Origin of the sequence: Streptomyces sp. NPDC058000, from assembly GCF_042886435.1 — a bacterium.
Lineage (GTDB): Bacteria > Actinomycetota > Actinomycetes > Streptomycetales > Streptomycetaceae > Streptomyces.
This window is the reverse complement of the sequence record NZ_JBHVQS010000005.1, coordinates 227,553-275,843: the sequence shown is the minus strand read 5'-3', so window position 1 is coordinate 275,843 and position 48,291 is coordinate 227,553. Positions and strand designations below refer to the sequence as shown.

Sequence of the window (48,291 nt, the reverse complement as noted above, 5' to 3'; positions counted from 1 at the left end):
CAGGCGGCGGCCCGCCGCAGCGCTTCGTTCTTGGCGCCCGGCGCGTCGAGCGGGCCGTCGACCAGACCGGCGAAGCCGATCGCGATCCGGTCGCCACCGATCGGCACCAGGCCGACCTCCAAGGACCCGCCGACGTCGAACCGCACCGACGAACCGGCCGGGACGCACAACCGCATGCCGTACGCGGCGCCGCGGTCGAACTCCAACCGCGGATTGGCCTCGAAGAAGTGGAAATGCGAGGTGACACTGATCGGCACCGTCGCGGTGTTGCGCACCGCAACCACCACGACGGGCTCAGGCTCGGGATCAGCCGGACCGGGCAGCACCGCACCCGGGGCGCGTTCGCCGAGGCCGCCCCCCTGGAACGGGTCGCTGACCACGGCCAGCCTGGTTCCGTCGTCGAACACCGCCTCCACATGGATCTCGGTGACGACGTCGGGCACGCCGGGCAGCACGTCCCTGGGCCCGAGCGCACTGCGGGCGGCCGTGAGGGCTTCGGCGAGCCGGGCGCCGTCGCGGGCCGCCTCGCAGACCGTGTCGGCGATCAGAGCCGTCGCTTCGGGCACGTTCAGCCGGCAGCCGCGCGCATGTCGCGCCCGGGCCAGTTCGGCGGCGCTGAAGAGCAGCAGACGGTCGCGTTCGGTGGGGGTCAGTTGCATGGCCGTGGCTCCTGGAATCGGGTCGGAGCGGGCACACCGGTCGGAGTGCCATTGCGCATGAGGGCGTGGCTTTCTGTGGCAGGTCAGCAGCGTGATCTGGCCCGACCTTGCCACTGACTGAAAATTCAGTCAATGCATCGGGCGTGACTGCTGCGAGGGTCGGCGGCGAGTGCCGATCAGCTGCCGGAGTCGCGACGCGGAGCGCCCGGAAGGGTCAGGCGTCCTTGCCGTAGTGGCTGAGGGAGACGGTCACCGCACCGCCGCCGGGAACGGCTTCGACCAGTCGCACGATCACGATCTCCCGGCCGTTCGCGTTCCGGATGCAGAAGGGGTGCCGGTCTTCGAGCTCGCTGAACTTCAGCGAGGTGACCGGGCTGCTGTCGATCCCCTTGAGACAGTCATCGGGAGTCAGACTGTCGCCGGAAGCGATGAAGGCGTCACTGTCGTCGGGGATCGTGAATGCGGTGGCCGTGCGCGACAGGTACCAGTCGACGCTGGACTCCGGCACGACCTTGCCGTTCTGCAGGTCGAACTCGTAACTCGGATCCGGCGAGGTCAGCTCCACGCCCGCGTACCCCGGCCGGTATCCGTCTCCGGGCGCGTCCTGCGACTGCTCGACCTCGGAGGGCGGTGCCGGATCCTCCGGGGGGTAGTCGAGGTAGTAGACCGCACCGCCGCCCAGCAGCAGCGCGGCGATCGCCGTCAACACGATCCAGCGAACGGGTCTTCCGGCGCGCCGGGTCGGGGCCGGCGGCGAGGCGGGGCCGGGCACCTCGGCCCGCGGGAGGGGCACGGGTGTGGCGGTGACGGTGGGCTGTGCGTGCGGCGACGCGGGCGGCTCAGGCAGGTCGCCGTGGCGGGAGAGCTCCGTACGGACGGCGGTCGGCAGCCAGCCGTCGGTGAACCGCACCTGCGCGCCCACGGAAGGGTGGCGGCGCACGGCCTCGATCACGGCGCCGGTGGTGGGCCGTTCAGCGGGATCCTTCGCCAGGCATCGTCCCAACAGGGCGTGCAGTTCGGCCGGTACGCGGATGAGGTCGGGCTGTTCGTGGACCGCCCGGTACAGGGCCACGGATTCGGGACAGTCGCCGAAGGGGGGTGTGCCGCCGGCGGCGTACACGGCCAGTGCGCCGAGCGCGAAGACGTCGGTGGCCGACGTGGCGGGTTGCCCCAGGGCCTGCTCGGGCGCCATGAACGCGGGCGTGCCGATCCGCAGGCCGGCGCTGGTGAGCGCGACCGCGTCGGCGGCCCGCGCGATGCCGAAGTCGATCACCCTGGGGCCGTCGGCGGCGACCAGTACGTTGGCCGGCTTGAGGTCGCGGTGGACCACGCCGGCGGCGTGGATCGACTGGAGGGCCTCCGCGACGCCGGCCATGAGGAGGAGCACGGTCTCCACCGGCAGCGGACCGTGCCGACGCGCCACCTCGTGCAGCGAGGGGGCGGGTACGTAGGCCGTCGCCAACCACGGCGTCACCGCGTCGACGCCGGCGTCGATGACCTGGGCGGTGTACAGGCCGTGGATACGCCGGGCGTTGGCCACCTCCTGCACGAACCGGTGACGGAACTCGGGGTCCCCGGCGAGCTCCGGCCGTACCGTCTTGAGAGCCACCGGCCGGCCGCCCGGCGTGTACGCCAGGTAGACGTGCCCCATGCCGCCCGAGCCGAGCCGGGCGTGCAGTCGGTACCCGCCGATCTCCGCCGGATCGTCAGCGGTCAGAACCGCGAAGGACGGCGACGCGCCGGGATGCTCGGTGGTCATGCGGTGGCTCTTTCGGATGGGGGCGGCAAGCGCGGGCCGGCAGAAGGGCGGGGCAGCTGGCACGGCTCCGCGCCCCGACTGTAACTGAAGTTTCAGTCAATCCACCTGCCCCGCCGGAAGGAGGCGCGCGAGGGCTGGTTAAGCTGGGCAATCGTGAGCGACCGTAGAACAGCGATCATGGAGGCGGCTGCGCGGGTCATCGCCCGGCGCGGGGTCCGCGGGCTGCGGGTCGAGGAGCTGGCCGCCGAGGCCGGGGTCTCCACCGCGCTCATCTACTACCACTTCAAGGACCGGGCCGGCATCCTGCGCCGGACCCTGGAGTTCATCAACGACCGTGCCGGGAGCTACACCACGGAGCGCGGCCCGGACGCCGCCCCCCTCGATCCCCGGCAAGAGCTGGAACAGACCCTGCTGTTGGAGCTCCAGGACGACGAGGCCGTCCGGGAGAACAGCACCGCATGGGGAGAACTGCGCGCCAGCGCCATCTTCGAGCCCCACCTGCGGGAGGACCTGGCCAGGGCGACGCTGGTCTGGGTCCAGGAAATCGCCGACCTGCTCGGCCGGGTGCGCCCGATGGCGACCGCCGCAAGTCTGGCCATCGCCGCCGAGCGGCTGACGGCACTGGTGGAAGGGCTCAGCATGCGCTGGCTCAGCGGCATCCTGCCGCTGGAGCATGCCCGTGCATTGATGCGGGACGCCATCGACGCGGAGCTGGCGCGACTGGAGCGCAGGTAAGGCCCGGCGCCCTGCGTTGCCTTCCGCGGCAATCCCGGTACACCCAAGTGGTTACTGTACGAACGTGACTACCCGACGAGCCAAACTGCTGGAAGCGACCTGCCGAGTGATAGCCCTGCGGGGGGTCCGGGGGTTGCGCGTGGAAGACGTCGCCGCCGAGGCGGGCGTGTCCAAGACGTTGATCTACTACCACTTCCGCGATCGCGCGGGCCTGGTCACCAGTGCCCTGGAATTCGTCAACGACCGGGCCGAGGGCTACGTGGGCAGCACGGGCGATGACGACATCCCCGTCCGTGATCTGCTGCTCGGCCTCCTGGCGGCGGAGTTCCAGGACGACACCGCCGTACGGGAGAACTCCGCCGTGTGGGGCGAGGTGCGTGCGGCCGCGACCTTCGACGAAGGACTGCGGCCGACTCTCGCGTCACTGACCGAGCGCTGGCTCGTCGACATCGCCGAGCTGATCGCGGACGGGCAGGACGAGGGGAGCATCCCCGAGTCGGTCGACTCGCGGGCCGCCGCGGTCCGGCTGACCTCCCTGGTGGAAGGACTGAGCGGGCGCTGGCTGGCCGGCCTGCTCACCACTGCCGAAGCCAGGGCGCATGTGGCCGCCGCGCTGGAGCGTGAGCTGGCCGGGGGCTCGCAGGGCTGAGCCCGGTGCGGTGCGCATACACGGGGGACACGCGTGGCCCTCGGGTTGACTGAAAATCCAGTCAGTGCCACAGTGTGGGACAGGGCGGCGCCGTGTCTCTGCCCCACGTCGGGCTCACGCACTGCGCCCCGCCTCGACTGGATGGAGGGGTGCAGGCGGCGTGGCCGGCCCCGATCCCGCCGCACGCGTCGTCGGTGTGAACGCTGCCGGGCGACGGCGAGGGGAAGTCCCGCCCCTGGTCCACCCAGGCCCCGGCGGCCGACGGCCGCCCGAAGCAACGGATTCGATGTGGAGCCCCCATGAACGACCTCTCCGCGGGCAGGTGGCTGCTCGATGCCATCCTTGGCCCGCGCCCGGCGCGAGGATCTTCGCCCGACGACGCGGGAGGTCTCCGGTGGCGCGTGCCGGCCGACGACGTTCCGCACACCCGGACCTGGATGTCCTGGCCGTCGCGGAGGTCCATCTGGGGCCGCCGACTGGCAGGTGTTCAGCAGGACATCGCCCTCATCGCCCGCACGGTCGCAGCCTATGAGCCCGTCCTCATGTGCGCGCCGGACGAAACCGCCGCGGCGGCCGCCCGGGCCGCCTGCGGCCCGGGGGTCACCGTCATCGGCTCGATCCCCACGGACGATCTCTGGATGCGCGACACCTGCGCCGTATTCCGGCGCGACGGTCAGGGGAACCTCGACGCCGTCAGCCTCCACTTCAACGGGTGGGGCGGAAAGCAGACGCACCGCGATGACGCCGAAGTGGCCTGGTGCGTTGCCGAATTCAACGGAATTCCCCTCCGCGAGGCGAATTTCGTCGGAGAAGGCGGATCGATCGAGACCGACGGCGACGGCACGGTGCTGGCTACCGAGAGCAGCCTGGTGAACAAGAACCGTAATCGTGGCATGAGCCGGGACGAGATCGAAGAAGAAGTCCTGGCGGCATACGGTGCCGAGAAGATGATCTGGGTTCCCGGCGTCCGCGGCCGGGACATCACCGACAACCACATCGACGTCACCTCCCGCTTCGTCGGTCCCGGCGTGGTCATGGTGCAGGTTCCCCCGGACGACCGGAACGACGTCTGGGCCCGGGACGCGCGGGAGCAATTCGCCGTTCTGTCTGCCGCGACCGATGCGAAGGGGCGGCGCCTCCAGGTGATCCGGGTGGACGGACCGGACACCGTGCGCTCGCGGAGCTCGACGTTCGTGGATTCCTACCTCAACTTCCATCTCGTCAACGGCGCGGTCATCACGGCGCAATTCGGTGACCACAGGAAGGACGCCGCGGCCCGCCGGATCCTGGCCGAGGCGTTTTCCGGGCGCGAGGTCGTACAGCTGGACGTCGACCGCCTCATGGGCGGCGGCGGTGGAATCCACTGCTCCACCATGCACGAACCCGTCCCGTAATCCCCGACACCTGTACGCCGCCCCGATACGCACCCTCCCGAATACGTCATAGCCGTCGGATGTTCCTTGCCCTCAGGGCTCGAATTTCAGGACGCTCGCCATTCCCTGAAATCAGGCTCGCCAGCTGAATGCCGGAGTTCTCTGTGTCCCATCCCGCCATGTCCCGCCGCAACGTCCTGCGCTCCTTCGCCGGCATCGGCGCCCTCGCCCTCGGAGCCGCGGCCTGCGGTCCGCGCGAAACCCCGGCCGCGCCAGCGTCCTCGTCGCCCTCTCGGATGAAGACGGGCCGCCGGTTCGGTGCCGAGTGGGAGAGCCACACCCGCACCTTCATGTCCTGGCCGGCCCTGGAGTCGGTCTGGGGTGCTCAACTGCCGCCCGTACGGGACGACATCGCCCGGGTGGCCCGTGCCGTCGCGCAGTACGAACCCGTGGTCCTGATGGCCCGCCCGGAGCAGCAGGAAACGGCCCAACGGGCCTGCGGCTCCCAGGTCGAGGTGATCCCGCTGGGGGTGGACGACCTGTGGGCGCGCGACACCGTCCCCCTGTTCGTTGCGGAATCCGGGGGCATCCTGGGCGTCGACCTCAACTTCAGCGGCTGGGGCAACAAGCAGACGCACGACAACGACGCCCAGGTCGGCCGCCTCCTGCTGGAGAAGTACGACATCCCACGCGCCAAGGCCCCGCTGGTCGCCGAGGGCGGCTCCTTCGAGACGGACGGGGAGGGCACCTTGTTGATCACCGAGAGCTCGGTGGTCAACAAGAACCGCAACCCGGGGAAGAGCCGCGACCAGATCGAGGCCGAAATCAAGAGCAGTCTGGGCATCGAGAAGGTGATCTGGCTGGCCGGGGTGCGCGGCAAGGACATCACCGACGCGCACGTCGACAGCATCGCCCGGTTCACCGCGCCGGGTGTCGTCCTGGTGGACCGCGCCTTCCCCGACAGCCCCCCGGACGTCTGGTCCCGCGCGGCCGACCAGGCCCGGTCGGTGCTCAAGGACGCCACCGACGCTCGCGGCAAGTCCCTGGAGGTCGTCGACCTGCCCCAGCCCGACCTGGACAAGATCACCGGCCGGGGTGACGCCTTCGTCTCCACCTACGCGAACTTCTACGTGGCCAACGGTGCGGTGTTCATCCCCCGCTTCGGCGACGCCAAGGCCGACGACCGGGCGAAGGGCATCCTCCAGGACCAGTTCCCGCAACGCGACATCGTGCAGGTGAAGATCGACACCATCGCCTCGGGCGGAGGCGGTATCCACTGCTCGACCCACGACCAACCCGGCAAGCCGGCCAAGTAGCACCCGCGAGAGCACAGCCTGACGGGCTGTGCTCGCTCCACGGCCGCAACCCCCACAGCAAGTGCTTTCGCGCACTCCACAGTGCGGTTCGTGGGCCGCGAGCACCGGTGGAACAGTCCCGGTCGCGGCGTGACCCGCAGTGGTGTGCTCAGCCGACCGACAGCTCTTCGCGGGCCCAGTTCGCCAGTAGCCGCAACGCCGTCTCCGAGGGCGTCCCCTCCTCTACGGTGTGGGCGATCAGGGCCTGATCCGGGTCGTCGGGCAGCCGCAACGTCTCGAAACCCAGGTCGAGTTCCCCCACGACCGGATGCCGGTAGACGTAGCGCCCGTGCGTCTTGTCCTTGAGCCGGTGTTCCGCCCGCGCCTCGCGGAACTCCGGGCTCGCGGTGGAGAGTTCGTCCAACAGCGCCGCCGACCGCGGGTCGTCCGGATGGCGCCCGACGTCCAGGCGGAGGTAGGCCGCCACGTCGGCGGCCTTGCCGCGCCAGTCGGCGTACAGGCTGCGCATCCCCTCGTCGAGGAACACCGGCTTCGGTTCGTGGGCGGTGTCCGGGACCGGCTGGCGCTTCGGCTGGGGCGCCAGGACGACAGCGAGTTGATCGCCGCTGTCCGGCACGCCCTCGCCTCCGGCGTCAACTGGATCGATACCGCGGCCGTTTACGGCCTGGGGCACTCCGAGGCACTGGTCGGCAGGGCCATCGCCGGTCTGCCCGAGTCCGAGCGTCCGTACCTGTTCACCAAGGTCGGACTGGTCTGGGACCCGACCGACCCGCAGACACCGCCCCGCCGCACCATGAACCCCACCAGCGTGCGCCGCGAGGTCGAGGACTCACTGCGGCGGTTGAACGTGGAGCGCATCGACCTCTACCAGGCATTGGCCGGACACCGGTGAATCGCTGGCATACGCCGGCGACGGTTCGGGCGCGGTCTCGCCCAACGCCACCCCGCTGGAGGAGTATTGGCAGGTCATGGCTGACCCCAAGGCCGAGGGCAAGGTCCGCGCGATCGGTCTGTCCAACCATTCTCCCGAGCAGTTGGAAGCCGCCGACCGGATCGCCCACGTGGACGTGACCCAGCCGCCCTTCTCCGCCGTCAACCGTTCCGCCGCCCCCGAGATTGCCTGGGCCAGGGACCACGGCACCGGCGTAATCGTCTACTCACCCCTCCAGTCCGGCCTGTTGACCGGCACCTTCTCCGCCGAACGGGCAGCCGAACTGCCCGCGGACGACTGGCGCTCCACCCACCGTGACTTCACCTCCGGACTCGTCGCCAACCTCCGCCTGGCCGACGCACTGCGGCCAGTCGCCGAGCGGCACGGTGCTACCGTTGCGGAAGCCGCCATTGCCTGGGCCCTTGCCTGGCCCGGCGTCACCGGTGCCATCGTCGGCGCCCGCAAGACCGCTCAGGTAGACGGCTGGATCGGCGCCGGCTCGGTGCAACTGACGCTGGCCGACCTGGACGAGATCGCCGCGGCCATCACCACCTCCGGCGCCGGTACGGGCCCGGCCCGCCCCTGACATCGACCCATCTCCCGCACAAGAGGACCCACCACACCATGTCCCTCACCGTCATCGCCGAATGCCTGGCAGCCCCCGGGTACGAAGACCGGCTCCGCATCGCCCTGGAGGCAATGATCGAACCGTCGCTGGAAGAACCCGGCTGCCTTGCCTACCGTCCCTACGCCGATCCCAACGACCCGGCCCGTATGGTGGTCGTCGAGCAGTGGTCGGACGCCCAGGCACTCACCGCGCACTTCGCCACCGCCCACTTCCAACACACCAGCCAGGTCCTCGAACTCGCCCTCGCCGAGCCGATGACCGTACGGAAGCTGGTGGCCGCCCCCGGTGACTGACGCCAGGCACCGGCCCCGGGCGCACGGCGGGGTCCCGCCGCCGTGACCGGCCGGGTCGGCGAGCCGTCCGTGACGATGTCGCCGTCGACGACGGGGCACCACACCCCCGACGGTCCGGCCGAAGAGGCTCACGCACAGGGACGGTATACCCGGCCGGGCACCCCGCCCCGGCCGGGTAAGTCCTCTACGCGCGCCGCCTGGACAGTGCCGAACGGGACGCTGGGTCTGGTCTGGTCTGGTCAGTCAGTCAGTCAGTCAGTCAGTCAGTCAGTCAGTCAGGTCAGGGCGGAGGCGCAGGTGGTGGGGGTGGCGTGTGCCGGGTCGAGCGCGTTGGCCGTCTCGTGGAAGGCGATCCGGTCGACGAGGCCGAGGCTCGCATGCAGGGAGAGATCGGCCGGGCACAGTTCCTGGATCAGGACGTTGTGGACATGCGGGCCGTGGAGGAACTCCGAGCCGTGGGGCGTGATGACCTCGTCGTACTTGGTGGCGATGACGGTGTAGTGGATGCCGGGAAGGGTGTCGCCGCCGGCGTTGAGGCGACGCAGCAGGGCGGAGCCGGCCTTTTGCTCGATCAGCCCCGGGGTGAGCGCGTGGAGGGACTGTTTGATCGGGGCGATGTCCAGCAGGTTGGCCAGTCCGTGCAGGTCGGTGCCGTGGTTGTCGGGGGCCAGCCCGACCAACGTGTGCACTTTGTGGCGGCCGCCGTGGAACTTCAAGTACACCCGCGGCATCATGCCGCCCTGCGACTGTCCGACGAGATCGACCTTCCTGGCGCCGGTTGCGGCCAGCACCCGGTCGACGTACGCGGCGAGCTGCCTGGCCGAGTTGTCGATCGGACCGAGCCCACCGACGAGCGGGAGGCCGAGCAACTGGCCGTAGGTCAGGGAGAAGACGCAGTAGCCGCGCCGCACCAGGTAGGGGGCGAGGCCGAGCCAGTTGTCGACGGAGTTGGCGAGGGTGCCGTGGACGAGGACGACCGGGCGGGGGTGCCGAGCGGACGGCTCGCAGGTGAAGTTGTTCCAGCCACTGCTGACGCTGGCTGCCCAGGGGGCGTGCCGTGGAGTGCCTGCGGAGGACGGCTTGAGGAGGGGCCTTCCCAAGGGCCCCCGGGGAATCGTGGTGGGGGGCGTGTGGAGGGGCATCCCGAGGGACTTGCCGGGAAGCACGGTGGTCGACGGGCGGGCAGCGGCGGCGGGCGCAGTGGTGAGACCCGCAGCCAAGGTGACCGCCGGGAGGGCGGTGAGCAGTCTCGACCAAGGCAGCTTCATACGGTGCTCCTTGCGGGGAAAGAGGACTCCGAAATGATCCGTGAGCCGTTCGCCTGAGCCCCGGATCGCAAGGGCCAACGTGGTGACTGACGAGTAAGTCACGGTTGGTAATCATTCCGTACCAATGAAGTGACGGTGAAAGGAGCCGTCCCAGACGGTGCGTCACCATGGACGGCGGCCCCGGTTCCCGCCGCGTCCGTTGAAGACCTTCAGATGCGGGCGCTCCACGGCGGCCGCGGCCCGTAGCGCGGCCAGTGGAGGGTCGTCGGCGGGCCTGGCCAGGAGGTCTGCCAGCTGGGCCGTCAGTGCGTTGAGGTGTGCTCGGTGTTCTCGGGCGGGTTCACCTGCCGGGGAGGCGTTCACGCGGGCTTGTCAGTACTCGACCCGCCTTCCGGCACGACCCTGCGGGGCGGTGCGTCATGCCCAGCTTGGGCGTGACGGCCAGCGCGGGCGGTGTCCTCGCGTCACGTCAGTTCCCTACGACGGCAGGGCCGACGGGGCGGCATCGACTCGCGTGCGCCCCAGGAAGAGGCTCGTGATCACCTTCACGTGGACGCGTCCGCCGTGTTCGTCCACGAGGTGGGCCATGTCGTCGAAGAGCTGCTCCCGGGGCTCGGGCGGGAGTGCGCGGTAGCCCCCGTAGGAGGCGAACAGGCCGATGAGGGCAGACGTGGACCGTTCGTGGACGGAGGCGTAGAGGCGGTGGTCCGGGTCGACGAAGCCCGCCGCCGTCATCTCGCGCCATTGGCGCGACTCGGGGCCCCGGCGCGCGGGACGGGGGCGGGGATCGAGAAGGGTGTCCGGCGGTATCTCGATGCCGTGCCGGGTGTGGGCGGCGGTCAGCCGGTCCGTCAGTTCGCCGCACTGGAGGAACCAGTGGTTCCAGAAGAGGGCTATCGCTCCGCCGGGTGCGAGCGCGGCCTGCGCTTTGGCCCAGCGGACGGCGGGGTCGACCCAGTGCCATGCCTGTGCGCAGTACAGCAGCCCGTAGCGTCGCGAGGGACGCCAGGTTTCGAAGTCGGCGACCTCGATGCTGACATTGCCGTCGGGCAGTTGCGCACAGCGGCGGCGCAGCACCCGGGCCATGCGGACGTCCGGTTCGACGCACGTCATCGGTACGCCGGGCCGGGCGAAGGCGAGTGTGGCCTTGCCGGTTCCGGCACCCACCTCCAGCGTCGGCCCGCTCGCGGCCGGAGCGGAGAAGTCCAGGACGTCCTCGACGAGTTGGCGGGGATAGCCGGGCCTGGCCGTGTCGTACTGCTCGGCGTCGTCGCCGAAGATGTGGCGGCGCGACTGCACCGATGCCGGGTCATTGCCAGGAGTCCCATACGACATGGCGGTCACGGTAGGCGCCCCGCACCGTGAGGGGGAGGGCGCCTGCCGTGAGTCGGCCATTCTCCGATTTCCCCGTACCGGTCCTTGCCGGGAGCCCGCTCGGGGTCCCGTAGCGAAGGGCCCCGCAGTTCGGAGCCCGGAGCCCGGAGCCGCCGCCTGTGGTGTGGAACGGGGATGGCCCCGGCTCCCGGGCAGGTGCTGCCGGCTATCCGAACTGCCCGGGCTGGTAGTCGCCGGCGGGCTGCCGGGTGATGACGTTCAGTCGGTTGAAGGTGCCCATCAGGGCGATCAGGGCCACCAGGGCGATGAGCTGCTCCTCGTCGTAGTGCTCGGCGGCACGCGCCCAGACCTCGTCCGTGACCCCACCGGCACCATCCGCGATGCGGGTCCCCTCTTCCGCCAGCTCCAGCGCGGCGCGCTCGGCCTCGGTGAAGACCGTGGCCTCCCGCCACGCCGCGACCAGGTTGAGGCGCACCGACGTCTCACCGGCGGCCGTGGCGTCCTTGGTGTGCATGTCGACGCAGAAGCCGCAGCCGTTGATCTGGCTCGCGCGGAGCGCCACCAGTTGCTGGGTCGCGGCCGGCAGTGGTGAGTCCGAGATCACCTTGCCCGCCGAGACGATGTGCCTCAGGAACTTGCCTGCGGTCGGACTTTCGAAGACGTTCAAACGGGCATCCACGATGAGCTCCTCTGCCGTTGTCGGTGGCTACACACCTCTGACGGATGGGGCCCGGCACGATGTGACACGAACGCATGTGACGTGCGTCGCCCCGGCCCGCGTTGCGGTACCGACCACCTACGACGACACGTTCAGGATCGCTGCCGTGATGCCGCTCCCGGGCGCCTCCGGCCCGCCCGGTGATCCGAACGGGACGCCTTGGCCCGCCGAACGAGGTCCGCGGCCGCCCTCTCCCATTCAGGATGCGCGAAGTCGAACCCGGCCGCGCGCAGCCGACCCGGCACCACCCGGCGGCTCTTGAGCAGCAGCTCCGTGTCCGTGCGTAGCGCGAACGCCCCCAGCTCCGCCATCCCCCGCGTCGCCGGCAGCCCTACGGGGACGCCCCGGGCCGTGCGCAGTGCCCGCATGAACTCCCGGTGGGGGAGGGGGCCGGGCGACGCGAGGTTCACCGGCCCTTCGAGGTCGTCCCGGGCGATCAGGAACTCCACCGCGCGGACGAAGTCCTCGTCGTGGATCCAGGAGACGTACTGCGCACCGCCGGCGACCGGCCCGCCCAGCCCCAGTCGTGCCAGCCGCAGCAGTACGTCGAAGACCCCGCCCCGGTCCGGGCTCATGACCATCGCCGAGCGCAGCGCCACCTTCCGTGTCGCCGGCGTCCGCGCCTCGGTCTGCGCCCGCTCCCAGTTCTTCGCGATGTCGACGCTGTATGCCCAGTAGTCCGGCACCCCGGCCTCCGAGCCGCCGATCACCCCGGTCGCCTCGTCGTGCGCCGCATCGAAGCGATGGGCGTAGATCGTCGCGGTACTCATCTGTAGCCAGACGCGCGGTGGACGCGCGGCGGCGGCGATCGCCTCGCCGACCACCCGCGCCGAGTCGACCCGGGAATCCATCATGGCCCGCAGGTTCTCGGCGGTGTAGCGGCAGGAGACGCTGCGTCCGGCCAGGTTGATCACGACATCGCAGCCGTCGACCGCCTCGGCCCAGGCACCGAGCGTGGTCCCGTCCCAGCCGATGTCACGCTCCCGCCTCGGGCGCCTGGTCAACACCGTGACCTCGTGGCCGGCCGCCGTCAGCGCACGGTCGAGGACCGCGCCCACCTGTCCGGTTCCCCCGGGCAGCACTATCTTCATCGAGCCCCCTCAGCTTCGGTGGACATCAGCGTAACCCGCAGAATTGAACGCGTTCAAAACGGGGGTGTGAGTGGGGAGCGAGGTGGTACGCCGGCCGTTCGTCGAGCTCCGCCCGATTCGGCCGCGACCGGCGCACCCTTCTGAGCCGACTGCTCCTACGCGTCCGCGACGGCCCGTAGCGGGCTCAGGGAGGCCGCCCGGCGGGCCGGGACGACCGCCGCTATCGCGCCGATCGCGAGGGACAGCAGGCAGACCAGCAGCAGCGTCCCCCAGGGGAGCGCGAGCGAGTACTGCGTCAGCGCGCCGTTGGCCAGCGCGCCGACCGCCCAGGCACCGAACACCCCGCCCACCAGGCCCAGCAGCGTGCCGAACGCGGCGACGGTCAAGGACTCCAGGCGGACCATGCGCCGGATCCCGGCGCGGTCCATGCCGATGGCGCGCAGCACGCCGATCTCCCGAGTCCGCTCCGACACCGACATGGCCAGGGTGTTCACGATGCCCAGTGAGGTGATCACGAGGCCGATGGCGAGCAGCCCGTACATCAGGACCAGCAGGTTGCCCATGGTGCCGGCGGCTTCGTGGACGAGTTCCGACCGGTCCTGGACCTTCAGCAGCGGGTTGTTGCCCACCGCGGTGCGCAGGCGGTTCTCGGTGATCTGGGAGGTGGCGCCGCTGTCGGTGCGGACGAGGATCCGCTGTGCGGAGCCGGGCAGGAAGCCGGTCTTCTGCACTTCGGCACGGGCGCCCAGCGCGTCGCGGGCGACCGGGTTGTCCTGGTAGACGCCGACGACGGTGTACTGCTGGAACTCCTGGTTGCTTCCCATGCGCGCATTGAGCCGGCCGCCGGCGCTCAGTCCGTGCTCCCGGGCGAGCGTGCTGGAGAGCGCGATCCGGCCCGGCCCGAGGTCCTTCGCGGAACCGCTCACGAAGTGCAGCCTCATGACCGCGTCCACGGTGTCCGGGTCGATGCCGGAGATCTGCTGGACGTGGCCGCCGGTGAACAGGGTGGAGTCCGCGATGGTGGCCGCGGTCCGCACTCCGGAGGTGCCGGCCACCCGGCTCACGGCGGCCGGGTCGATGCTGGTGGTCGGGATGCGGGTGCTGATCACGTAGTCGGCGCCGAGGCCCGCGGCGGCCTGCCGGTCGAGCGCCTGCCCGGTGGAGTTCCCGATGACGGCGAGCCCGGCGACCAGCGCGGTGCTGATCATCAGGGCGGACGCGGTGGCCGCGGTGCGCCGCGGGTCGCGCAGCGCGTTCTCCCGCGCGAGCTGGCCGGTGACGCCGAAACGGCTGGTCAGCCGGCCGGTGAGTCGGATCACCGGGCTGGCGAGCAGCGGCGCCAGCACGATCATGGAGACGGCGAGGATGCCGCAGCCGAGCATCGCGCTCTGTAGGTTCTCGACCGAGGCGTCCTTCGCCCCGGTCAGCCACACCAGCAGTCCGGCAGCGATGACGAGAAGGACCAGTCCCACCACGCCACGCAACCGGGACCGGCCGGGGGAGGGTGCCTGCTCGGCCGAGCGCATCGCCTCGACGGGCGCGATGCTCGCCGCCCTGCGGGAGGGCAGCCACGCGGCGAGCACCGTGACACCCACGCCGACGCCGAGCGCGGCCATGACGGGGCGCGGGCCGATCACCAGTGGTCCGTTGGGCAGAGTGTCCTGTGCGGTGCTCAGGATGTCGGGCAGCACGGAGGCGATGCCGAGGCCGAGCAGGAAACCGGCGACCGAGGCGGCGAGGCCGAGCACGGCCGCCTCGGCGAGGACGGAGCGGACCACCTGGCGACGCGAGGCGCCGATCGCCCGCAGCAGCGCGATCTCACGGATGCGCCGGGTGACGAGCATCGTGAAGGTGTTGACGATGAGGAACGAGCCGATGAACAGCGAGACCCCGGCGAAGACCAGCGGCAGCTTGGTGTAGCCCCGGGTCAGGGTGTCCAGGTATCCGGCCTGTTGGGTGGCCTGGGCGGCGCCGCTGGTGGCCTCGGCCCGGTCGGCCGGGAGTACGGCGCCGACGCGGTCGGAGAGCGCGGACTGGCTGGTGCCGGGCGTGGCGGACAGGTCGATCCCGGTGTAGTGGCCCGGGGACGCGAACAGCCGCTGGGCGGTGGCCTTGTCGAACAGGGCGAGGGTGCCGCCCGCGACCACCCGGCTGTCCTTGGTGGTGACGATGCCCACCAGACGCTTCGTCATGACCGGACCGTCGGTGGCCAGGGTGACCGTGTCACCGATGCTGAACCCGCCCGCTGCGGCGGTGCCGCTGTCCACGGCCAACTCGCCGCCGTTCCGGGGGGCGTGGCCCTTGACCAGCGGGTAGCGACTGTCCTTGTCGTCCTTGCCCGGTGTGTAGGCGGCGGCGAGGTTCGCCCAGGACGTGCCGGCCCGGAGCGGAGTGCCGTCCGCGGCGGACAGGGTGGCCGAGCCGTCGACCGACGGTCGTACCGCGGCGACACCGGGCACTTCGGCGAGCTTGTGCGCGAGTGCGTCGTCGAGCGCCGCGGTGCGCTGGTGCGCGGCGGGTCCGGACGGCGGGTCCTTCGGGGTCACGGTGACCGCGATGTCCGCGAAGTCCTTCGACGCGGCGGCCCGGTAGGCAGCGGCGGAGGAGTCCGCGAAGACGAGGGTGCCGGAGACGAACGCGACACCGAGGCAGACCGCCAGGGCGGTCATGGCCAGACGGGCCTTGTGCGCGAGGACGTTGCGCAGGGTTGTTCGCAGCATGGGGAGCTTTCGGGAGCAGGGAGGTGGGGGAGGGCGGGGGAGGCGTGGGGAAGAGAGCGGGCGCGACGCGGATGTGCCGGGGCGCCGGGCGGTCCCGGGGCGGACGGGGTCAGTGCGTCCGGTCCCGGTCGTCGTCCCGGTCTCGGGCCCGGGCCCGGTCCTCGAACTGGAGCATTCGGTCGAGTACGGCGCCGGAGGTCGGCTCGTGCAGTTCGTCGACGACGCGCCCATCGGCGAGGAACACCACCCGGTCCGCGTGCGCGGCGGCCACCGGGTCGTGGGTGACCATCACCACCGTCTGCCCCAACTCCCGTACCGAGTCGTGCAGGAAGCCGAGGATCTCGGCGCCGGACCGTGAGTCGAGGTTTCCGGTCGGCTCGTCGGCGAAGACGATCTCGGGCCGGGAAACCAGCGCGCGGGCCACGGCGACCCGTTGCTGCTGGCCGCCGGAGAGCTCGACGGGCCGGTGGTCCAGCCGGTCGGCCAGCCCGACGGTGGCGACGACGGCCTCCAACCAGGCCGTGTCGGGCTGCCGTCCGGCGATCCGCAGCGGCAGCGTGATGTTCTCCAGTGCGCTGAGGGTGGGCAGCAGGTTGAAGCCCTGGAAGACGAAGCCGACCTTGTCCCGTCGCAGCGCGGTGAGTTGTCGTTCCGTCAGGCTGGAGAGCTCGGTGTCACCGATGCGGGCCGAACCTGACGTCACCTTGTCCAGCCCGGCCAAGCAGTGCATCAGGGTGGACTTGCCGGACCCGGAGGGGCCCATGACGGCGGTGAAGCGGCTCCGGGCGAACTCGACGGACACCGCATCGAGGGCGGTGACCCGGGTCTCACCCTTCCCGTACACCTTGGTCAGGCCCGTGGCGCGGGCGGCTGGTTCCGCGACGGGGGAGCGGGGGGAAGAAGACAGCTGTGACATGTGTACTCCGCCTGGGTGCGAGGGTCCGCAGTCAGTGCCGCGGACCGGAGGAACTCCTCCATCCTCACCGCCCCCACCTGCGGAAACATCGTTCTGGCGGGTGGAGTTGACCTCTGCCCAAGGCAAGGTTCGGCCGGCGCCGTCTCTGCTCTTGGACCCAGCTCCGGCGGCCGGACTCTCCCTTTGGGAAGAGAAGGCAACCGGCAACGACCGGCAAGGGCCGGCAAGCACAGGCGACGACCGGCAAGGACCGGGTCGGGGTGAGCACAGGCAGCAGACCGGCACGCATCGCCCTTCGGAATCGTCCGTGGGGAGTGCTGACCGACCGACTCAGGCAACGCACTCCGCCTTCGCCCACGAAAGCCGCCGCCTGGGCGAGGGCGGGGCCGGAAGAGGGCACGGGGACGCCGATCGAGCTCCAGGAACGCCCCCGCAGGAGCCAGGACCCATGACCGCAGGACCGCAGAACCGCAGGTCCTCGCGACGTCAGGAGCTCAGGAGCTCAGCCCGCCAGGCCCGTCCGGTGGGCCAGGAGAGCGGCCTGCACCCGGCTGGTCGAACCGGTCTTGTCCAAGATCGCGCCGACATGCGTCTTCACCGTGCCGATCCCGATGCCGAGCCGCCCTGCGATGTCCTGGTTCGACAGTCCCTCCCCGAGCATCGCGAGGACCTCCCGTTCCCGGGCGGTGAGTCGGGCGATCCGCTCGTCGGCGAGCGCGCGGTCGGCGGCTTCCGGATCGCCGCCGCGCAACATCCGGGCGATCACCGCCCCGGTGACGCCCGGTGAGAGCACGGCATCGCCGGCGGCGGCCGCCCGCACCGCGCTGATCAGCTCCTGCGGGCCTTCGTCCTTCAGGAGGAAGCCGGAGGCGCCCTCGCGCAGCGCCCGGATCACGTTGGCCTCGTCGCCGAAGGTCGTCAGCATCACCACCCGCGGCGCGGGGTCGAGGGCGAGCAGCGGTGCGATCGCGGCCAGGCCGTCGCACACCGGCATCCGGATGTCCACCAGCGCAACGTCGGGGTGGTGGGCGGCGGCCAGGTCGACGGCCTGCCGCCCGTCCGGGGCCTCGGCGACGACGTCGATGCCGTCGGCGTGCCGGAGGATCAGGCGGACACCGTGCCGGATCATCGTTTCGTCGTCGGCGAGCAGGACGCGGATGGGCCGGTTGGGCTCGGTCACGGGGTCTCCCAGGGTGCGGCGTCCCGGACCGACGGGACGGTGAAGCGGTCGATGGCGATCAGACGCTGCGAGGCGTCGAAGCAGTAGCGGGCGACGGTCAGGCTGCCGGGGCGGCTCTCGGTGGCGCCGTTGAACGGGTAGATGCAGCCCGCCGAGGCGACGGGGCGCGGCGGTTCGTGGCCGGTGGCGGCGGCCCGTACCGCCGCGTTGTCCAGTACGCCGAGCCCCGCCACTTCCTGGTAGGTCATGCCGACGCGGGGCAGCGGAGGCGGCCCCGCCACGTGTGGCCGGGTGGCGTACACGAAGGTGACCCCGAGGGCCATCAGCACGGACAGTCCCACCAGCCCGATGGCGAGCATCAGCGCCTCGGTGGTCCGGCGCTCGGTCGGAACGGGCCGCTCGCCACCGGTCTGGTCTTCCGCGCTGGCCAGGACGTCCGCGCCGGGCTGGTCCTGCGCTTCCTCCGTAGCGGACGGGGTGTTCTCCCCCGCGGGATCGGAGGCGTCCTGCCCGCTGCCGGGCCGCTCCGGGACGAGGACGTCTCCGGGATCGGCAGGATCGGCGGGATCTGCCGGTACCGTCGCGTCCACCTGAAACCCACCGGACGGCAACGCGTCGGCGGCGAACGACCCACCGAGCAGCTCCACCCGCTCCCTGAGGCCGGTGAGTCCGCGGCCGGTGCCCACGTCCCTGGCGGTGGCCGGCCGCTTCGGCGGTGCACCATTGCGAACGGTGACCCGCACCTGCTCGTCGTCATGCCGGACCGTGACGGTCACGTGCGCCGCGGTCGCGTACCGGTGCACGTTGGTCAGGGCCTCTCGTACGAGCCGGTGCACCGCCCGACGTACCCGCGCCGGGCGGGCGACGAGATCCGGCCCCGTCCAATCGAGCCGGACGGCGATCCCGCCGTCGCGGGACTCCGCCACCAGCGTCTCGATATCGGCGCGGGTGCCGGTCGCATCGGTGAGCACATCCGGCCCGGTGTCCCGGCCGAGCGGCCCGAGCACCCCGAGCGCCTGCCGCAGTTCCCGCATCGCGTCCCGGGTGGTCCGCCGCACCAGGACGGCCTCCTCGCGCAGCTCGGGTGCCGCCCGGTCCAAGGCCAGCTCCAGCCCGCCGGCGTGCAGTGAGATCAGGCTGAGCCGGTGCCCCACCAGATCGTGCATCTCCGCGGCGATGCGGGACCGCTCGTGGATCCGGGCCTCGCTGTCGGCGAACCGGCGGGCCCGCTCCGCCGCGTCACCGCGCTCGCGAAGCGCCCGCAGCAAGCGCCCCTGCTGCCCGTGCGCCGTGCCGACCAGGCCGGGCACGACCACGCCGGTCGACGCCAGAACCAGACCGAGCGCCAGCCCGTACGGCACCGACCCGGGACCGAGCCACGGCGCGGCCGCCGTCGCGGAACCCACGACGAGGGCCCCCGCCGTGCCGAGCAGCCGGGCACGCCAATGTGCCCGGACCGCCCGGCGCGCCATCGCGTACGCGGCCGCCGCCGTGATCGGCCCGACGCCGGGCGAGAGGCCGCTCAGTACGGCGAGCGCGAGCAGCACGGCTTCGGGGAACCGGCGGTGCAGGGGGAAGACCCCGGCACCGACAGCGAGCGCCAGCAACTGGAACCACGGGTACGGCAAGAACCCGAGGTGCCCGAGCGTCACGTACAGCCCCAGGCCCGAGAGGGCCGCACCGGCCGTCACCGCCATGGTGCGCGCGGACCCGCCCGAGGCCGTTCCGACCAGCGGGCGACATCGGGCGAGTCGACGGAAAGGGTTGGTGCGCGCCACGCTGACCAGTATCGACGTCCGGCTGCGTGACGGCATGAACCCTGCGGGCGATGTGTCTCTCTGCCGAAAGACAGAGAAACGCGGGGGCATCGCCGCACACCAGGCCAGGGCCGCAGGCGGCCGGCCGGTTCGTCGGCGGACGGGCTCAAGCCGCGGCGTGCCCCGGTGCGCCAGTGCGCCAGTGCGCCAGTGCGCCAGTGTTCCGGACGGGAAGGCCAGGATGTGCGGGACCGCCTCACGCAGGCTGTTGAAGTGACGGTGCACGCCCTCGACCGCGACGGTGGCGTTCACGCCCCACACCGTCAGTCCGGCCCGCAGTCCGGACTGACCCCGGGACGCGGCGTTCTCGATGACCAGGCAGTGGCTCGGCTCGGCACCCAGTTGTGCGGCGGCTCGCAGGAAGGGGACGGGGGAGGGCTGGCCCTCTTCGACAGCGACCGCGACCGCGTCCACGATCACGCTCGGCAGCGGCAAGCTCGTCCGCCGGAAACGGCCGCGCACCCGGTGTTCCTAGTTCGAGGTCACCAGCGCCCGCGGGCGCGTCGGTGAGGTCTACGAGGTGCCGGTGTCCTGGGTCGTCATCGCCAGCAGTACCAGGGCATCGTGTTCGGCGGTGCCGGGTGTGGCTTGGTAGAGCAGGACGCGCTGACTCTGGTCGGCGGTGTTGAGCACCTCGTTGGTGAGGGTGAGCGGGCCGAGCGCCGGATGGTGGAAAGCGGTCTCGCCGCCGCGCTTGACCCATACCTCGTGCCGCAGCCACAGCGCGGCGAACTCGCCACTGGCCGAGGACAGTTCGGCGACCAGCGCGGCGGTCCGGTCCGGGGCGGTCTGCTCGGCCGTGTGCAGGTGCGCGACGCTGTTGCGAGCCACCCGGTCCCAGTCGGTGAAGAGCGTGCGCGCGGCCGGGTGCAGGAAGGCGTACCGGATCATGTTCCGCTGGCCGGGCGGCCAGTCGGCGAGCCCGGACAGCAGCGCCAGGCCCTCGGGGTTGGCGGCCCGCACGTCATTGATCTCGTTGAGTACGTACGCCGGGTTGGGCCGGACCGATTCCAGTAGCAGCCGCAGACCGGCGCTGACCGGCTGTGGGTCGGCGGGCCGGCGGCGCGGTGTCCGTCCGGCCGTCCGGTCGGCGAGGGCGAGCAGATGAGCGTGCTCGTCGTCGGTGAGGCGCAGGGTCCGGGCCAGCGCGTCCAGTACCGCGTCGCTGGGCGCGGTCTCCCGGCCCTGCTCGATGCGCGTGTAGTAGTCCACGCTCACCCCGGCCAGCGCGGCCAGTTCCTCGCGACGCAGCCCGGGGGCGCGCCGGAGGCCTGGCCCGGTGGGCAACCCGACGTCTGCCGGGCCGATCCGCCCGCGCCGGATCCGAAGGAACTCCGCCATCGCGTTCACGCCCCTGAGTGTGCCATCGAATGATCCACTCCTGGGTGGCCGTGTCACACCCAGGAACGGCACGGCCTTCCCGGGCCCCGGCGTTCGGCAGAAGCTCGGATCATGACTGACGCAATGATCATCGGCGGCGGCTCCGGGATGGGCCTGGCCCTGGCCCGGACCCTGCTCGCCGAGCGTATGGACGTAACGATCGTCGGCCGGTCCGCCGACCGACTCGCGGCCGCCAAGGAGGAGTTGGCGCAGGCCGCGCAAGGGAAGATCAGCACGGTGCGGGCAGACATCGGCCGCGAGGAGGACGTGGCCGAACTCTTCGCCTGGGTGGAGCGAGTGGAGCATGTGGCGGTCACCGCAGCAGACGTGACCGGGGCGTACGGCCGGATAGCCGACGTCGCCACGGCGGCCGCCGAGGCCGTCGTGGACACCAAGCTGCTGGGTGCTTGGCTCGTCGGCAAACACGCGGTCGGGCGGGTGACCGGGTCGATCACGTACACCTCGGGAATCAACGCGTACCGACCGAACGGAGCCAACACCATCGTGGCCGCGGCCAATGGTGCGCTCGCGTCGTTGGCATACGGCCTGGCGATCGAGTTGGCGCCCGTGCGCGTGAACGTGATCTCTCCGGGTTGGGTGGACACCGCCATCTGGGACCAGCTCGGCATGGACAAGCAGGCGGCCTTCGCCGAACTGGCCGAGCGGCTCCCCGCCCGGCGGATCGGCACCCCCAACGACATTGCCCAGGCGTTCCTTTCGGTGATGCGCAACGGATTCATCACCGGCACGGTGCTGGACGTGGACGGTGGCCACCGCCTCCTCACCTGACAGGACCGGCGCCGCCCCGCTTTGCTTGCCTGGACGGTTTCTTATGCCTGGATTCGCCTGGATCCAGGCGGATCCGGTGGGCGGACAGCCGAACGGGAATTCAGGACAGGCATTACAGGACAGGGATTCAGGACAGGCCGTGTCCTTTGGCTCGGGCATAGTGGAATGCATGACGAGCGACATGACCGCCCGCCTGCTGCGGCTGCTGTCCCTGCTGCAGACCCGGCGGGAATGGTCCGGTGCCGATCTCGCCGAACAACTCGGCGTGACGGTGCGCACCGTCCGCCGCGACATCGACCGCCTGCGCGAGCTGGGCTACCCCGTCGACAGTGCACGCGGCCACGCCGGTGGCTACCGTCTCGCCTCCGGCACCGACCTGCCGCCCCTCCTCCTGGACGACGACGAAGCCGTCGCCATCGCCGTCGCCCTGCGCACCGCCGCCGGCGGACTGACCGGTATCGAGGAGACCGCCCTGCGTGCCCTGGCCAAGCTCGAACAGGTCCTCCCGCGCCGCCTGCGAGGCCAGGTCACTGCTGTCCAGGCATCCGCCAGCGGCATCGCCTGGGAAACCCGCGGGGCCCGCGCCGACCCCGTGCTCCTAGCGGCCCTCGCCGTGGCCTGCCGCGACCACGAGATCGTCGGCTTCGACTACCGCACCCGCCACGGCACCACCACCTGGCGCCGGGCCGAGCCCTGTCACCTGGTCGCCTCCGGCAACCTCTGGTACCTCCTCGCCCACGACACCGACAAGGACGACTGGCGTCTCTTCCGCCTCGACCGCATCAGTAACGCCACCCCCACCGGCCGACGCGTCCCACCCCGCCCCGTACCCGGCGACGACCCCGCCGCCTTCGTGGCGAGCCGGCTGTCCGCTGCCCCCACCCGCTACCGCGCCGTCGCCACCGTTCACACCTCCGCCGAGCAGGTCCGCGCCCGCACTCCGGGTCTGGCCACCCGCGTCCGTCCCGGCGGCGGGAACACCTGCCTGGTCGATGCCTCCGACGACTACCTGCCCCGCATCGCCCAGACCCTGGTCGGCCTCGATGCCGACTACACCCTCGACGCCGACCCCGACGTCCTCGACCACCTGCGCGGCACGGCCCAGCGCACCTGGCACGCCGCTCTCCCCGACCCCGCCGCGGCGGAATGAGTGACCTGACGGAGAGCGGGGGCGGCGGCACCATCACCGGTGACTCGCCCAGGTGGGCCGATGGCAGGCGCGCCGCGAACAAGGAGCCCGCACCGTGGAGCCATGGACAGGGCTCCCAAGATCATGGTCGATGCGCCGGCGGCGGACGGCGGGCGCCGGGTCTGGATCGGCCACGACTCGGTGGGCCTGGCCTACGGAATGATCGACGTCCTGGAGTTCGTCCGCCGCGCCGGCCTCGACCCCGACCACGTCGATCTTCATGACCCGGACCTGATCCAGTGGCAGGGCGGTGGTCCGGAGACCTGGACGGGCGGACGGTGACACGACGTTCAGCGGCGGGCCGACGGCTGCGCGACCTGGGCACCCAGCAGCCCTCCCGACACGACTCCGGATCGCCAGCGTGCGGCGTCGCCTAGGTAGTCCCGGTCCCGGCCCTGGTCCCGATCCTGCCTGTGGCTGTGGCTGTGGCCGTGGCCGTGGCCTTCGTGGCTGTGGCTGCGGCCGTGGTCGTCGGTTCGACGGGGGACGTGACGACGGCTGCCAGGTCTGCGCCGGCTCGGAGCAGTGCCACGGTCCGGGTCGCGATCTGGTCAAGACGTTGTTGCAGGACGTGTTGGGTCTTTTCCAGGCCGTCGAGCCGGTGCAGGGAGCCGATGATCTCGCGCACGGCCGGAATGCCGTAGCCGGTGCTGCGAAGGGCCGCGACGATACGGGCCGCCCTGATGGCGGAGAGATCGTAACGACGTGCTCGCAGCGACGTCACGCGCTCGGGCGTGACGAGTCCCTCCTGCTCCCAGAACCGCAGGGTCGAGGTGCGTACGTGGAGCGCTCCCGCGAGCTCCGTGATCGTCATCGCGTCGCTGTCCCGCTCGAACTCGGATGTCTGCGCCTCGGCCTGGATCGCCCGCAACGCCCGTTGGGCGCGCAGGGCCTCGTCCCGTTCCCGTGCGAGCCGCACATGGAGCTCGTTGATCGCCGAGGCCGCCTCCGCGAGCGGGCCCGTTCGCAGTTCCGTGAGCAGCTGTCGGGCGGCGACAGGACCCACGGCGCTCGCGAGCCCTCGATAGGCGCGCAGGGCGTGCACGTGAACCGCCGTGTAGGCGCGGTACCCGTTGCTCGACCGCGTGGCCGGGGGAAGGACCCCGAGCCGCTCCAAGTCGCGCACCTGCTGCACCGAGTACCCCGACTCCCTGGCGACATCGACCGTTCGGAGCGGTACCCGTTGCCCACCGCTCACCAGCTCACCCATCGACCAACCCCACAGAAGCACTTGAAGGAGATGCTTGAACCATGAATATGGAACAGATCATCGCGACGGTGCGCGGCTTCGACGGGGCGCTCGTGGTCCTCCCGGAGCCCGGCGGCGACTTGCCGGAGCTCGTGTGGGGGGATGCGTTCTTCTACTACGCGCCCGACGGCCAGATGCCGCGGACCACCCAGCCTTACGGGACGATCGTCACCAAGAACTACCCCGACGACGCCGCATCCGACCTTGACCCCGAGGGACGCTGGCGGGTGAACATCCACGTCGACCGGGCGACGTTCCGGGAGCTGACCGAGGAGGAGCCGCGCAGCCTCGCCCGGCCCCGGGACCACTCGGCCGTCGATGTGGTGTTGCCCCACCCGGTGTACGGGACACTCGGCTGGATCTCCGTCGTCAACCCCGGTGAGCGTACGGGGGACCTGGTCGCGCAGTTGCTGCGCGGTGCCCACGACGCCGCTCGTGACCGGTCGGCGCGGCGACACGAGCCGGGAAGGTGAGGGGAGAGCCGGGAAACCGGCGCTGAGCCGCGTGCGGGGCCCGTTCGCCCGGGTGTCGTACCCGTGTCGCGGAGAGGGCGCCGCGGGCCGGGGTCAGGGCTTGGAGGGGCCGCCGTCGTACGGGACGCCGGCCCGGGCTGCCAGGCCGGCGATCAGCAGTTCCAGTCCGTAGTGGAATTCGGCGTCGTGGTTGCCGGCGGCCAGGTACGGGGCGGTGGCGATCAGGATCGGGTCGCCGGTGGCCGCGATGTCGTCGCTCTGCCGCTGGATCTGCTGATCGTCCAGGGAGCCCAGGTAGATGGCGTGGCCCAACTCCCGCATGATCGAGCCGATCATGAAGGCGGTGTAGCTGCGCAGGACGTGGACCCGCTCCTCAGGCTCAAGAGCGAGGTCGGTGAGGGTGGCCAGGGTGGAGTGGAGAGCCAGCAGCGCCGCGGGGGACCGCGTGGGGCGGGTGAGCACGAGGGGGAACGCCTTCGGATGGCGTTGGGCTTCGGCGCGGAAGGCCGCGGCGTGCGCGCGGATCCGGTCCTGCCAGCTGTCCGTGTCGTTGTGGGGGAAGTCGACCTCGGCGAGGAGCGCTTCGGCCACGCCGTCCAGGAGGGCGTCCTTGTTGGGCACGTGGCTGTAGAGGGACATGTTCTCGACGTCGAGTTCGATGGCCAGTTTCCGTAGGGAGAAGGCGTCGGCGCCGTCGCGGTCGATCATCGTCACGGCCGCGGCGATCACCTTCTCCCGCGTCAGGCCGAGTCTTCTTCCGCGGCCGGTGCCTCGAACCGTCACGTCACCCTCCTGGCCGCGGCCGATCCGGCTGCGGCGATCACCCGCTCCTTGACATCACTTGCACTGCAAGTTTAGCGTCCTTTCGTCGGTGACTTGCAGTGCAAGTCTTCGCGGCGCGGTGAGGTGAGGCGAGACCGTGCCGGCCTCGCCGGGCCGGTCGGCACGAGGAGCCCGACCACCCCGCCTTTCCGCGCCCCCGTACGCGAGCGGCCGCGCCACCGCACGAGCGCGTGCGGGACGGCGCACCACCGGAAGGAAGCGACCCACGTCATGAGTGACCTCCCCCTCACGCAACGGCTGTTCGCCCGCCACGTCCGGTGGGCCCTCGGGCACGCCCTGCCCCGGCTGGCGATGGACCGCGCGGCGCGCCGGGGCGACCTCAACGGCCAATTGGTGGCGCTCTCCCGGGACCCGGGCCCCCAGGGCGAGGCGGCTGTCGTCGAGCGCCAACTGATGGACCGGATCCGTGCGGACGGGCCCGTGCACCGCAGTCGCTACGGCTTCGTCACGGCCTCCCACCCCACCGTCCAGGAGGTGCTCACCAGCAACGACTTCCGCACCGGCGCCGTACCCGCCACGGGGGGACCACTCGCGCAACTGGCCTCCTGGGCCGGTGCGACCGCGCCCATCGGACCGTTGAAGCCCCCGTCCTTGCTGGTCACCGAGCCGCCCGAGCACACCAGATACCGCAAGCTCGTCACCCGCGTCTTCTCCGTGCGTGCCGTGCAGCAACTCCGCACCCGTGCCGAGGAGATCGCCGAGGAACTCCTCGACGACCTGCAACGCCGCACGTCCGGCGCCGCCGACGTCGATCTGGTCGCCACGTACTGCGCCCTGCTGCCCGTCACCGTGATCGCCGAGATCCTCGGTGTCCCCCACTCCGAGCGGCACCGCGTGCTCCGCTTCGGTACGGGCGCGGCACCCAGCCTCGACTTCGGGTTGTCCTGGCGCCGGTTCCTGACCGTCGAACGCTGCCTGACCGACTTCGACGGGTGGCTGGCGCAGCACATCGAACAGATCCGGCGGCAGCCCGGCACCAACCTCCTCAGCCAACTGGTCACCGCCCGCGACGAAGACGGCCGGGGCCTGACCGGGACCGAGCTGCGCGCCACCGCCGGCCTCGTGCTCGCCGCCGGATTCGAAACCACGGTGAACCTGTTCGGCAACGGCATCGCCCTGCTCGACCGTCACCCCGACCAGCGCGACGCCCTCCACGGCGACCCGTCCCGGTGGCCGAACGCCGTCGACGAGATGCTCCGCTTCGACCCACCGGTGTTCCTCACGGGGCGAACCGCCGTTCGCGACACCAGGGTTGGCGGCCACCGGGTGCCGCGCGGAGCGATCGTCACCCTGCTGCTCGCCGGCGCCAACCGCGACCCCGCACTCTTCGCCGAACCGCACCGGTTCGACATCACCCGGCCCAACGCCAAGGAACACCTCTCCTTCTCCGGCGGACGGCACTACTGCCTGGGCGCCGCCCTCGCCCGCATGGAAGCCGAAGTCGGCCTGCAAGCCCTCTACGGCCGCTTTCCGCACCTCACCCTCCGTACCGGAGCCCGTCGCCGCAGCACCCGGATCCTGCGCGGCTACGCCCACCTTCCCGCCCGACTCGGCACCACCGCACAGGCCCTGGTTTCCTGACGGGGAGCGAGCCAGTCACGACGACGACGCGGGAAACGGCACTGTCAGTGGCCACCTCTAAGGTCGTGCCATGAGTTCTTCCCTGAGCGTCTATCTGCTCGACGTCGCCGCGACCCGCGCCCTGGTCGGATCCCGCGACGACGAGCTACTGGACGTGATCCGCACCCGGTTCGCGGACGACCTGGCCCGTGACGACGACTACTTCAGCCACGAGATCGGGACAGGTGCCCCCACCGCGTACGACGCGCTCCGCGAGGTCATCCACGGCGGCCCTTTCAGCGACCACTCCCATCACGCCTTCCAGTACGGCTACGCCTACAAGAGGCTGTGCGCGTTGACCGGTTCGTTCCTGGCCAATGACTGTTTCACGCCGCACCGCGGTGGCTGGCTGGAGACGGTCGACCAGGGGCTGAAGGACCTGCGCATCACGTCCGTGTCCGTGAGCGCATTCAGCTACGGTGCTCCGCCCGCTCCCGTTCCGTACGCGGATACGCCGGGGTGCGGCGAGTGGACACCCGAGCAGATAGCGCAGGCGCTGGAGGAGTTCGAGGCCACCAAGCGGGCGGATCACGCGCCGCCGCTGGAGCCCGAGGTGGTGGAGGCCGTCATGCAGTGCCTGGAGTGGATGCGCCATGCGCAGGCGCGTCCCGGCTTCGGCGTCATCGGCTTCCGTTCCTGACGCGAGTCCTGCGGCGACTGCTCGTGTGCGGCACGGGCCGCGGTGCGACAGCCGGGCCGGCCGGGCTCCGACCGGCGCAGCACGGGCGCGCCGCTCATGGGGCGTTGGTGTGCGTCAGGGTCTCCCAGCCGATGAAGTAGTTGGCCCCGAACGGGCTGTGCGCGGCCACGTACCGCGCGGTCTGCGGCATCGCGATGCCCTCCCGCACGTGGTACTCGTTGTAGGCGAGCTGGACGGCAGGGCCGAGGCCGGCATTGACCGTTCCGCCGCACAGCCAGTCCGGCGCGCCGGCCCCGTTGGCGTACGCGGTGTGGAACTCCAGGGCCTTGACCAGCCGTTCGCGGCCCTCGGCCCACAGGCCGAGCCCTTGGAGCCGGGCGGTCTCGGCGGCCTGCGCGGCCGCCTCCAGCCCCCAACCGGTGTGCCCGAAGTCGCGGCAGGTTTCCTGCGCCAGCCCGTCCCTGAAGTCCGACTGGCCCTGCCAGTACTTGACGAGCGCGTCCCTCCCGTTGATGCCGGCGTGCGGTGGTGGCACCGGTAGCGCTCCGTCCGACGCCAGGTAGACGTACGCGGGCAGGCGGCTCCGCCACATCGTCACGGCCTGGTTGAACGCCCCGTGGTCGTCGAGGAAGACCGCGATGCCCATGAGGGCGTCGGTCTCGATCAGTTCCCAGTTGCCGTTCTTGCGCGGGCTGCCCGGCGTCAGTTCAGGCAGGTAGACGGTGCGCAGCATCGTGGCGAAGCGGTCGACGGAGGCGGCCGGCCAGCCGGCCCCCGTGTGCCGGATCAACTCGGCGGCCCGGGCCCAGTTGTTGCCCGACCAGCCGGTCTGTAGCTGGGCGTTGGAGTTGGTGTGTTCCTGGATGACGGCCGACCAGGCATCCATGATCTTGATCGCCTCGTGCGCGTAGCGCTGGTCGTGGGTGAGGGCCCACTGGAGCGCGTCCGTGTACGCGGCCATCGAGTCGTCGCGTTCGTCGGAGCAGCCGTTGTCGGGGTGTGAACCGGAACCGCACTCGACGGTGGCGCGGGGTTTGGGCTGCCGGTCGAGGGAGGCGTACCGGCTGGCCCGCAGTTCCGCGAAGGCGGACTTCCACGGCTCGGCCCCGGCGTCCAACCGGTCCCTGGAGAAGGCCAACTGTTGGCCGCCGACCAGGACGCCGGGGTGGCGGAACGGCCTCGCCGGGTGACGGTCCGGCCCCTGGTCGGCGGCCCTGGTCACCGGGGTTGCGGCGGCGGTGCGCGCCGAACCGGCCCCGGCGGGCGAGAGGGTGGTGAGTGTGAGGAGGGCGGTGAGCACTGCGCCGGCCATCAGGGACGTCGTGGTCTTGCGGCCCATCGGGGAACCGTCCTCTCGGAAGTGGAGGTGGACACCCATGCCCAGAGTTGTTAGGAAACCTTCCTAACGTGGGCAGTGAAGCATCAAATCATGCCCATGCCAAGGGGGTTGGTGTGAGTGGTGTGCGGGGAGGAGGCGGCCCCGCCTCCGAGAGCGGCGGGGCCGGCTGCGCCCAGTCGGACCGGACGTGCTGCGCGAGCGCGCTCAGGGTCCGTGGCCAGGCATCCGCGGCAGCCGTCGCGCCGTAGGAGTCGGGCCGTTCGTCATGCAAGAACCCGTGGCCTGCCTGGGAGTAGGCGAGCTGGGTTGGGGGCGTGGGGCCGCCGTTCAGCGGTCCCCACGCCGTTTCGTCACACGTCACGGGACCAGGACGACGATGCCCAGCCCGTGCGACTGGGAGGCCGCGGTCAGCGCCGCAGCGGGGTCGTCGAGCCCGACGACCGTGACGTCGAGTACCGAGAGGTCGAGGACGCCACCGCGGACCATCGACCACAGCTCGAAGACGGTCGTATCGCGGTACATCCACGATCCGCGCAGCGTCAGCCGACGGTGCATGAAGTCGCCGTACGGGATCGGCAGATCCTGCCGTACCCCGCCGACCAGGACCCAGGACCCGTCCGGACGCAGCGCGTCGTACCCGGCCATCGTCGGGTCGGGGCTCGGCACCGCGCCGAGCGTGTCGATGACCACGTCGACCGGCCCGGCAGCCGCCGCGATGGCCCGCCCGTCGGCTGCGCGGTCACCGCTGAGCGGTACGGGCACCACGCGTGGATCGAGGCCCGCGAGGGCGTCGAGCGAGCCACGATGGCGACCGACTGCGACGACCGCCGCGGAGCCGCGGGCGAGGGCGATGAGCACGGCCGCCGCCCCGAGTTGTCCGGTCGCGCCGACCACGGCGACGACGTGTCCCGCGCGTACCCCCGCGCGGTCGATCGCCTCCGCCGCGATGCCGAGCCACGGCAGGAACGCGAGCCGCTCGGGAGCCGGGTACGCGTCCGCGCCGGGCAGGGCGACCAGTGTCCGCTCCGGCCATACCGCCCGCTCGGCGTACAGGCCGTCGCGCCATACGTCGCGCATGCGCTCGGTGGTCGGGGTGGCCCGACCGTCACCGCCGATACCGGTCCACGCCAGCAGCGCCTCCTCCGGACGGGACACCCGACCGGACCGGAAGACGCCGCCCGCGACGACGACATCGCCCGGCCGCACCCCGAACACGTCGTCCGCCGTGGCCGTCACCCTGCCGATGCCGCAGGCCCCCAGTACGATCGGCGTCGGGAATCCGCCGCGCCCGCCGGCCACGAGGACGCCGGTGTACGCGGGGACCTGCGCGGCGAGGACGTCGAGTGTCGCGCCGCCGCCGCGCAGCAGGGGGTCGGGCAACTCCGCGAGATGCAGGCCGCCTTCGGGTGTGGTCATGTGCCATGCCTTCATGACGACGTAGTCCACACGCTGCGAGAGGCGGTATCCAGACGTGCCTGATGGTGGAACCGGGAGTACCAGGATGAGCGCCGAGCGGAAGGATGCGGTGGCGGTCGCGCGGCGGCGCGAGCTCGGAGCGTTCCTGCGCGCACGGCGCGAGCGGACCGGCCCGGCCGAGGTGGGACTTCCGGGATCGGCCCGCCGCCGCACGCCCGGTCTGCGGCGGGAGGAACTCGCGGTCCTGGCGGGGGTGAGCACGACCTGGTACGCGTATCTGGAGCAGGGGCGGGACGTGCGCCCGTCCGACCAGGTTCTCGCGGCGATCGCGGATACCCTGCGGCTCACCGGGGAGGAGCGGGCACACCTCCGGACTTTGGCCGACGGGGCCGCCGGCCAGCGGTACGCCGTCACCCGCGAGGGACCCCTCCCGTCCGCGGTCGAGACCGTCGCTCCCGAGGTGGCCGCGGTCCCCGCGCTCGTCGCTCCCGCCCCGGCCTACGTCACGGGTGCCACCACCGACGTGCTCGTCTGGAACGAACCGGCTGCCGAGCTCTTCCCCGGGCTCATCCACCGACCGGACACCGACCGCCCGAACCTCGCACGCTGGGTGTTCCTCGACCCCGAGGCCAGGCAGGTACTCGTTGACTGGGAGACGGTCGCGCAGTCGGTCCTCGCCCGGCTCCGGACGAACGCCGGACGGCACCCGGGCGACGAGCGGTTCACCAGGCTCGCGGCGGAACTGCGCGCGGGCAGCGCCGCGGCGGACGCCTGGTGGCCCCGGTACGACATCGCCACCCACCGCACCGGCAGCAAACGCGTCCGGCACCCTTCCCGCGGTGAGCTGATACTCGGCCACGCGGCGTTCACCGTCGCCGGCGCCCCGGAGCAGGTCCTCGTCGTCTACTCCTTGCACGGGGACGTTCCCGCACCGGGGCCCGAACTGCTCTGAGGGGCGGAATTCCCACGTTGCGGAACCCCGGGATTTCACCAATGGCGCCGTTGTGCGGCCGCCAGCTCCTGCGCGCCTTCAGCCATCCGTCCTCGCAACGTGCGTACCGCTCGCCCCCACCTCGGTACTGGCGTACGACCGGTCGACGCTCCCGGTTCCGACGGTGTGGTCTGAGCAACGGGCCGGGCGCGGGTCCGCTCCGGGGTGAGCGGCGCGTGAGAGCCTCGAAGGGCTGCCCGATGACAAGGAGTGCGCCCGGTGAGTGGTGAGGAACGACCGGAACGCCATGGCCAGGCGGCCGGTGAGACCACCCGCAGCGTCTGGACGGAATCGATGTACGCCGTCGCACGGCCGTGGCCCGGGACAAGAGTGTTGGTCGACCGGAGTCTTCCGCTGGGGCGCCCGTGCGGGATCACGTACCCGGACGTGTGGCTGGCGGCGGTCGCACCGTCGGCCGCGCTGTGGCGATGGTACGGAATGCAGGAGGCGAGGTACCCGGCGTTCGCCGACCGGTACGAGCGTGAACTCGGCGACCCGGTACGCGCCGCGGGGCTCCGGCGCCTCCACGGGCTGGCGGGGGGCGGGCCGTTGGTCCTACAGACTGCCGTTATGCCGATACACCTCAGTCACGCCAGGGTCCTCGCGCGGCACCTGAGGGCCGGTGCGGTGGGCGGTCCGCCGGAGCAGGGCGGCGACGACGCCTGCTGGTTGGGCCGGGTGTGTCCCGACTGCGGCCGCCATTCCGCGGTTCGGGGCGCTGCCACCTGCCCGTACTGCCGGGCTCCGATGGCGGGTTGACGGGCGGGTGGGGCCGGTCGGTCCGGTTCCGGGTGACCTGGCGGTGCCGTGCCCGAGGGGGCGAGGGTCACTGGAAGGGGGCACGGGAGGGTGGGCGAGATGACTGAAACAACGCGAAAGGGGGAATTGTTGGCGGTTGCCCTAATGGTGGAGATCTGTGTGCCGAAGGGAAGAACAGAGAGCGGCAGTGGGTCGCTTGGAATGATCGAAAGGTTCGGAATGTCACGGATCACTCGGATTACCGCCATGGCTGCTCTCGCGGCTGGGACCGCGCTGTGCGGGAGTTCGGCTGCCTTCGCCGACAGTCACGCGGCCGGCTCCGCCGTCCGCTCGCCCGGCGTGATTTCGGGCAACCTCGTCCAGATCCCGGTGGACGTTCCCATCAACTTGTGCGGTAACACCGCGAACTTCATTGGGGTGTTGAACCCGGCCTTCGGCAACACGTGCATCAACGCCAGCTTCCAGGAGCACGAGGAGGGGCATCACGGCCGCCGCCACCACCACGACGAGGGTGAAGAAGGCGGCCGTTGACCGGGTAAGCCAGGGTTTCCAGGCAACGGGCCCGTCCCGTCCCTTCCGGCCGCTTCGGCCAGGGGCGGGGCGGGCCCGGTCGTTCCTCGGCCGGTCCGCTCGGTGGGTCAGGGTGCCGGCCTGTCCGGCGGCCGGGCGGCGGGGTTGCGCAATCCCTCGGCCGCGTCCGAGACCCGGTGCAGCAACTCCAGGAACGTGGCCTGTTCCTGGGGGTCCAGGGGGGCCAGGAAGATCTGGTTCATCCGGGCGGTCCGCCCGGAGAGCTTGTGGTGCAGCCGGATTCCTTGTTCGGTGAGGCGCAGGACGGAGCGCCGGGCATCCTTGGCGTCGCGCACCTTGTCGACCAACTCGCGGGCGACCAGACGACGGACCACCTCGGCGATGGTGGAGCGGTCGAGGCCGACCCGCTTACCCACGGTCCGCTGGTCGAGGCCGTCCTCGCCGACCAGCGTGTTGAGCACGGCGAACTGCGGGGACGTGACGTCCTCCGACACGATCGTGGTCCACAGCAGTGTGTGCGCCTGCTGGAGCCGCCGGGCCAGATGGCCGGGGTGGGTGCTGAGGTCGAGCGCGGGCACGGTGCGTTCCTGTCCTCTCGCAAATGCTCACTGTACTGAGGGTCTTGCCCTCATTTCCTCATCATGCCACGCTTCAGAACTGCCGGAAGTTAGTCAGTGCACTGAGCAATTCGGCGATGGTAGGGGAGGGTTGGGTATGGACAAAGTGGTGGGCTCGGCCGCCGAGGCGGTGGCTGACGTGCGGGACGGGGCCTCACTGGCCGTCGGTGGCTTCGGGCTCAGCGGTGTGCCCGAAGTCCTGGTCCACGCCGTGTACGAGGCGGGGGTCGGTGGGCTCGGCGTCGTCTCGAACAACTGCGGGGCAATGGACCGGGGGTTGGCCGTGCTGCTCGCCGCGGGCCGGATCGCCCGCGTCACCGGGTCGTACATCGGCGCCAACAAGGAATTCGCGCGCCGCTACCTGGCCGGCGAACTGGAGGTCGAGTTGATCCCCCAGGGGACGCTCGCCGAGCGGCTGCGCGCCGGTGGCGCGGGCATCCCCGCCTTCTACACGCCGGCCGGGGTCGGCACCCAGGTCGCCGACGGCGGGTTGCCCTGGCGGTACGACGGCACCGGCGGGGTCGCGGTGGCCTCGCCGCCCAAGGAGGTGCGGGAGTTCGACGGGCGCCGCTACGTGTTGGAACGGGGGATCCGCACCGACTTCGGACTCGTCCGGGCCGCCCGGGGGGATCGGCACGGCAATCTGGTCTTCGCCAAGTCCGCCCGGAACTTCAACCCCCTTGCGGCGATGGCCGGACGCATCACCGTCGCCGAGGTGGAGCAACTGGTCGAGCCCGGTGAGATCGACCCGGACCAGGTCCATCTGCCGGGCATCTTCGTCCAGCGCATCGTGCCGCTCACGCCCGAGCAGGCCGCCGACAAGCAGATCGAACGGCGCACCGTCGCCGCGCCCGGGACCCGGGGACGGGGGAGCCGCTGATGCCCTGGACCCGTGAGGAGATGGCCGCGCGGGCGGCCGGAGAGCTGACGGACGGTCAGTACGTCAACCTCGGCATCGGACTGCCCACCCTCATCCCCAACTACCTTCCCGAGGGCGTGGAGGTGATCCTGGAGTCGGAGAACGGGATCCTGGGGACCGGACCGTACCCCACCGAGGACCGGATCGACCCCGACCTCATCAACGCCGGCAAGGAGACCGTCACGGTCCTGCCCGGCGCCTCCTACTTCGACTCCGCCCTGTCCTTCGGGATGATCCGGGGCGGCCATATCGACGTCGCGGTGCTCGGCGCCATGCAGGTGTCGCGCCACGGCGACCTCGCCAACTGGGCCGTCCCCGGCAAGATGATCACCGGGATCGGCGGGGCCATGGACCTCGTGCACGGCGCCCGGACCGTCCTCGTCGCCATGACCCACACCGCCAAGGACGGCTCGGCCAAGCTCGTCGCGGACTGCACGCTGCCGCTGACCGGCCGGGGGTGCGTCGACCGGATCATCACCGACCTCGGCGTGCTCGACATCGACGAGGGCGGGTTCGTCCTCGTCGAGCGGGCGCCGGGCGTCACCGTCGAGGAGATCGTCGCGAAGACGGCCGCACCGGTTCGGAATCTGAGCAACAGGCCACGTAGGCAAGGGAGTTGAGGACCCATGGCAGTGACCCAAGGTGAGATCGACCGGGAGATCGACCAGGCGCGGGAGGCGTACGAAAAGGCCGTCGCCGAGGGCGCCACCCGCACCGCACAACCGGCCCGGGACTACCCGCCGTACCGGTCCAGCGCGCTCCGTCACCCCAAGCAGCCGCTGGTCGCCGTGGCGCTGGAACGGGATCCCGAGGCCGTCGAACTGGGCTCGCCCGCGTTCGGCCGGACCGACGTCACCGCACTCGACCACGACCTCACCCGCCAGCACCAGGGCGCGCCGCTCGGCGAACGCATCACCGTCAGCGGCCGACTGCTCGACCGGTCCGGCCGTCCCGTGCGCGGCCAACTGATCGAGATCTGGCAGGCCAACGCCGCCGGCCGCTACGCCCACCAGCACGACCAGCACCCCGCGCCGCTCGACCCGAACTTCACGGGCGTCGGCCGGACGCTGACCGGCGACGACGGCGGCTACACCTTCACCACGATCAAGCCCGGGGCGTATCCCTGGCGGAACCACAGCGGCGCCTGGCGGCCCGCCCACATCCACTTCTCGCTCTTCGGGACCGCGTTCACCCAACGGCTGATCACCCAGATGTACTTCCCCGGCGATCCGCTCTTCCGCCACGACCCCATCCTGCAGTCGGTCACCGACGACGCCGCCCGGCAGCGGCTGATCGCCCGCTACGACCACGACCGGTCGGAGCCGGAGTGGTCCCTCGGCTACCGCTGGGACATCGTCCTCGACGGCCCCACCGCCACCTGGATCGAGGAGGGCCGCTGACATGACGACCCCACCCGCACTGCCCACGCCCGCCCACACGGTCGGCCCGTTCTACGGCTACGCCCTGCCGTTCCCCGGCGGGGGCGACGCGGCCCCGGCGGCGCACCCGGACACCCTCACCCTCCACGGCCACGTCCGGGACGGCGCGGGCGCCCCCGTCCCGGACGCGCTGCTGGAATTCTGGGGCCCCGACCCGGACGGCGAACTGCCGCGTGCCACCGGATCGTTGCGCCGTGAGCCGGCGACCGGCGGCTTCCTCGGTCGGGACGGCGTCCGCTTCACCGGCTTCGCCCGGGTCCCGACCGACGCGGACGGCCACTGGACGGTCCGCACCCTCCGCCCCGGCGCCCGCGGCGGCAACGCCCCCCACCTCGCGGTCTGTGTCTTCGCCCGCGGTCTCACCCGGCACCTGTTCACCCGGGTGTACCTGCCGGCGCCGGACCGGGAGCCGACCACGGACCCGCTGCTGGCCGCGCTGTCACCCGAACGGCGTGCGACGCTGTGGGCCGCCGCGGAACCGCAGGGCAGCTATCGCTTCGACATCCGGTTGCAGGGTGCGGCGGAGACGGTGTTCCTGGAGTTCGCATGAGCAACGACCACGACGATCACCACGACTGCGACGCGTGCGACGGTCACGCCGCCACGCACGGCGAGCGTGACGCCGGCCTGCTCGACCCGGTGCGGGTGGGGTCGGCGGCCGAGGTCGCCACCGGCGACACCGCCTTCTTGCAGGCGATGCTGGACGCTGAAGCCGCGCTCACCCGGGCCCAGGCGGCCCTCGGCCTGGCGCCCGTGGAGGCGGCCCGGGCCGTCACCGAGGCCGCCCGCGCCGCCCGCTTCGACGCCCGTGACCTCGCGCTGCGCGGGCGCGGCGGCGGAAACCCGGTCATCCCCCTGGTCGCCGTACTGACCGCGGCGGTGCCCCACGCCCATGCGCCGTACGTGCACCGCGGCGCCACCAGTCAGGACATCCTCGACACGGCGTTGATGCTGGTCGCCCACCGGACGACGGGGCTCGTCCTGGCCGACCTGGAGGCTACCGCCGGCGCCCTGGCGCGCCTGGCCGCCGAGCACCGCAACACTCCCGTGCCGGGCCGCACCCTCACCCAGCACGCCGTTCCGACGACCTTCGGGCTGAAGGCCGCGGGCTGGCGCAGCCTGGTACTGGACGCCAGGGACCGCCTCACCGCGGTACGCCGCTCCCTCCCGGCCCAACTCGGCGGCGCCGCCGGCACCCTGGCCGCCTTCCATGCCTACGCGCAGGCCGAGGGCGCGGTGCCGCCGGAGTCCACGGTGCGCCTGCTCACCACCTACGCCCGGGAAGTCGCCCTGGCCGAGCCCGAGTTGCCCTGGCACGCCCTGCGCACCCCGGTGGCCGATCTGTCCGGCGTCCTGGCCTTCACCGCGGGGGCACTGGGCAAGCTCGCCGCCGATGTTCTGGTCCTCTCCCGAACCGAGGTCGGCGAGGTGAGCGAGGGCACCGGCGGCGGTTCGTCGACGATGCCGCACAAGGCCAATCCGGTGCGGGCCACGCTCATCGCCGCGGCCGCCCGCCGGGCGCCGGCGATGGCCGCCGTGCTGTACGGGTGCGTCGCCGCGGAGGACGAGCGGCCCGCCGGTGCCTGGCACGCGGAAGGGGAAACCCTGCGGGACCTGCTGCGCCTGGTCGGGGGAGCGGCCCGGGACGCCGCGGAACTCGTCGCCGGACTGGACGTGCACCCCGCGCGGATGCGGGCGAACCTGGACCTGACCGACGGGATGGTGGTGTCGGAGCGGCTGACCGCCGTCCTCGCCGCCCGACTGGGCCGGTCCGGTGCCCGCCGCCTGCTGGCCGAGGCCGCGCACACCGTCCGTACGGGAGGCGGAAGCCTGGCCGACGCACTGTCGGCCGAGCCGGCCCTCAAGGACCTCGACCTGGTTGCCCTCACCGACCCCACCCACTACACCGGAGCGGCGGCGGCCCTCACCGACCGTGCGCTCACCCGGCCGTGAGCCGCACCTGTCCCGTCACCCGGAGCCTGGCGGACGCCTCGCACCTCGCGGGATCCACCCTCAGCCGTATGGTCACCCGTGACCTGCTCGCCCGGCACCGCCGCGGCCGCAAGACGCCCTTCGGGCTCACCGCGCGCTCGGTCGACGTGCTCCGGGACGGGCCCGACCGGATCTGGCGGGCGGGTGGGCGCGGTCAACCGTCGGATCCTGCGCGCCGGGGCGGGCGTCAGGCGTAGAAGCGGGACAGGCTCTGGAGGACGCAGGCCGGCTTCTTCCCGTTCGCGATCTCGATGGTGCCGTCGATGGTGACTTGGACTCCGCCGGGTACGTCATCGACGGCGGCCAGTCGCGCGGCGAGCCGCAGTCGCGAGCCCGCCGGGACCGGGGCGGGGAACCGCACCTTGTTCAGACCGTAGTTGACCTTGGTGGTGACGCCGTGGACGTCGAGGAGTTCGGTGAACAGCGGGATGAACAGTGCCAGCGTCAGGTGGCCGTGCGCGATCGGCGCGCCGAACGGGCCGTCCTTGGCCTTCTCGGGGTCCACGTGGATCCACTGGTGGTCGCCGGCCGCGTCGGCGAATCCGGTGATCCGGTCCTGGGTGACGGTGATCCAGTCACTGGTGCCCAAGTCGCTGCCGGCCAGTTGCTTGAGTGCGTCGAGTCCGTTGACGGTGCGGGTCATGGGGGCCTCCTGGGAAGGGCGGTGGGGTGTTCAGACGGTGCCGTGCGCGCTGCGGACCTGGTGCTTGAGGAGCTTTCCGGAGCTGGTGCGGGGCAGTTCGGCCACCAGCACGACGGACTTCGGGATCTTGTACTTGGCGAGGCGGTCGCCCAGCGACGCGAGGAGGTCGTCCGGGTGGGGGGCGGTGCCCCGGTGGGGGACGACGACCGCCCGCGGCACTTCGCCCCACTTCTCGTCGGGGACGCCGATGACTGCGCACTCGGCGACGTCGGGATGGGCGAGCAGGGCGTTCTCCACCTCGGCGGGGTAGATGTTCTCCCCGCCCGAGATGATCACGTCCTTGATGCGGTCGACGATGGTGAGGTAGCCGTCGGCGTCGATCCGGGCGGCGTCACCGCTGCGGAACCAGCCGTCGGAGAAGGCGGCGGCGGTCTCCTCCGGCCGCCCCCAGTAGCCCGGCATCACGTGCGGGCCGCGGACGACCACCTCGCCGGTCTCCCCGACGTCCACCGGGCTCAGGTCGGGCCGGACGACGCGTACGTCGCTGAAGAAGTGCGGCACGCCGGCCGATCCGGCCTTGGTCACGGCGTGTTCGGCGTCCAGGAAGAGCGTGCCGGGTGCCGCCTCGGTCATGCCGTATCCCTGGCGGAAGGACAGGCCGCGCGCCTGGTAGGTGGCGATGAGCGGGGTGGGTACGGGGGAGCCGCCGCAGTTGAGGATGCGGAGACTGGACAGGTCGGCCGCCGCCCAGCGCGGATGCCGGGCGATCAGGTCGAACATGGTCGGCACCCCGAACATGAAGCTGACCCGGTGCACTTCGACCAGGTCGAGGGTGTCGCCCGGATCGAAGGACTCCACCAGCACGCAGCGGCCGCCCTTGAGGAGGACCGGCAGGGTGAGCATGTTCAGCCCCGCGGTGTGGAACAGGGGCGCGGACACCAGGGCGGTCTCGTCGGCCGACAGATCGACGTCGACCAGGACGTTGACGGCGTTCCAGGTGAGATTGCCGTGGGTGAGCATCGCCCCCTTGGGCCGGCCGGTCGTGCCGGAGGTGTACATGATGAGGGCGAGGTCGTCGTGGGAGACGGGTTCGTCGACCGGTGCGGTGGAGGCAGCGGCGAGCAGGTCCTCGTACCCGGGACCGTCGGCCGCGAGGACGGTCCGCAGGCCGGTCCCGGCGCGTACCGCGTCCGCGAGTGGCGTGCAGGTGGGGGAGTGGAGCAGGGCCGCGGCACCGGAGTCCGCTATCTGGTGGGCGAGTTCGGGTGCCGTGAGGCGGGTGTTGAGCGGGACGAAGACCGCGCCGAGCAGGCCGGCGGCGAAGAGGGTCTCCAGGAAGGAGGGGTGGTTGGGGCCGAGGTAGGCGATACGGTCGCCGCGGCGGAGGCCGGCGGCCCGCAGGGCGTGGGCGAGACGGGTGGTGCGCTCGTGGAGTTCGGCGTAGCTGACGGCGGTCGACCGGTGGATCAGGGCGGTGCGGTGCGGGGTCTTGCGGGCCCGGCGGGCGGGCCACGACCCCAGTCCGTCGTTGCGCATCACGTCCCCCTTCAGGAGTCGGATCCGGTGAGCCCCAACAGCCGTGCGGCGTTGGTCTTGAGGATCTTCGGACGGACCTCGTCCTTGATCGGGAGGTCGGCGAAGTCGGCCAGCCAGCGGTCCGGGGTCAGGACGGGGTAGTCGGAGCCGAAGAGGACCTTGTCCTTGAGCAACGAGTTGGCGTACCGCACCAGTTGGGGCGGGAAATACTTGGGCGACCAGCCGGACAGGTCGATGTGGACGCCCGGTTTGTGGGTGGCCACGGCCAACGCCTCGTCCTGCCACGGGAACGACGGATGGGCCAGGATGATCTTCAGGTGGGGGAAGTCGGCGGCGACGTCATCGACGTGCAGCGGGTTGGAGTACTTCAGCCGGATGCCGGCGCCGCCCGGGACGCCGGCGCCGATGCCGGTCTGGCCGGTGTGGAACAACGCGATGGTGCCGGTCTCCTCGATCACCTCGTACAGCCCGTAGGCAAGCCGGTCGTCGGGGAAGAAGCCCTGGATGCTGGGGTGGAACTTGAAGCCCCGCACCCCGTACTCCTCGACCAGCCGGCGGGCCTGCCGCACCCCGGCGCGCCCCCGGAAGGGGTCGACGGACGCGAAGGGGATCAGCACGTCCGGGTTGGCGGCGGCGGCCTCGGCGACCTCCTCGTTGGGTACCGGCGCGGTCCCGGTGGCGTGCTCGGCGTCCACTGTGAAGATCACCGCGGCCATCTTCCGCTCCCGGTAGTAGGCCGCCGTCTCCTGGAGCGTCGGCTTCCGCGCGCCCTGGACCTTGAAGTACGCGCTGGAGGCGGCGTGCAGCTCCGCCGGTAGCGACGCCTGCCCGTGGGAGGAGACCTCGCAGTGGGTGTGGACGTCGATCGCGGTGAGCGCGGCCACGTCGATGCCGGTCATCGGGGTTCCGGGAGCTTCGGGGCGGGGATGCCGACGGACTGGGGCGCGCTGCCGACCGAGGTGGGCCAGGCGGCGGCGATCGTCTCCGGGGACCAGCCGCCGTCGGCGTACGCGGTCGCGATCTCCTGGGGGTGCGACCACAGGGCGAGTTTGTCCCCGCCGATCCCGATGCACTGACCGGTGATCCCGCGGGCCGCGTCGGAGGCGAGGAAGGGTACGAGGGCGGCGCAGTCCTCGGGCGTGCCGAACCCCTCGCGCTTGCGCAGGACGTCCGGCAGCGGTTCGCCCCGCCGCATCGCCTCGACATACGGGGCGAAGGCCGGGACGGTCTCCGTCATGGCCGTCGCGGCCACCGGCACCACGGCGTTGACCGTGATCCCCGCCCTGGCCAGTTCCATGGACCAGGTGCGCGCCATGGCCGCGATACCGGCCTTGGCCGCCGCGTAGTTGGTCTGCCCGAAGTTGCCGCGCTGGCCGGCGGGCGAGCCGACCAGCACCAGGGTGCCGCCCTCGCCCTGCTCCCGCATGCGGACGGCGGCGGCCCGGGCGCAGGTGAAGGTGCCCCGCAGATGGGTGGCGATGACGGCGTCGAAGTCGTCGTCGGTCATCTTCCACAGCACCCGGTCGCGCAGGATCCCGGCGTTGGTGACCAGTACGTCCAGGCGGCCGAAGGTGTCCACGGCGCGGGCGACCAGCCGGTCGGCGGCCTCGGCGGTCCCGACCGCCACGGTCTCGGCGACCGCTGTCCCGCCGGCCGCGGTGAGGGCGGCAACTGCCTGTTCGGCGACGGCCTCGTCGATGTCGTTGACGACGACGGCGGCGCCCGCCGAGGCGAGCGCGGTGGCGTAGGCGAGGCCGAGTCCGCGGCCGGAGCCGGTGACCACGGCGACCTTGCCGGTGAGATCGACGGGTGTGGGGTGCGACACGGTAAGTCCCTTCATCGGGCGGGGAGTTGTGCAGGGCGGGTGGAGGCGTCGGAGAGCCGGGCTCGATCCGTACCGATCCGCCATGGGGACGCTAAGACCAATAATTGTTGACGTCAATGGTTGTCGTCGACATCAGATTTCGCCATGCTGGGCACACCGCACACCGCACACCGCACCGGCCCCAAAGGTCCAGACCAGGGAGCACGCCATCAGCACTCAGCGACCGCAGACCCACAAGCCCGAACCCGTCGACGCGGACCAGCCCTGGATGCGCGGCCTGCACGCCGACACCGGCTATCTCCTCTACCGACTCGGCCTGCGCTCCGGGCAGTTGTTCAACGCCGCGCTCCAGGAGTCCGGTGTCCGGCTGCGCCACTACGCGCTGCTGCGCTACCTCGCCACCGTCGAGGGCGCCCTGCAACGTGAGCTGAGCGCCCGCCTCGGCTACGACCCCAGCGCCATCGTCGGCCTCGTCGACGATCTGGAAGGTCTCGGGTTCGTCGAACGGCGCCCCGCGCCCGGTGACCGGCGCAGCCGCATCGTGGTCCTCACCGACGACGGTCGGGCGTTCCTGCGCGACACCGACCGGATGAGCCGCCGCGTCACCGACCAGCTGCTCCAGCCGCTGTCGGAGGACGAACGGGACACCCTGCACGCGCTGCTGCTCCGCACTTCGGAGCCCGACCGGACCTGACGCACAGTTCCGCGGCCGGGGCCGGCGGATGCCGTTTCACCCGCGAGACCAGCCGCGCCGCCCACAGCAACGCCCCTCTGCCCACAGTGACATCCCTCCGTCCTCAGCGAAGCCCCCCCCACTCCGATCGAGGAGGAAGCCCGCCCATGAAACACCGCACGCGCGCCCCGCGAGGCGCCGCCGTCCTGACCGCCGCGCTACTGACCGCAGGCACGCTCGGCGCCACCGCCCCGGCACATGCCGCCGAACCGGCCGTTCACCTCGAAGGCACGCTGGCCTCCGGCGCCACCTACGTGCTCGACGTGCCCGCCGGCTGGAACGGCACCCTGCTGCTCTTCAGCCACGGCTACCGCCCGGCGGGCGCCCCGAACCCCGCCGAGGACGCCTCCGACGACACCACCCGGAATCTGCTCCTCGCCGAGGGCTACGCGCTCGCCGGCTCCTCCTACGCCACCACCGGTTGGGCCGCCGAACAGGCCGTGCCCGACCAACTCGCCACCCTCGACACCTTCACCGCGAAGGTCGGAAAGGCCCGCCGCACCCTCGCCTGGGGCCAGTCGTACGGCGGTCTGGTGACCACCGCCCTCGCCGAACGCCACCCCGGCCGCATCGACGGTTCGCTGTCCACCTGCGGTCTCGTCCAAGGCGGCGTCGCCAACTGGAACTCCACCCTCGACCCGGTCTTCGCCGTCAAGTCCCTGCTCGCGCCGGGCTCGGACATCCCGCTGACCCGCCTGGGCGACCCGGCCCACGCCCGGGCCGCGGCACAGGCACTGACCGGCGTCGTCACACAGGCACAGCGCAGTGCCACCGGCCGCGCGCGGATCGCGCTGGCCGCCGCGCTGCACAACATCCCCGGTTGGAACGACCCCGCCCAGACCCGCCCCGCCCCCACCGACTTCCCCGCCCAACAGGCCAACCAGTACCAGGCACTGACCGGGCTGATCGCGATGCCCGCCTTCGCCTGGCGCCAGGAAGCCGAACACCGCGCCGGCGGCAGCATGTCGTGGAACACCGGCGTGGACTACACCGCCATGCTCCGCAACTCCTCCGACTACCGGGAGGTCAAGGCCCTCTACAAGTCCGCCGGACTGTCCCTCGCCCACGACCTCGCCACCCTCGACACCGCCCCCCGGCTCCGCGCCGACCCCACCGCCGTCGCCTACCTGGCCGAGAACGTCGCCTTCACCGGCCGGCTCCGCACGCCCCAGCTGAACATCCACACCATCGGCGACGCCCTGATACCCGTACAGTCCGAGAGCGCCTACCAGCGCACGGCGGCCACCGCAGGCACCACCGGCCTGCTCCGCCACGCGTACGTGGACAACGCAGGCCACTGCACCTTCACCCCCGCCGAGCGGATCGCCGCACTGCACACCGTCGAGCGGCGGATCACCACCGGCCACTGGGGCGACACCGGTGCGACCGCGCTCAATGCCGAGGCCCGCCGCATCGACCCCACCTCCGCCGCCCGCTACCGCCCTTTCCGGCCGGGCCCCTACCCACGGCCCTACGACCTCGCGCGACCCACGAAAGCCGCACGCACGGGCCGGAGCTGACGCTCCCTCACTCGATGTGTCCGCAGACGGAACAGACGAACTGGCTCTCCTGCGTCGGATTCCCGTCCGCGTCCGTCTCGACGGTCCGGTACATGGTGCCGCCGCACTTGCCGCAGCCTCGGGTCTCGATGAGCTGGCCCATGGGCAGATCCTCCATCGGGGGGCGCGTGCGGCAGTCGCCGCGCAGCGCCATCGCGTAGTCGAGCAGGACGAACGCCTCTTGCCGGCCGCGCTCGCGGAGGGTGATGTCGTCCGCGGTCTCACCCGTCGCCGCGACGCGGCCGCACCGGTAGCAGCAGTGCCGGTTACTCTGCGGTCCCGGCTCCAGCATCGACAAGCGGCAGTCAGGACAGTCCACTGTCGGCCTCCTTGACGAATCCGCACCGCGCGCAGACCGCGATCGGCCGCCCGTCCCGGTCGCGCTGGCCCCACATGGTGTTCCGGCACTGCGGGCAGCCGCTGGTGTGGATGCCGCGCGGTCCGAGCGGCGGCGGCTCGGGCGTGGACTCCACATAGGCGATGATCAGCGCCCGGTCCCGCTCGCTGTTCCCTGCCATGCGCAGCAGATTCGCCAGCCGCGACCGTGCTTCGTCGGCGAAGGTCCCCATGGCGCGGAGGGTATCGGGCCCGCGCCCCCGAGACGACGACCTCCCCCGGAGTGCACTCGATCAGTTGAGATGACCAGCGGCGCCGCGGCGACCCGGCCTGCGTCAGGAGTGCACCAGTTGTAAGTCAGTTGCTTGACTTAGGAATTCGGGCGGCGTTGACTGCTCACCGACCCCACGACGAAGGGAGACGGTGATGAGCCACGACAACGACGCCGGCCAGCAACGCTGGCGGCGGATGCTGACCAAGTGGTTCACCGCCAAGCGGATGAACGCGCTGCGCCCGGCGATCGAGGCGATGGCCGAGCAACTGGTCGACGACATGGTCGCGCACGGCCACCCGGCCGACCTCAAGGCGAGCGTCGGCTTCCCGCTGCCGGTATGGGTGATCTGCGATCTGCTCGGCGTCCCCGAAACCGACCGGGACCGGTTCTCCCGATGGTCCGACATGCTGCTCAACCTCACCCGCTACGGACAGGGCGAGATCGACACCGCCCAGCGGGAGTTCCACGCCTACCTGTCTGGGCACCTGGAAATCAAGCGCAGGGAGCCGGGTGAGGACCTGCTCAGCTCCCTCATCACCGCGACCGACGCGGACGGCGGGCGGCTGACCGACGACCAACTCGCCGCCACCGGCCAGGCACTGCTGATCGCCGGCCACGAGACCACCGCCAACATGATCGGCAAGATGATGGCGTTGCTGCTCGCCGACCGCCGCCGTTGGGAGCAACTGGTCGCCGACCGCTCACTGGTGCGCACTGCCGTGGAGGAGGCCCTGCGGTTCGACGCCAACGCAGGCTTCGGCATGCCCCGTTACGTCAAGGAGGACATCGAGGTCGCCGGCACCGTCCTGGCCCGCGGTACGACCCTGGTGTGCAGCATGGCCGCCGCCAACCGGGACGACGAGGTGTTCGCCGGCGCCGAGGAGATGAGCCTGGACCGCAGCCCCAACCCCCACCTCGCCTTCGGCGCCGGACCGCACTCCTGCCTGGGCCAGGCACTCGCCCGCACCGAACTCCAGGTCGTACTCGACGTCCTGATCCGCCGCCTGCCCACCCTCGAACTAGCCGTATCCTCTGAGGAGTTGCGCCGCATCGAAGGGCTGGTCGTCGGCGGCCTGTGCGACGTTCCGGTCCGGTGGTGACGATGTCCGTCAAGGCCGCCCGTTCCGCCGAGACCCGGGAGACGCTCCTCGCCGCGGCGGAGCGCCTGTTCGCCGAGCACGGTGTGTTCGCCATCTCCAACCGCCAGATCAGCGAGGCCGCCGGCCAGGGCAACAACGCCGCCGTCGGCTACCACTTCGGCACCAAGACCGACCTGATCCGGGCCGTCGTCCGCCGGCACGCCGAACCGATCGACGCACTGCGACAACGCATGCTCGCCCGGACCGGCGACTCCCTCGACGTACGGGACTGGGTGGCGTGCCTGGTCCGGCCCGCTGCCCAGCACCTGGCGCAACTGGGCAGCCCCACCTGGTACGCGCGGTTCGCCGCCCAGCTGATGACCGACCCGGTGCTCCGCGAGCTGATGATCGACGAGGCGTTCGGCCCGTCCATCGAGCGGAACCTCGACGGGTTCAACCGGTGCCTGGCCGACCTGCCCCTGCCCGTACGGCTCGAACGCGGCGCCATGGCACGCCACTTGATGGTGCACACGCTCGCCGAGCGCGAACGCGCCCTCGCCGACGGCACCCCCACCGTGCACCCCGACTGGGACACCTACGCGAACGGACTCGTCGACGCGATCACCGGCCTGTGGCTCGCCCCGGTGACGACCACGGGCGGCTGACCGACTACCTGGACGGCCTGGCCGGCGAGCAGCTCGCCCACCCCACGGACGACCTGCTCGCCCGCCTCGCCCAGCCGGTCGCGGAGGGCGAACCGACCCGGCTCGACGCCGTCCGTATCGACGATTTCCTGCTGATCGCCGGCCGCGAGACGACCGCGAACATGTTCAAGCACGACGGCTCCGTCCACGGTGTGTACGAACCGCCGGTGACCTGGTGACCCGCCCCGCCCCACCCCACCCCGCCGCGCCGCGGCGTTCGACCAGCGCGAGGAGGACGGTGCCGCCGTGTTTCCGGCCTCGCGCCGCCGCACCGGAAGACCGGCCCGGTCCGGCGCGGCGGGGCAACGGAGTGAACGCACACCCATTGGGACGCAGTGGAATCGCCGGACGATGCGGAGATAGCAACCATTACGTAACTGGGGGGACACTCAGACAACTCTCCATCATGAGGTCCCGTAATGGATAAGCAGATCGTCCAGGTCAGGATTCACCCAGCCATCGGCATAGCCCGGGTCGGAAACAGCGACCAGACGCCCTTCATCGGGCCGGAGTCACCGGACCAGCCGGCACTGCCGGTGGGCTCGTACAAGGACCACGAGGGCAGGGTCATCAAGCAGGCCGCCCGCTTCCGGATCTACGGCTACAACAAGGCCGGCGAGGTCGTCAGGGAACTGAAACTCGGCAAAGACGGCGTCTCCGAGATCAAGTGGTCGGTCCACGTGGCCAACAAGAAGGCCGCCTGGTACCAGTTCCACATTCCGCTCGACATACCGGAAGCCGCCGGGCTGCCCCCGGAGCAGCGCAGCCGACGCAACGCCAACATCATGGGCGACGCCCGCAGGAAGCTCGTCATCGACCCCGGCCGCCAGAGCCTCAAGGCGACCCAGCAAGAAGTCACCGTCTTCGACGGTCAGATCATGGGCCGGTCGGTGCGCCTGGGCTCGGCCTCCACCCAGGCCGACGGCCGGCTGGTCGTCGTCGGCGGTGACGGCGCATCGGCCTCCTTCACCGACCCCCCGGGAGAGATCACCGGCGTCGCCAACAACGACACCTGGTACGACAACGTCTCCGACGGCCCGATCACGGCCGAGGTCACCATCGACGGCACCACCAAGCCCGCCAGCCCCGCCTGGGTCGTGGTCGGCCCGCCCCACTACGCACCAGGCGTGAAGACCGTCCGCACCCTCTACGACCTGCTGTTCGACGTGTTCGTCGCCGAGAAGACGCTGGACGTGGAGGTGCAGCCCTCCTACCCCAGGCACATCGAACCCCTGCTGAGCCGGTTCTGTGAGCTGCAATGGGTCAACCACGGCTTCGCCACCCAGTTCGGCTGGAAGGGCCCGCACTCCTTCCTCGACCCGGCCATGCGCAAGCGGCTCAACGACCCGAGCGAGACCAGTCGCGACCTGCGCCGCCAGGTCTACCAGCAGATGCGCGACTACGACCGTGACGGCACCTCGCCGGTGCCCTGGCCGTGGATCTACGGCGACGCCATGACCGGTGGCAAGGCCACCTCCGTCCGGCAACACCTCACCCTGTCGCCCACACAGGACCGACAGTTGGCCGCCTGGGCCGAGGGCAACTTCACCCCCGGCGAGCCCTACCCCGGCCATCCGGACGTGGACCAGGCACCCGTCGGCGATCAACCGGGTCTACTGGACCGGGCCGCGCTGGACAACTGCGCCGCGGACGCCTTCCACCCGGGCAGCGAGATCACCTGGCCGATCCGCCACAAGACCATGTACTCGGAGCCCTTCCGTATCCTGCACCGCGGCCAGGACAACCCGGAACGCGACTACGGCGACGTGCTCACCCTTGAGGACGTGGTCAGCAAGAACGGCCCGCTGTACGCACAGGGCCCCGGCGACCTCACCCGCTGGATGGCCGCCCCCTGGCAGTGCGACACGGCCAGCTGCCGCTTCGGCTACCAGATCCGGTCCGGGCTGGGCCCCCGCTACAGCCCCTATCTCCCCACCTTCTGGCCGGCCCAGATGCCCAACCACGTTCTGAAGAAGGCGGACTTCGACATCGTCAACACCAAGCCGTCCGGTGCCGACGACACCGCCC

Annotated in this window: 52 protein-coding genes (1 of these 52 cut by a window edge); 28 read left to right on the top strand and 24 right to left on the bottom strand. The window is 71.4% G+C overall.

Going from position 1 to position 48,291, the window contains the following annotated elements:
• Together ureA and ACFVT2_RS08670 are read right to left on the bottom strand one after the other, a co-directional pair.
• Nucleotides 1-659, bottom strand: a 659-nt coding sequence (gene ureA / locus ACFVT2_RS08675) for an urease subunit gamma (RefSeq protein WP_390013859.1), incomplete at its 3' end; no start/stop codon positions are given.
• Nucleotides 660-873: 214 nt separating this feature from the next.
• A complete protein-coding gene (locus ACFVT2_RS08670) occupies nucleotides 874-2,418 on the bottom strand; it encodes a protein kinase (RefSeq protein ID WP_390013857.1) in 1,545 nt (514 codons plus the stop codon).
• A 177-nt stretch (nucleotides 2,419-2,595) separates the two neighbouring features.
• Between ACFVT2_RS08670 and ACFVT2_RS08665 the strand changes: the two genes are divergently transcribed.
• The 4 genes from ACFVT2_RS08665 to ACFVT2_RS08650 all read left to right on the top strand — a co-directional run bounded on the left by ACFVT2_RS08665 (nucleotide 2,596) and on the right by ACFVT2_RS08650 (nucleotide 6,491).
• Nucleotides 2,596-3,153 (top strand): TetR/AcrR family transcriptional regulator, encoded by a 558-nt coding sequence (locus ACFVT2_RS08665; RefSeq protein WP_390013898.1) that lies wholly within the window; start codon nucleotides 2,596-2,598, stop codon nucleotides 3,151-3,153.
• 64 nt (nucleotides 3,154-3,217) lie between these two features.
• Complete coding sequence (locus tag ACFVT2_RS08660; protein WP_390013855.1) at nucleotides 3,218-3,802, top strand: TetR/AcrR family transcriptional regulator; 585 nt, start codon at nucleotides 3,218-3,220, stop codon at nucleotides 3,800-3,802.
• Between the two features lie 401 nt (nucleotides 3,803-4,203).
• Nucleotides 4,204-5,196, top strand: coding sequence for an agmatine/peptidylarginine deiminase (locus tag ACFVT2_RS08655; protein ID WP_390013852.1), 993 nt, complete (start codon nucleotides 4,204-4,206; stop codon nucleotides 5,194-5,196).
• A 158-nt stretch (nucleotides 5,197-5,354) separates the two neighbouring features.
• A complete protein-coding gene (locus ACFVT2_RS08650) occupies nucleotides 5,355-6,491 on the top strand; it encodes an agmatine deiminase family protein (RefSeq protein ID WP_390013849.1) in 1,137 nt (378 codons plus the stop codon).
• Between the two features lie 148 nt (nucleotides 6,492-6,639).
• Here the strand turns inward: ACFVT2_RS08650 and ACFVT2_RS08645 are convergent, their stop codons facing one another.
• Complete coding sequence (locus ACFVT2_RS08645) at nucleotides 6,640-7,107, bottom strand: hypothetical protein (RefSeq protein ID WP_390013847.1); 468 nt, start codon at nucleotides 7,105-7,107, stop codon at nucleotides 6,640-6,642.
• Here ACFVT2_RS08645 and ACFVT2_RS08640 point away from each other — a divergent pair.
• Genes ACFVT2_RS08640 through ACFVT2_RS08630 form a run of 3 tightly spaced genes read left to right on the top strand, consistent with a single transcriptional unit; the run spans nucleotide 7,087 to nucleotide 8,343 of the window.
• Nucleotides 7,087-7,383 carry an aldo/keto reductase gene (locus tag ACFVT2_RS08640; RefSeq protein ID WP_390013845.1) on the top strand — a complete coding sequence of 99 codons (297 nt, stop codon included), beginning with the start codon at nucleotides 7,087-7,089 and terminating at the stop codon, nucleotides 7,381-7,383. The genes ACFVT2_RS08645 and ACFVT2_RS08640 overlap by 21 nt on opposite strands.
• Before the next feature lie 4 nt (nucleotides 7,384-7,387).
• Nucleotides 7,388-8,008 carry an aldo/keto reductase gene (locus ACFVT2_RS08635; protein ID WP_390013895.1) on the top strand — a complete coding sequence of 207 codons (621 nt, stop codon included), beginning with the start codon at nucleotides 7,388-7,390 and terminating at the stop codon, nucleotides 8,006-8,008.
• A 38-nt stretch (nucleotides 8,009-8,046) separates the two neighbouring features.
• Complete coding sequence (locus tag ACFVT2_RS08630; RefSeq protein ID WP_390013843.1) at nucleotides 8,047-8,343, top strand: putative quinol monooxygenase; 297 nt, start codon at nucleotides 8,047-8,049, stop codon at nucleotides 8,341-8,343.
• Between the two features lie 275 nt (nucleotides 8,344-8,618).
• Here ACFVT2_RS08630 and ACFVT2_RS08625 read toward each other — a convergent pair whose 3' ends face one another.
• From ACFVT2_RS08625 to ACFVT2_RS08585, 9 genes are all read right to left on the bottom strand, one after another.
• On the bottom strand, nucleotides 8,619-9,611 hold the full coding sequence (locus tag ACFVT2_RS08625) for an esterase/lipase family protein (protein ID WP_390013840.1): 993 nt from the start codon (nucleotides 9,609-9,611) through the stop codon (nucleotides 8,619-8,621).
• Between the two features lie 477 nt (nucleotides 9,612-10,088).
• Nucleotides 10,089-10,946 (bottom strand): class I SAM-dependent methyltransferase, encoded by an 858-nt coding sequence (locus ACFVT2_RS08620; RefSeq protein WP_390013837.1) that lies wholly within the window; start codon nucleotides 10,944-10,946, stop codon nucleotides 10,089-10,091.
• Between the two features lie 205 nt (nucleotides 10,947-11,151).
• Nucleotides 11,152-11,625, bottom strand: coding sequence for a carboxymuconolactone decarboxylase family protein (locus ACFVT2_RS08615; RefSeq protein ID WP_390013835.1), 474 nt, complete (start codon nucleotides 11,623-11,625; stop codon nucleotides 11,152-11,154).
• A 131-nt stretch (nucleotides 11,626-11,756) separates the two neighbouring features.
• Complete coding sequence (locus tag ACFVT2_RS08610) at nucleotides 11,757-12,755, bottom strand: TIGR01777 family oxidoreductase (RefSeq protein ID WP_390013832.1); 999 nt, start codon at nucleotides 12,753-12,755, stop codon at nucleotides 11,757-11,759.
• A 155-nt stretch (nucleotides 12,756-12,910) separates the two neighbouring features.
• On the bottom strand, nucleotides 12,911-15,475 hold the full coding sequence (locus ACFVT2_RS08605; protein ID WP_390013829.1) for an ABC transporter permease: 2,565 nt from the start codon (nucleotides 15,473-15,475) through the stop codon (nucleotides 12,911-12,913).
• Nucleotides 15,476-15,584: 109 nt separating this feature from the next.
• The gene (locus tag ACFVT2_RS08600; RefSeq protein WP_390013827.1) at nucleotides 15,585-16,391 is read right to left on the bottom strand and encodes an ABC transporter ATP-binding protein; all 807 of its coding nucleotides are present in this window, start codon (nucleotides 16,389-16,391) and stop codon (nucleotides 15,585-15,587) included.
• 502 nt (nucleotides 16,392-16,893) lie between these two features.
• Nucleotides 16,894-17,571 carry a response regulator gene (locus ACFVT2_RS08595; RefSeq protein ID WP_390013825.1) on the bottom strand — a complete coding sequence of 226 codons (678 nt, stop codon included), beginning with the start codon at nucleotides 17,569-17,571 and terminating at the stop codon, nucleotides 16,894-16,896.
• Nucleotides 17,568-19,268, bottom strand: coding sequence for a sensor histidine kinase (locus ACFVT2_RS08590; protein WP_390013893.1), 1,701 nt, complete (start codon nucleotides 19,266-19,268; stop codon nucleotides 17,568-17,570). Before ACFVT2_RS08590 ends, ACFVT2_RS08595 begins: the two co-directional genes overlap by 4 nt.
• 633 nt (nucleotides 19,269-19,901) lie before the next feature.
• Nucleotides 19,902-20,729, bottom strand: coding sequence for a helix-turn-helix transcriptional regulator (locus ACFVT2_RS08585; protein WP_390013890.1), 828 nt, complete (start codon nucleotides 20,727-20,729; stop codon nucleotides 19,902-19,904).
• 111 nt (nucleotides 20,730-20,840) lie between these two features.
• On the opposite strand from ACFVT2_RS08585, the gene ACFVT2_RS08580 reads away from it, so the two are divergent.
• The 3 genes from ACFVT2_RS08580 to ACFVT2_RS08570 all read left to right on the top strand — a co-directional run bounded on the left by ACFVT2_RS08580 (nucleotide 20,841) and on the right by ACFVT2_RS08570 (nucleotide 23,028).
• Nucleotides 20,841-21,557, top strand: coding sequence for an SDR family oxidoreductase (locus ACFVT2_RS08580; RefSeq protein ID WP_390013823.1), 717 nt, complete (start codon nucleotides 20,841-20,843; stop codon nucleotides 21,555-21,557).
• A gap of 169 nt (nucleotides 21,558-21,726) precedes the next feature.
• On the top strand, nucleotides 21,727-22,707 hold the full coding sequence (locus tag ACFVT2_RS08575; RefSeq protein ID WP_390013820.1) for a helix-turn-helix transcriptional regulator: 981 nt from the start codon (nucleotides 21,727-21,729) through the stop codon (nucleotides 22,705-22,707).
• A gap of 102 nt (nucleotides 22,708-22,809) precedes the next feature.
• A complete protein-coding gene (locus ACFVT2_RS08570) occupies nucleotides 22,810-23,028 on the top strand; it encodes a hypothetical protein (protein ID WP_390013817.1) in 219 nt (72 codons plus the stop codon).
• Nucleotides 23,029-23,119: 91 nt separating this feature from the next.
• On the opposite strand, the gene ACFVT2_RS08565 is transcribed toward ACFVT2_RS08570, so the two are convergent.
• Nucleotides 23,120-23,956, bottom strand: coding sequence for a MerR family transcriptional regulator (locus ACFVT2_RS08565; RefSeq protein ID WP_390013814.1), 837 nt, complete (start codon nucleotides 23,954-23,956; stop codon nucleotides 23,120-23,122).
• 47 nt (nucleotides 23,957-24,003) lie between these two features.
• Here ACFVT2_RS08565 and ACFVT2_RS08560 point away from each other — a divergent pair, with 47 nt between their 5' ends.
• Nucleotides 24,004-24,468, top strand: a complete 465-nt coding sequence (locus tag ACFVT2_RS08560; RefSeq protein ID WP_390013887.1) for a DUF6194 family protein — start codon at nucleotides 24,004-24,006, stop codon at nucleotides 24,466-24,468.
• A 93-nt stretch (nucleotides 24,469-24,561) separates the two neighbouring features.
• On the opposite strand, the gene ACFVT2_RS08555 is transcribed toward ACFVT2_RS08560, so the two are convergent.
• Nucleotides 24,562-25,251, bottom strand: coding sequence for a TetR/AcrR family transcriptional regulator C-terminal domain-containing protein (locus tag ACFVT2_RS08555; protein WP_390013812.1), 690 nt, complete (start codon nucleotides 25,249-25,251; stop codon nucleotides 24,562-24,564).
• Nucleotides 25,252-25,521: 270 nt separating this feature from the next.
• On the opposite strand from ACFVT2_RS08555, the gene ACFVT2_RS08550 reads away from it, so the two are divergent.
• A complete protein-coding gene (locus ACFVT2_RS08550) occupies nucleotides 25,522-26,892 on the top strand; it encodes a cytochrome P450 (RefSeq protein ID WP_390013810.1) in 1,371 nt (456 codons plus the stop codon).
• Between the two features lie 70 nt (nucleotides 26,893-26,962).
• Nucleotides 26,963-27,571 (top strand): hypothetical protein, encoded by a 609-nt coding sequence (locus ACFVT2_RS08545; protein ID WP_390013807.1) that lies wholly within the window; start codon nucleotides 26,963-26,965, stop codon nucleotides 27,569-27,571.
• 94 nt (nucleotides 27,572-27,665) lie between these two features.
• On the opposite strand, the gene ACFVT2_RS08540 is transcribed toward ACFVT2_RS08545, so the two are convergent.
• From ACFVT2_RS08540 to ACFVT2_RS08530, 3 genes are all read right to left on the bottom strand, one after another.
• Nucleotides 27,666-28,910, bottom strand: coding sequence for an alginate lyase family protein (locus ACFVT2_RS08540; protein WP_390013805.1), 1,245 nt, complete (start codon nucleotides 28,908-28,910; stop codon nucleotides 27,666-27,668).
• Nucleotides 28,911-28,998: 88 nt separating this feature from the next.
• Nucleotides 28,999-29,271: a dienelactone hydrolase family protein gene (locus tag ACFVT2_RS08535; RefSeq protein WP_390013802.1), complete on the bottom strand. Its 273-nt coding sequence runs from the start codon at nucleotides 29,269-29,271 to the stop codon at nucleotides 28,999-29,001.
• Nucleotides 29,268-30,326 carry a zinc-binding dehydrogenase gene (locus ACFVT2_RS08530; protein ID WP_390013799.1) on the bottom strand — a complete coding sequence of 353 codons (1,059 nt, stop codon included), beginning with the start codon at nucleotides 30,324-30,326 and terminating at the stop codon, nucleotides 29,268-29,270. The genes ACFVT2_RS08535 and ACFVT2_RS08530 overlap by 4 nt, the downstream gene beginning before the upstream one ends.
• A gap of 85 nt (nucleotides 30,327-30,411) precedes the next feature.
• Between ACFVT2_RS08530 and ACFVT2_RS08525 the strand changes: the two genes are divergently transcribed.
• The 3 genes from ACFVT2_RS08525 to ACFVT2_RS08515 all read left to right on the top strand — a co-directional run bounded on the left by ACFVT2_RS08525 (nucleotide 30,412) and on the right by ACFVT2_RS08515 (nucleotide 32,607).
• Complete coding sequence (locus ACFVT2_RS08525) at nucleotides 30,412-31,278, top strand: helix-turn-helix transcriptional regulator (protein ID WP_390013796.1); 867 nt, start codon at nucleotides 30,412-30,414, stop codon at nucleotides 31,276-31,278.
• 333 nt (nucleotides 31,279-31,611) lie between these two features.
• Nucleotides 31,612-32,076 carry a DUF488 domain-containing protein gene (locus tag ACFVT2_RS08520; protein ID WP_390013884.1) on the top strand — a complete coding sequence of 155 codons (465 nt, stop codon included), beginning with the start codon at nucleotides 31,612-31,614 and terminating at the stop codon, nucleotides 32,074-32,076.
• A gap of 219 nt (nucleotides 32,077-32,295) precedes the next feature.
• Complete coding sequence (locus tag ACFVT2_RS08515; RefSeq protein ID WP_390013882.1) at nucleotides 32,296-32,607, top strand: chaplin; 312 nt, start codon at nucleotides 32,296-32,298, stop codon at nucleotides 32,605-32,607.
• 107 nt (nucleotides 32,608-32,714) lie between these two features.
• Here ACFVT2_RS08515 and ACFVT2_RS08510 read toward each other — a convergent pair whose 3' ends face one another.
• A complete protein-coding gene (locus tag ACFVT2_RS08510; RefSeq protein ID WP_390013793.1) occupies nucleotides 32,715-33,185 on the bottom strand; it encodes a MarR family winged helix-turn-helix transcriptional regulator in 471 nt (156 codons plus the stop codon).
• Between the two features lie 136 nt (nucleotides 33,186-33,321).
• Here ACFVT2_RS08510 and ACFVT2_RS08505 point away from each other — a divergent pair, with 136 nt between their 5' ends.
• The 6 genes from ACFVT2_RS08505 (at nucleotide 33,322) to ACFVT2_RS08480 (ending at nucleotide 37,771) form a co-directional block, all read left to right on the top strand.
• On the top strand, nucleotides 33,322-34,104 hold the full coding sequence (locus ACFVT2_RS08505) for a CoA transferase subunit A (protein ID WP_390013790.1): 783 nt from the start codon (nucleotides 33,322-33,324) through the stop codon (nucleotides 34,102-34,104).
• Entirely contained in the window at nucleotides 34,104-34,763 is a 660-nt protein-coding gene (locus ACFVT2_RS08500) for a CoA transferase subunit B (RefSeq protein ID WP_390013788.1), read from the top strand. The genes ACFVT2_RS08505 and ACFVT2_RS08500 overlap by 1 nt, the downstream gene beginning before the upstream one ends.
• 6 nt (nucleotides 34,764-34,769) lie before the next feature.
• A complete protein-coding gene (pcaH, locus tag ACFVT2_RS08495; protein WP_390013785.1) occupies nucleotides 34,770-35,543 on the top strand; it encodes a protocatechuate 3,4-dioxygenase subunit beta in 774 nt (257 codons plus the stop codon).
• Nucleotide 35,544: 1 nt separating this feature from the next.
• Nucleotides 35,545-36,132: a protocatechuate 3,4-dioxygenase subunit alpha gene (gene pcaG / locus ACFVT2_RS08490; RefSeq protein WP_390013783.1), complete on the top strand. Its 588-nt coding sequence runs from the start codon at nucleotides 35,545-35,547 to the stop codon at nucleotides 36,130-36,132.
• Complete coding sequence (pcaB, locus tag ACFVT2_RS08485) at nucleotides 36,129-37,535, top strand: 3-carboxy-cis,cis-muconate cycloisomerase (protein WP_390013781.1); 1,407 nt, start codon at nucleotides 36,129-36,131, stop codon at nucleotides 37,533-37,535. Before pcaG ends, pcaB begins: the two co-directional genes overlap by 4 nt.
• 68 nt (nucleotides 37,536-37,603) lie before the next feature.
• Nucleotides 37,604-37,771, top strand: coding sequence for a hypothetical protein (locus tag ACFVT2_RS08480; RefSeq protein WP_390013778.1), 168 nt, complete (start codon nucleotides 37,604-37,606; stop codon nucleotides 37,769-37,771).
• On the opposite strand, the gene ACFVT2_RS08475 is transcribed toward ACFVT2_RS08480, so the two are convergent.
• Genes ACFVT2_RS08475 through ACFVT2_RS08460 form a run of 4 tightly spaced genes read right to left on the bottom strand, consistent with a single transcriptional unit; the run spans nucleotide 37,762 to nucleotide 41,578 of the window.
• Nucleotides 37,762-38,217 (bottom strand): MaoC family dehydratase, encoded by a 456-nt coding sequence (locus tag ACFVT2_RS08475; RefSeq protein WP_390013776.1) that lies wholly within the window; start codon nucleotides 38,215-38,217, stop codon nucleotides 37,762-37,764. The genes ACFVT2_RS08480 and ACFVT2_RS08475 overlap by 10 nt on opposite strands.
• Nucleotides 38,218-38,247: 30 nt before the next feature.
• Nucleotides 38,248-39,753 carry an o-succinylbenzoate--CoA ligase gene (gene menE, locus ACFVT2_RS08470; protein ID WP_390013773.1) on the bottom strand — a complete coding sequence of 502 codons (1,506 nt, stop codon included), beginning with the start codon at nucleotides 39,751-39,753 and terminating at the stop codon, nucleotides 38,248-38,250.
• A gap of 11 nt (nucleotides 39,754-39,764) precedes the next feature.
• The gene (locus ACFVT2_RS08465; protein WP_390013770.1) at nucleotides 39,765-40,652 is read right to left on the bottom strand and encodes an amidohydrolase family protein; all 888 of its coding nucleotides are present in this window, start codon (nucleotides 40,650-40,652) and stop codon (nucleotides 39,765-39,767) included.
• Nucleotides 40,649-41,578, bottom strand: a complete 930-nt coding sequence (locus tag ACFVT2_RS08460) for an SDR family NAD(P)-dependent oxidoreductase (protein WP_390013767.1) — start codon at nucleotides 41,576-41,578, stop codon at nucleotides 40,649-40,651. The genes ACFVT2_RS08465 and ACFVT2_RS08460 overlap by 4 nt, the downstream gene beginning before the upstream one ends.
• A gap of 268 nt (nucleotides 41,579-41,846) precedes the next feature.
• On the opposite strand from ACFVT2_RS08460, the gene ACFVT2_RS08455 reads away from it, so the two are divergent.
• Both ACFVT2_RS08455 and ACFVT2_RS08450 read left to right on the top strand, forming a co-directional pair.
• Nucleotides 41,847-42,272, top strand: a complete 426-nt coding sequence (locus ACFVT2_RS08455; RefSeq protein WP_390013764.1) for a MarR family winged helix-turn-helix transcriptional regulator — start codon at nucleotides 41,847-41,849, stop codon at nucleotides 42,270-42,272.
• Between the two features lie 146 nt (nucleotides 42,273-42,418).
• Complete coding sequence (locus ACFVT2_RS08450) at nucleotides 42,419-43,831, top strand: alpha/beta hydrolase family protein (RefSeq protein WP_390013762.1); 1,413 nt, start codon at nucleotides 42,419-42,421, stop codon at nucleotides 43,829-43,831.
• A 7-nt stretch (nucleotides 43,832-43,838) separates the two neighbouring features.
• Here ACFVT2_RS08450 and ACFVT2_RS08445 read toward each other — a convergent pair whose 3' ends face one another.
• Together ACFVT2_RS08445 and ACFVT2_RS08440 are read right to left on the bottom strand one after the other, a co-directional pair.
• Nucleotides 43,839-44,189, bottom strand: coding sequence for a hypothetical protein (locus ACFVT2_RS08445; RefSeq protein ID WP_390013759.1), 351 nt, complete (start codon nucleotides 44,187-44,189; stop codon nucleotides 43,839-43,841).
• Nucleotides 44,176-44,439: a hypothetical protein gene (locus ACFVT2_RS08440; protein WP_100603715.1), complete on the bottom strand. Its 264-nt coding sequence runs from the start codon at nucleotides 44,437-44,439 to the stop codon at nucleotides 44,176-44,178. Before ACFVT2_RS08440 ends, ACFVT2_RS08445 begins: the two co-directional genes overlap by 14 nt.
• A 193-nt stretch (nucleotides 44,440-44,632) precedes the next feature.
• Here ACFVT2_RS08440 and ACFVT2_RS08435 point away from each other — a divergent pair, with 193 nt between their 5' ends.
• The 4 genes from ACFVT2_RS08435 to ACFVT2_RS08420 all read left to right on the top strand — a co-directional run.
• The gene (locus ACFVT2_RS08435) at nucleotides 44,633-45,580 is read left to right on the top strand and encodes a cytochrome P450 (RefSeq protein WP_390013756.1); all 948 of its coding nucleotides are present in this window, start codon (nucleotides 44,633-44,635) and stop codon (nucleotides 45,578-45,580) included.
• A gap of 2 nt (nucleotides 45,581-45,582) precedes the next feature.
• Nucleotides 45,583-46,224, top strand: coding sequence for a TetR/AcrR family transcriptional regulator (locus ACFVT2_RS08430; RefSeq protein WP_390013753.1), 642 nt, complete (start codon nucleotides 45,583-45,585; stop codon nucleotides 46,222-46,224).
• On the top strand, nucleotides 46,191-46,442 hold the full coding sequence (locus ACFVT2_RS08425) for a hypothetical protein (protein ID WP_390013750.1): 252 nt from the start codon (nucleotides 46,191-46,193) through the stop codon (nucleotides 46,440-46,442). Before ACFVT2_RS08430 ends, ACFVT2_RS08425 begins: the two co-directional genes overlap by 34 nt.
• A gap of 240 nt (nucleotides 46,443-46,682) precedes the next feature.
• Nucleotides 46,683-48,291, top strand: the 5' portion of a protein-coding gene (locus ACFVT2_RS08420; protein WP_390013747.1) for a LodA/GoxA family CTQ-dependent oxidase. Its footprint extends 413 nt past the window's final position; only the first 1,609 of its 2,022 coding nucleotides appear in the window; its start codon is at nucleotides 46,683-46,685; its stop codon lies off the right edge, out of view.

Excerpts from the sequence above, each read along its gene's own strand:
- ACFVT2_RS08590 (WP_390013893.1), bottom strand. The coding sequence starts at position 19,268 with ATGGCGGTGACGGCCGGTGCGGCCCTCTCGGGCCTGGGGCTGTACGTG.
- ACFVT2_RS08605 (WP_390013829.1), bottom strand. The coding sequence starts at position 15,475 with ATGCTGCGAACAACCCTGCGCAACGTCCTCGCGCACAAGGCCCGTCTG.
- pcaG (WP_390013783.1), top strand. The coding sequence starts at position 35,545 with ATGACGACCCCACCCGCACTGCCCACGCCCGCCCACACGGTCGGCCCG.
- ACFVT2_RS08570 (WP_390013817.1), top strand. The coding sequence starts at position 22,810 with ATGGACAGGGCTCCCAAGATCATGGTCGATGCGCCGGCGGCGGACGGC.
- ACFVT2_RS08630 (WP_390013843.1), top strand. The coding sequence starts at position 8,047 with ATGTCCCTCACCGTCATCGCCGAATGCCTGGCAGCCCCCGGGTACGAA.
- ACFVT2_RS08600 (WP_390013827.1), bottom strand. The coding sequence starts at position 16,391 with ATGTCACAGCTGTCTTCTTCCCCCCGCTCCCCCGTCGCGGAACCAGCC.
- ACFVT2_RS08665 (WP_390013898.1), top strand. The coding sequence starts at position 2,596 with ATGGAGGCGGCTGCGCGGGTCATCGCCCGGCGCGGGGTCCGCGGGCTG.
- pcaH (WP_390013785.1), top strand. The coding sequence starts at position 34,770 with ATGGCAGTGACCCAAGGTGAGATCGACCGGGAGATCGACCAGGCGCGG.
- ACFVT2_RS08455 (WP_390013764.1), top strand. The coding sequence starts at position 41,847 with ATGCGCGGCCTGCACGCCGACACCGGCTATCTCCTCTACCGACTCGGC.
- pcaB (WP_390013781.1), top strand. The coding sequence starts at position 36,129 with ATGAGCAACGACCACGACGATCACCACGACTGCGACGCGTGCGACGGT.
- ACFVT2_RS08500 (WP_390013788.1), top strand. The coding sequence starts at position 34,104 with ATGCCCTGGACCCGTGAGGAGATGGCCGCGCGGGCGGCCGGAGAGCTG.
- ACFVT2_RS08610 (WP_390013832.1), bottom strand. The coding sequence starts at position 12,755 with ATGAAGATAGTGCTGCCCGGGGGAACCGGACAGGTGGGCGCGGTCCTC.
- menE (WP_390013773.1), bottom strand. The coding sequence starts at position 39,753 with ATGCGCAACGACGGACTGGGGTCGTGGCCCGCCCGCCGGGCCCGCAAG.
- ACFVT2_RS08435 (WP_390013756.1), top strand. The coding sequence starts at position 44,633 with ATGAGCCACGACAACGACGCCGGCCAGCAACGCTGGCGGCGGATGCTG.
- ACFVT2_RS08545 (WP_390013807.1), top strand. The coding sequence starts at position 26,963 with ATGAGTTCTTCCCTGAGCGTCTATCTGCTCGACGTCGCCGCGACCCGC.
- ACFVT2_RS08440 (WP_100603715.1), bottom strand. The coding sequence starts at position 44,439 with ATGGGGACCTTCGCCGACGAAGCACGGTCGCGGCTGGCGAATCTGCTG.
- ACFVT2_RS08515 (WP_390013882.1), top strand. The coding sequence starts at position 32,296 with ATGTCACGGATCACTCGGATTACCGCCATGGCTGCTCTCGCGGCTGGG.
- ACFVT2_RS08670 (WP_390013857.1), bottom strand. The coding sequence starts at position 2,418 with ATGACCACCGAGCATCCCGGCGCGTCGCCGTCCTTCGCGGTTCTGACC.
- ACFVT2_RS08450 (WP_390013762.1), top strand. The coding sequence starts at position 42,419 with ATGAAACACCGCACGCGCGCCCCGCGAGGCGCCGCCGTCCTGACCGCC.
- ACFVT2_RS08465 (WP_390013770.1), bottom strand. The coding sequence starts at position 40,652 with ATGACCGGCATCGACGTGGCCGCGCTCACCGCGATCGACGTCCACACC.
- ACFVT2_RS08560 (WP_390013887.1), top strand. The coding sequence starts at position 24,004 with ATGGAACAGATCATCGCGACGGTGCGCGGCTTCGACGGGGCGCTCGTG.
- ACFVT2_RS08650 (WP_390013849.1), top strand. The coding sequence starts at position 5,355 with ATGTCCCGCCGCAACGTCCTGCGCTCCTTCGCCGGCATCGGCGCCCTC.
- ACFVT2_RS08540 (WP_390013805.1), bottom strand. The coding sequence starts at position 28,910 with ATGGGCCGCAAGACCACGACGTCCCTGATGGCCGGCGCAGTGCTCACC.
- ACFVT2_RS08520 (WP_390013884.1), top strand. The coding sequence starts at position 31,612 with ATGTACGCCGTCGCACGGCCGTGGCCCGGGACAAGAGTGTTGGTCGAC.
- ACFVT2_RS08620 (WP_390013837.1), bottom strand. The coding sequence starts at position 10,946 with ATGTCGTATGGGACTCCTGGCAATGACCCGGCATCGGTGCAGTCGCGC.
- ACFVT2_RS08575 (WP_390013820.1), top strand. The coding sequence starts at position 21,727 with ATGACGAGCGACATGACCGCCCGCCTGCTGCGGCTGCTGTCCCTGCTG.
- ACFVT2_RS08475 (WP_390013776.1), bottom strand. The coding sequence starts at position 38,217 with ATGACCCGCACCGTCAACGGACTCGACGCACTCAAGCAACTGGCCGGC.
- ACFVT2_RS08550 (WP_390013810.1), top strand. The coding sequence starts at position 25,522 with ATGAGTGACCTCCCCCTCACGCAACGGCTGTTCGCCCGCCACGTCCGG.
- ACFVT2_RS08565 (WP_390013814.1), bottom strand. The coding sequence starts at position 23,956 with ATGGGTGAGCTGGTGAGCGGTGGGCAACGGGTACCGCTCCGAACGGTC.
- ACFVT2_RS08585 (WP_390013890.1), bottom strand. The coding sequence starts at position 20,729 with ATGGCGGAGTTCCTTCGGATCCGGCGCGGGCGGATCGGCCCGGCAGAC.
- ACFVT2_RS08580 (WP_390013823.1), top strand. The coding sequence starts at position 20,841 with ATGACTGACGCAATGATCATCGGCGGCGGCTCCGGGATGGGCCTGGCC.
- ACFVT2_RS08430 (WP_390013753.1), top strand. The coding sequence starts at position 45,583 with ATGTCCGTCAAGGCCGCCCGTTCCGCCGAGACCCGGGAGACGCTCCTC.
- ACFVT2_RS08625 (WP_390013840.1), bottom strand. The coding sequence starts at position 9,611 with ATGAAGCTGCCTTGGTCGAGACTGCTCACCGCCCTCCCGGCGGTCACC.
- ACFVT2_RS08505 (WP_390013790.1), top strand. The coding sequence starts at position 33,322 with ATGGACAAAGTGGTGGGCTCGGCCGCCGAGGCGGTGGCTGACGTGCGG.
- ACFVT2_RS08530 (WP_390013799.1), bottom strand. The coding sequence starts at position 30,326 with ATGACCACACCCGAAGGCGGCCTGCATCTCGCGGAGTTGCCCGACCCC.
- ACFVT2_RS08525 (WP_390013796.1), top strand. The coding sequence starts at position 30,412 with ATGAGCGCCGAGCGGAAGGATGCGGTGGCGGTCGCGCGGCGGCGCGAG.
- ACFVT2_RS08480 (WP_390013778.1), top strand. The coding sequence starts at position 37,604 with ATGGTCACCCGTGACCTGCTCGCCCGGCACCGCCGCGGCCGCAAGACG.